We start from the raw sequence: 56,959 nt of genomic DNA on the forward strand, positions 1-56,959 counted from the left end.
GACTTCCCGGATGTAGTGAACATGATGGACGACGCCGTTGATCAGCTGAACAAGATCAAGGACGCCAAGGCCAAGCATGAAGATGCAGCGAAGAAAAGGGACTGGAACCAGGCCACCCTGTGGGCCGAGCAGGTCTGGCAGTACCAGGTGAAGGCTGCTGACCTGGGCTTGCGCGCCAAGACCTATCTGGAACAGAACGGCGCCCGGAAAGGCAAGTGAGCGCCGGTAAGGAGTAACACGGCAGCAGTACTGCGGGGAACGGCCTTCGGGTCGTTCCCCGTTTTTTTTGGTGCGGAGGGCGCGGGCGCCGTCACGGCGGTCTCCGCTACGGACGCAGCCAGAGACTTTGATGGGAATTCGACCGGAGAGGGGAAAGCCGGAAGGGAAAAAGCGCGGCGTAGCGCCGCCTCAGCGCCCCTCCCGGGGCAGCAGGCTGTCGATGATCTGGCCGAGGACGGCGACAGCCTTTTCCGTTGCCGGCGTCCACGGGTGGCCGTAGTTGAGGCGCAGGCAGTGGCCGTATTCCCGCTTGGCGGAAAAGATGGGGCCGGGGGCAATGCTGATGCCCTGGTCCAGGGCCAGCCGGTGCACCGCCAGGGTATCCACGCCCCGGGGCAGTTCCACCCAGAGGAAGTAGCCGCCGCTGGGCCGGGCCAGCCGGGTGCCGGCGGGGAAATGCTGCTCCACCGCCCCCACCATGGACAGTTCCTGCAGGGAGAAGGTACGGCGCAGGCGGCGCAGGTGGTTGTCGTAGCCGCCGTGCTTGAGATATTCGGCCAGGGCGATCTGCACCGGCACCGTGGTGGCCAGGCTGGTGGTCAGCTTGAGGCGCTGGATTTTCTGGGTGAAGCGTCCGCCCGCCACCCAGCCCACCCGGTAACCCGGGGCCAGGGATTTGGAGAAGGAGGAGACGTGCAGCACCAGGCCCTCCCGGTCCTCCGCCTTGGCGTAGGCCGGCGCCTGGTCGCCGAAATACAGCTCGGCGTAAACGTCGTCCTCGATCAGCGGCACCTGATAGCGGGCCAGCAGGGCCACCAGCTCGGCCTTGCGGGCATCGCTGAGGCCGCCGGTAATGGGGTTGGAGTAGTTGAGCATGAACAGGCAGGCCTTGATCGGGTGATGCCGCAGGGCATCCTCCAGGGCCGCCAGGCTCACCCCTTCCCGGGGATGGGTGGGAATTTCGATGACCTTCAGGCCAAGGCGTTCGATGGCCTGGAGATTGGCGTAGAAGGTGGGGGATTCGATGGCGATCAGGTCCCCCGGCCGGGTCACGGCCTGCAGGCAAAGGTTGAGGCCCTCCATGGCGCCGGAGGTGACAACGATCTCCTGGGTGGGCACCGAGGCGCCGTGGGAGAGGTAACGCAGGGCGATCTGCCGGCGCAGTTCCTCGTTGCCGGGTGGCAGGTCGGTGACCGTCGCCCGCGGGTCCAGATGGCGCGCCGCGGCGGCGAGAAAACGGCCCAGCTTGTCGAGGGGGTAGAGGTCCGGGCTGGCGAAGCTGGAGCCGAAGGGCACCACCGCCGGGTCCTTGACGCTCTCCAGGATCTCGAAAATGAAGTCGCTCACATCCAGGGCCGTGGAATGGCCCACCGGCCGGGTGATGTCCGGCTCCGACAGCTGCCGTCCCAGGCGCGCCTTGACGAAGTAGCCGGACTTGGGCCGGGCCTCGATCAGGCCCTGGCCTTCCAGCAGGTAGTAGGCCTGCAGCACCGTCACCGGGCTGACGTCATGGATGCGGCAAGCCTGGCGTACCGAAGGCAGCCGATCGCCGGCCCGCAACAGGCCGTCGCTGATCAGCTTCTCCGTTTGCAGGGCAAGGGTCTGGTAGCGGCTCATGGCCGCCATGGTAAAGAAGTCCGGCAAAAAGCGGATAGAGGTGGATCAAATCCACCGTACGCGGCCCCGCCGCGACGCATATGGATATGCCCTTTTCTTCGTTGGTCTGGCGCCGCGGCGGCCCCTAAGATGCCCTTCCCCCCATCCCCATCGGCAAGGTGCTCCCCATGGCTTCGCCCCAGGACCGACTGATCCACTGGCTGCTCGGCAGCCTCGACCTGCAGACCACCCTGTTCCACCTGGGCCAGTATTGCGGCACCTGGAAGGCCTCCACCACGGGCCTGGCCCGGGCCGGGTTTCACCTGGTGCTGGGAGGGGGCTGCTAAGCCACAGGCCGGGGAGCGGCCTGGCAAGGGAAAGCCGGGGAAAGGCGGTCAGACGCGGGGAGGGTGGCAGCGCCGGCCTTCAATCCGGGTCGGGGCGCTCCGCGTCGTCCAGGGCGTAGCTGTCGGCCACGTAGGCGTGGCCTTTCATCAGGATGACGATGATGCAGCCGATAGCCAGGGTGAACACGGCGGTCCAGTGCATGACGATGACGCTGATGGCCAGAATGTCGGCCATCTGCAGCTGCTTTTCCAGGGCCTCCGCCGTGCCTTCCAGGGGCAGCCAGCGCATGGCCAGGGCGGCCAGGGCCGGTAGCAGGGTGCCCAGCAGGGCGATGCGGGGTAATTTGCGGAACAGGGTCCATTCGAAACCGGAGACTTCCCGGCGGCTGCCGGGCAGCCGATGCAGCATTCCCATGATGGCCTCCTCGACGGGGTGCGCGACCTGACTTGGCGGGGTGCGCCGTACCGAGCCTCGGCAACGGCGCCTGTTGCTAAGAATACGCCCGCCGCCGGGGAGTTCCACTGCGGCGTAGCGCCGCAGCCGGTGCCGCGCTGGGCCAGGGTTTGGGGAGGAGCGGGTCCCGGACCCAGGCCTAATCGGTGGTGAGGCCGGCCACGGAGCGGGTGAGGTCCGTCGCCAGTTCACCCAGTTCGGCCACTGCCTGGCTGGTGGCGCGGATGGCCGCGTGGTTCTCTTCCGCCATGTCGGCGATCTCCTGCACGTTGCGGGCAATGTCGGCACTGGCGTCGCTCTGGCCGGCGGTGGCATCGACGATGTCGCGCACGTGCAGGGCGGAGCGGCCCACCACGCCGCGGATTTCCGCCAGGCTGGCGGCCAGCTCGGCCACCCGCCGGGTGCTGCCGTCCACCTGGTCGCTGTTCTGGTCCATGCCGGCCACGGCCTGGCCGATCTCCTGCTGGATGGCGCCAATGGTGGCGCCGATCTCCCGGGTGGAAATGCCGGTACGGTCCGCCAGCTTGCGCACTTCGTCAGCCACCACGGAAAAGCCGCGCCCGTGCTCGCCGGCCCGGGCCGCCTCGATGGCGGCATTGAGGGCCAGCAGGTTGGTCTGGTCGGCGATCTCCTGGATGGTGCGCACCACCTGGTCGATCTCCCGGCTGCGGGATTCCAGGTTCTGGATCAGGGTGACGGTGCTGCGCACCCCCTCCACCACCTGGCCCATATCGTGGGAGGCAGCCTGGGCCTGGGCTTCGCCCCGGCTGGCAGCGGCATCGGCTTCCTCGGCCATGCGGGCGGTTTCCCGGGCGTGTTCCGCCACTTCGGCAATGCTCACGGTGAGTTCCTGCACGGCGGCGGCGGTGCGGGCGGCGGCCTCGCTCTGGCGGCCCGAGGCCACCTCCACCTGGCGGCTGGCGCTGGCCAGGTTATCCGACGCACCCACCACGGCCCGGGCGGCGCTGCCGTTGCCGCGGATCAGGCCGGCGAAGTTTTCCGCCATGCGGTTGAAGCTGCTGGCGGCCTCCGCCACTTCGTCCCGGGAGACGATGGCCACCCGGGCCCGCAGGTCGCCGCCAGCCATCACTGCAGCGGCCTGCTGCAGGCCATGAACGCCGCGCATGATGGAGATGTAGGCGCCGACGAAGCCGTAAATGATGGCGAGCAGGAGCAGGGCCAGGGCACCGAAGACGACATTGCGCACCGTTTCCAGCTGGCGTTGGCGCTCCGCCAGGATGCCGTCGATGGCTGGGACCAGAGCGCGCCCCAAATCCGCCACGGCGGCCATGGCGGCATCACCCCGGGCGGCGTACTCGGCGGGGCTGATATCGAAATCGGTGGTGTCGATGACCTTGGTGGTGAGCACCTCCTGGAGGCCCAGGGAGGCGCTGGAAAGGGCGCCAGACGGGCCTTCCAGGGCAGTCTTCAGATCCGGACGGCGTTCCACGGCCTTGTAGGTGTTTTCCAGGCTCCAGCCGATCAGGGGCTCCAGGCTGCCGCGCACCACGGTGAGGCGGTTGCGCAGGCCGGACTTGAGACGCTGCCGGGCCACCGCCCCCAGGCCTGCATCCCGCGCCAGGCCCAGGCTTTCCACCAGCAGGGGCAGTTTGGCGGAGAGGTTGTCCACCAGGGCGGCGGCGGCGGCATCGCTGTCCCGGCGCAGGCGGCTGTCGTCGGAGAACTGGCCGATCCAGGCCCGGGCGAGTTGGGAGAGTTCGAGATGGGCGTCCAGGCCGCCATCTGCCTCCTGCTCCGGCGCCAGGGCAGCCAGGGCCTGCCAGCGGGCGTTGAGGCTATCCCAGGCCGGTTGGGGGCCAAGGGCCTCGGCATGGCGGCGACGCAGCTCCTCGACCCGGGCCAGGGCCTGGCTGACGGCAGCGCGGCGCTGGGGCAGGGCCTGCTGCAGTTCGGGCACCTCCGCCGCCGCCCCCTGGAAGGCGCCATGGTGGGCATGGAGGGCCAGCAGCAGATCCAGGGCCGGCAGTTGCAGGGCCAGGCCGGCCCGCTCCTGTTGCAGTTCGGCCAGGGCCGCCTGCCGGTCCGTCAGCAGCAGGCTGCCGAGCAGCAGCAGGGGCAGGGCGAACAGGGCGGCGGTGGCCAGCAGTTTCTGGCGGTAGGAAAGGCGGCCCACCAGCCAGGCTGCCGGCGCGAAAAGCTGTTTCATGGGGCGGAAATCCGGAAATTTTTCACACTTTCCAGACTAGCCGCCCTATGTGTCACGCCGATGAAATGCCCCTGTAATGTGAATTTGCGGGGAAGCCGCGCCCAGCCTCAATCTCCGGTGGGTGAGATACGGAATTCGAGCAGCCCGCCGCCGTGGCGCAGGTGTTCCGCCAGGCGCTCCAGGTTCTGCTTGCCGTAGGTCTTGATGATCATGCGGTACTCGTAGACGGCGCTGCCTTCGGAGAGGCGGTAGCTCATGTTGGCGATGCTGAAGCCAAAGCCGCCCAGCAGTTCCCGCACCTCGCCTTCCCGGGGGGCGCTGGCGCCGGGATAGCGCAGCACGAGGTGGGCGTAGGACTGGCTCGGCACCCGATATTCGACCCAGCGGAAGAGGGCCAGGGTGCCGAGCACGGCTGCGGTGGCGAGAAAGGCGGGAAAGTAGAAGCCGATGCCGAAGAGAATGCCCAGGGCGGCGGTGATCCAGATCGAGGCGGCGGTGGTGAGGCCGCGCACCGTCAGGCCTTCCTTGAAGATGACGCCGGCGCCGAGGAAGCCGATGCCGGTCATGATGCCCTGGGCCATGCGGGTGGGGTCGGTGCGGATGGCCTCCATGGGCATGGCGGTCATCCAGCGCCCCTGATAGGTGGTGACCACCATTAGCAGGGCCGAGGCGAGGCAGACCAGGGCATGGGTGCGGAAGCCGGCGGGACGGCCGTGGAAGCTGCGCTCCAGGCCCACCAGACTGCCGGCGATCCAGGCGCTGCCCAGATGCAGGAGGATTTGCAGGTAATCGTTGGACATGGCGCCTCTCCCCTTGAGTCAAGGGAAGACCATGCCATCGGCCTAGGGCCGGCGCAAGGCGGGATTACCCGCGAGCGCCCGGGCCTAGGGATGCCCCGTCGGGCATCCCTCGAGGTGAAGCAGGGGGACGGTGCCCGCCTCAGGCAGCGCGGCCGGGGCGGGGCAGGGTGGCGAGGAGGGCGGTGACGCGTTCCAGGCCGGGCAGGCGGGATGCGCTGGGCGGCCACTCGATGGCATCCAGCATGTTCTTTACCACCAGGCCCAGTTCGGTGTCGCCCTCGATGGAGAGCTGGCGGTTGAAGAACAGGGTATCCGGATCTTCCTGGCGGCTCACCAGCTGCAGGTAGGCGGAAAGGTCAGCGCGGAAGGAGAGGTCGGGTGTGGCCGTGGCGGAAAAGACCGGGCGGAACCAGCCACCGCTGTAGGTGAAGCGGGCTTCGCCGCCAGTGTCGTTCACGGCCACCAGGAAGGTCTTGCCTTCCAGGTTCTGCAGGCTGTCTTCCGGCAGCAGCTTCAGTTTGGCCGCGGTATTGAGACCGGAGACCAGGGCCAGGGCGTGGGGCCATTGGGGCAGGCGGGCGCCGATCTTGGCGATGAATTCGGGCAGCTTGAAGGTGGGAATGCTGAAGTTGGTCATCTCAGGCTCCTGCATGGAGTTCAGTCGTGGCCGCAGCCTCGAGGTTGATGCCGGCCTGGCCAAACCAGTAACCGTCGCAGAGGCCATTTTCGCTCCATTCCGGCAGCTCGGCCACCGTTTCGCCACGGCGAGCCCGGTCAAAGGCGTCGACGATGGCAGCGGTGTGCTGGGGCTGGGGGCTGATGCGCACGGCGTCGATGCCCAGCTCCAGCAGCTCCGGCATCAGGTGCAGCAGGCTGTAGGTCTGGGCCGACATGGTCTGGATGCCGTTGATGGCGAGGAAGGGCTGCTTCTCCCGGGTGAACAGGGTGAGGCCCTCGTCGTGGTCCAGGCACTTGAACTGGCAGTCATCCTTGTTCAGGTTGTAATGCCGGGCGGTGAAACAGCGGGCGGAGAAGGCCAGGGGAATCTTGCCGAAGGCGAAGACCTCGGTCTCCATGCCGGCCGGGCGGCTCTCGTGCAGTTGCTGCACCAGGTCCCGGGTGGCTTCCAGGGGCGGCACCCAGCGCTTGGCGCCAAGGCCGGCGAAGTAGGCCAGGGTGGATTCGTTGTAGATATTGAGGTGGGGGCCGCAGACGAAGGGCAGTCCTTTTTCCCGGGCCAGGCTGACGGCGCCCAGGTCGTTGGCTTCGAGGGAGCAGTTGCCCTCTTCCACCAGACGGCGCAGGGCCTTGAGGTCGCTTTCCGATTCCAGCAGGGCCTGGGCGGAGATCACCACTTCCTTGCCGGATTCGGCCAGGTCCTTGGCCAGGCCGATCCAGTCGGTGGTGCGCAGCTGCTGGCGGCGGGAGCACACCACTTCGCCCAGGTAGATGCGTTCCACCGGGGTCTCCAGCATGGCGGCGTAGAAATCCATCACCTGCTGCTTGGGCCAGAACCACAGCAGAGGGCCGAGGGAGAGTTTCATGGTCATGTCGGCTCTCCTTAGCGCCAGGGCCGGTTGTAGGCGCCCAGGGTGGCCTGGTGGCCTTCCGAGACCTTGGTCAGTTCGGCCTGCCAGGCGGGCTTGACGCTGTAACGGTCGTTGCCGTCCTTGAGGCTGTCCAGGGCGGCACGCAGGGTGCGGGTGACCTGGGTGACGTAGGCGGGGCTGCGCTGGCGGCCTTCCACCTTGATGGCCTTGACGCCGATCTTGATGATCTCCGGCAGCATGGCCAGGACGTTGAGGGACGTCGGCTCTTCCAGAGCGTAGTAGGTCTCGCCCTGGACTTCGAAGCGGCCCTTGCAGAGAGTGGGGTAGCCAGCGTTCTCGTCGTCGTTGTAGCTGTCGATGAGGATGCCGTTGAGACGGGCATCCATCTTCCCGGGTTGCCCCGCCGCAGGCGGTTGTTTTTCCCAGCGCACGTACTTGGCCGGGGAGCAGGCGCCGACGGTGTTGGGGGATTCGCCGCAGGCGTAGGAGGAAAGCCAGCAGCGGCCTTCGTTCATGACGCAGAGGCTGCCGAAGCCGAAGACCTCGATTTCCACCGGGGTGTTCTTGATGACGTGTTCCACCTGGGCCAGGGTCAGCACCCGGGGCAGCACGGCGCGGCGGATGCCGAATTCCTTGTGGCAGAAATTCACCGCCTCGTAATTGGTGGCGGAGCCCTGCACGGAAAGGTGGAGATTAAGTTCGGGATGCTTCTCCCGGGCATAGGCCAGGAGGCCCACGTCGGCCAGGATCAGGGCATCTACGCCCAGGCCGGCGGCCACATCCACCGCCTGGCGCCAGGCCTCAACCCGGCCCGGCTGGGCGTAGGTGTTGAGGGCCAGCAGCACTTCCCGGCCGCGGCTCTGGGCGTAGCGTAGGCCTTCGGCCATGGTCTTTTCGTCGAAGTTGAGGCCGGCGAAGTTGCGGGCGTTGGTATCGTTCTTGAAGCCGAGATAGACGGCGTCGGCGCCGTTATCCACTGCGGCTTTCAGCGCCGGCAGGCTGCCGGCGGGGCAGACCAGTTGCGACAAGGCATTGTTCGACATGGCAAAAACCGGGAATTCGGGGAAGGCGGCAGTATAGCCCCGTGCCAAAGGCGGCCCTTGATTTCGGTCAAACGCTTCGGCCGGGCGGATTTTGTGATGACGGCCAAACCGGTAATAATTATCCGGCTATGACTTCACTACGCCCTGCCATCGTGCTGCTTTCCGGCGGCCTTGATTCCGCCACCTGCCTGGCCATCGCCAAGAGCGAAGGCTTTGCTCCCTATTGCCTCTCCTTCGACTACGGCCAGCGCCATCGCGCCGAGCTGCAGGCTGCCGCCCGGGTGGCCGCTGCCCTGGGCGCCCAGGAGCACCGCACGGTGCGCCTGGACATCGGCCAGTTCGGCGGCTCCGCCCTCACCGACAGCGCCATCGCCGTACCCACGGACGGCGTACAGCCGGGCATTCCCGTCACCTATGTGCCGGCCCGCAACACCGTCATGCTCTCCTTCGCCCTGGCCTGGGCCGAGGTGCTGGGCGCCCAGGACATCTTCGTCGGCGTCAATGCGGTGGACTATTCCGGCTACCCGGACTGCCGCCCCGAATACATCGCCGCCTTCGAGCACATGGCCAATCTGGCCACCAAGGCCGGGGTGGAAGGCCACCGCCTGAGCATCCACGCACCCCTCATCGACCTTTCCAAGGCCCGCATCATCCAGACCGGCAGCGGCCTGGGCGTGGATTACGCCCTCACCGTCTCCTGCTACCAGGCCGACGACCAGGGCCGGGCCTGCGGCGCCTGCGACTCGTGCCGCCTGCGCAAGGAAGGTTTCAACGCCGCCGGCCTGCCGGACCCGACGCCCTACCAGCCCGCCCGGCAGCCCTGAAATGGAGGCCCTGCCGAGTCTGCCGCCACTTCTCTGGCTGGCTTTCGCCCTGGGCGGCCTGTTCGGGGCCGTCGCTCAGCGCACCCACTTCTGCACCCTGGGCGCCGTCTCCGACGTGGTGAACATGGGAGACTGGAATCGCATGGGCATGTGGCTACTGGCCATGGGCGTGGCGATCCTTGGTACCGCCGGACTGCAGCTGGCCGGCCTCATCGACACCGCCAACACCATCTACACCGCGCCCCGCCTGCTGTGGGGTTCCCACCTGGTAGGCGGGCTGCTCTTCGGCATCGGTATGGTGCTGGCCTCGGGCTGCGGCGCCAAGACCCTGGTGCGGCTGGGCGGCGGCAATCTCAAATCCCTGGTGGTCTTCCTGGTCATGGGCCTCACCGCCCTGGCGACGCTCAAGGGCTTGCCGGCCCTGTGGCGGGCCAACGGGCTGGACCTTCTGGCCCTGGAACTCCCCGGTGCCGGGCAGGACCTGCCCCGCCTGCTGGCTGGCGTCATCGACCAGCCCCCGACCATTCTCCTGGCCCTGGCCGCCGGCACCGTGGCCGGCCCCCTGGTGGCCGCACCCCTGCTACGGGCCGACTTCCGCACCTCGGACAATCTCCTCGGCGGCCTCGGTATCGGCCTGACGGTGGTGCTGGGCTGGTGGCTGAGCGGCCACCTGGCTTTTGTCCCCGAACACCCGGACACCCTGCAGCCCGCCTTTCTCGGCACCAACAGCGGGCGCATGGAATCCCTCACCTTCGTCGCCCCGCCGGCCTACGCCCTGGAGCTGTTCACCACCTGGAGCGATACCAGCCGCCGCCTCACCCTGGGCATCGCCACTGCCCTCGGCGTGGTGGCCGGCGCTGCCGCCGTGGCCCTGGCCAGCCGCAGCTTCCGCTGGGAAGGTTTCCGTGATGCGGAGGACACCGCCAGCCACCTGATCGGCGCCGCCCTCATGGGCTTTGGTGGCGTCTGCGCCGTGGGTTGCACCATCGGCCAAGGCCTCTCTGGCCTGTCCACCCTGGCGCTGGGCAGCGTCATCACCACCCTGGCCATCATCGCCGGCGCCTGGCTGGCCCTCAAGGTCCAATACTGGCGGCTGATGCGCGGCTGATACGCCGCCGACGCAGCCCACGCCGCAACCGGTTTGACAGGGGAAGGGGCGCCCCCTATAATTCGCGCTCCGTTTTTCCGGGTCGGTAGCTCAGTCGGTAGAGCAGCGGACTTTTAATCCGTTGGTCGCGAGTTCGAATCTCGCCCGACCCACCAAGAACACACATCAGGAAACTGAAGCAAAAAAGCCAACCAACCGGTTGGCTTTTTTGTTTTTCGCCTTATCTCTTCCGCCCCCACACTCGACCCCAAGCGTAAGAGAATCTCCTTTGTCATATCGTGCAGGCCGCCCATCCTGCACCAGCACCCCTGCCTCTTATTGCGGTTCCGTCCTCAGTTTGCAACGGCACCCAAATATGCCGACGGCCTGCCGACCCCTCTATTTACCTCACATCCCTGGCGATTCGTTCTCATCGAGCCTGAATTGCATCAGAAAATTTAGTCATTTTGCATCAAAAATTTCCATGACAGGCACTCACTACACAGCGTAAGAGGCTCCTGAAATGCGATTTCCGGGTTAGCCAGCTAAAATCCGCTTCGCATAATTTCACATATGCCACTGACCGCTCTGCAAGTGAGGAATTGTTCAATGTTCATGAGTCGCGCATTTGCCTTGGTATGGACTAGCCAGCTTGGCACCTGGAACTTTACTCATGAAGGTACCAGCCGTCGTGGCGGAAGTCCTACTGCAATCCTGACCTCGGCACTGCTGATTGGCTCTGGGGTCGTGACCGCGGCCGACCTGCCCACCGGTGGCGTCATCACTTACGGTAATGGTGCCATCGACGCCGCCGGAACCCGGATGGTGATCAACCAGTCCAGCAACAAGCTGGCAATTGACTGGCAAAGTTTTAACATCGGCACAGGAAGCCGGGTCACTTTCAACCAGCCCGGAGCAGATGCCATCGCCCTGAACCGGGTATTGGGAACGGATGGCTCCCGAATCATGGGGCAGTTGAATGCCAACGGACGGGTATTTCTGGTGAATCCGAATGGCGTTCTTTTTGGCAACACTGCCCAGGTTCAGGTAGGTGGCCTGGTGGCGTCCACATTGGACATTGATCCGCTCGATTTTGCCCGGGGTGCCTACCGCTTCAAGGGCAGCGGGAAACCAGCGGCTGTCATCAACCAGGGCAGCATCATGGCCATGGATGGAGGTGCTGTCGCCCTGCTAGGGGGCCGGGTCAGTAATCAGGGGGTCATCGTGGCCCATCAAGGCAGCGTAGCGCTGGCTGCCGGAAACGCCATGACCCTGGATTTCGCTGGCGACGGCCTGCTCAATGTGCAGGTGGACGGCGCGGCGGCAGATGCACTGGTGGAAAACCGGCAACTGATTCGGGCCGATGGTGGGCAGGTCCTGCTCACCGCTGACGCCGGCAATGCCCTGCTCAAGACCGTGGTCAACAATACTGGCGTCATCGAAGCCCGCACCCTGGGCCAGAAGGACGGCAAGATCATGCTCATAGGCGACTTCGACGGCGGCGTGGTCAAGGTGGCCGGCACCCTCGACGCCAGCGCACCCGCCGGCGGCAACGGCGGCAACGGCGGTTTCATCGAAACCAGCGGTGCCCACGTGCAGATCGCCGACGACGTGAAGGTCACCACCCTGGCGCCCAAGGGCAAGACCGGTGAGTGGCTGATCGACCCCTACAACGTGACCATTTCCAACGCCACCAGCTCCGGCATGGGGGGCTTCAATGGCAACGCCAACGACAGCGTGCTCAACGTCACCACCCTCACCAACGCCCTGGCCAGCACCGGGGTGACGGTGACCACCGGCGTCGGCGGCAGCCAGGCCGGCAACATCACCGTGGACGCGCCCATCAGCTGGAGTGCCAACACCGTGCTGGCGCTCAACGCCGCCGGTAGCATCATCATCAACAAGGACATCACCGCCACCGGCAACAACGCCGGGCTGTCCATGTCCTACAGCGGCAGCTACAGCCTGAACAAGGGCGCCCGCGTCACCCTGTCCGGCAGCAATGCCAGCCTCAGCCTGGCGGGTACCGGCTATGTCCTGATCCATGACATCGGGGCGTTGCAGAACATCACCAGCACAGGCTTCTACGCCCTGGGCAACGACATCGACGCCAGCGCCACCGCGGGCTGGAACGGTGGCGCCGGCTTCAACCCGCTGGACGGAGCGAGCACCAATTTCGCCGGCCTTGGCCACAGCATCGACAAGCTGACCATCAATCGCGGGCTGGAGAGCGACGTCGGGCTGTTCCGCACGGTGAGCGGCAACGTCCGTGACCTGACCCTGTCGAATGCCCGCATCACCGGGCAGATGAACGTCGGCGGTATCGCCGCCACCCTTGGCGGCACCCTCAGCAACGTTCACATGACCGGTAGCGTGTCCGGCTCCGGGGCCTTCGTCGGCGGCCTGGCCGGCACGGTGAACAACGGCATCATCCGCTACTCGTCCTCTGCCGCCGACGTGACCGGCCTGACCGTGGTGGGTGGGCTGGCGGGCAGCGTGCAGAGCATTGCCATGGCCGACTCCTATGCCACCGGCTCGGTCACCGCCACGGTCAGCAACACCAGTGCGTTTGCGGGCGGGCTGCTGGGCGAGGTGATCTCCAGCGCGACGCTCACTAATACCTACGCCAGCGGCAAGGTCACCGGCTACACCACCACGGGTGGCCTGATCGGTGGCGGTTACCTGCCCACCATCACCGTCAACACCAGCTACTGGGATATCTACACGACCGGCCAAGCCAGCTCCCTGGGCGGTGGTATCGGCCTGTCCGGCGGAGTACGCAACCAGGCCTCCTTTGCCGGGTTCGACTTCACTAACACCTGGGTGACGTTCGACGGCGATACCCGACCGATGCTGCGCAACGAATACTCCACGACCATCTTCACCCCCCACGCCCTGCAACTGATGGGGCTGGACCTGAATGCCAACTATCGCCTGGGCACCGACCTGAGTCTGCCCAACGCCATGGCCGCCAGCAGTGGCTACTACGGCGAAGTGTGGGGCGTGTCGGGCTTCCGCCCGGTCGGCGACAACGCACAGCAGTTCACCGGCAGCTTCGACGGACAGGGCCACAGCATCAGCGGCCTGGGCATCAACCGTGTGGTCACCAACAACGTTGGCCTGTTCGGCTACACCGCCAATGCGACCCTGGCCAACGTCAAGCTGGTGGACGGCAGCGTCACCGGCAACGACAACGTCGGTGCCCTGGTCGGCTACATGCTGGGCGGCACCCTCGGCAACGCTTCGGCCAGCACCACCGTCAGGGGCGCCGGAATCGGCGAATCCAACACCGGTGGGCTGGTGGGTACCAACGATAGCGGCGCTATCGCCGATGCCTCCGCCACCGGCAACGTCACCGGGGGCGGCTACCAGGTCGGTGGTCTGGTTGGCTTCAACGTCAACGGCGGCAGCATCACCCGCTCCTATGCCACCGGCAATGTCACCGGCACCAACACGACCGCAAACCTCGGCTATGTCGGTGGCCTGGTGGGCGCCAACGGCTACAGCGGCGATGGCGGCTCCATCAGCCAGTCCTACGCCACCGGCACGGTGAGGGCGTCGTCGGGGCCGGTCGGCGGCTTCGTCGGCCACAACGAAGGCAGCATCACCGACGCCTACGCCACCGGCGCGGTGATCGGCCAGGGCTCTGCGAGCAACATCGGCGGCTTCGCCGGGGTCAATTTCGTCAACGGCACCATCAGCAACAGCTACGCCACCGGCTACGTTTCCGGGGGGATTCAGCTGGGCGGTTTCGTCGGCTACAACAACGGAGGGAATGGCGCCATCAGCAACGCCTACTGGAACACCCAGACCAGCGGCCAGCTGCAAGGCTCTGCTGGTGGGCTGTCGGGCGGCATGACCGGGCGTACTACCGCGCAGCTCCAGGGTGCGCTGCCCTCTGGCTTCTCGTCGTCCGTCTGGGGCACCGGCGCCAACCTCTACCCGTACTTCACCTGGCGCTACAGCACCACGCCCATCGCCATCAGCGGCAAAGCCTTCAGCAATGCCGGCAGCACCGCCCTGGCGGGCGCAACCCTGACCGCCGTGTCAGGCGGCCTGGCCATTGGCAGTAGCACCAGTGGTGCGGATGGCTCCTACTACATTCTCAGCGATGCCAGTCATCTGAATGTCAATGGCGCCATCGCCTATCTGGATGGCAACACCACGAAAGGCGCTGCCTTCAGCGATGTGATCGGCACCAACGGCGTCCAGGGGCTGGACGTTTACGGCACCGCTGCGCGCATGGTCACCGGCCTGGGCAGCCTCTCATCCACCCGTAGCCGCTACCTGCTGACACGGGGTAGCTACGCCGCTACCGACCTGAACTTCCTTTCGTCCAGCGACTTCGCCACCCTCACCAGTAGCGGCTATGGCCTGTACCTGGCCGCCATCACGAATAACTACGACCTGGACACCAACCTGGGTTCCGGCGGCCTGTTGAGCCTCGACAGCGGTGGCGCCTTCAGTATCAACGGCACCCGCCAGCTGTCAGCAGGCGGCAACCTCGGCGTAGCCGACCGCCTGACCTGGAGCGATGCCGCCGGACTGACCCTCAGCACCAGCAACGGCGGCAACGTCCTGCTGGGCGATGGCGTCGGTGCTGCCAACGGTAGTCTGACCCTGTCCGCCGCCGGCTCCGTGACCAGCAACGGTGGCGTCGACCTCGGTGTGCTGAATTTCACCGGCGGCACCTGGAGCCAGGTGGCCGCCAGCCTGCCCAGCTTCAGCGTCACCGACTTTCGCCTCGGCCCCGCGGCTACTTTCGTGCGGGCATTGGGCGGCGACGGCAGTGCCGCCACGCCGTACCGCATCAGCGATATTTACGGCCTACAGGGGCTGGCTTCCACCAGCCTGGCGGGCAGCCGCTTCGTCCTGGCGAACGACATCAACGCCTCCAGCAGCGCGCTGTGGAACAGCGGCGCCGGCTTCCTCTCCATCGGCAGCCTGGCCAACCCCTTCACCGGTCGGCTCGACGGGCAGGGGCACCGCATCGGCGGCCTGGCCATCAACCGCCCCGGCAGCACCTACAGCGGCCTGTTCGGCTACAACGCCGGCTACGTCGGCAATCTCAACCTGGTGGGCGGCAGTTTGGCCGGCGGCAGCTACACCGGTGCCTTGGTGGGCTACAACGCCGCCGCCGGGGTGGTCGAGCGGGTCAGCAGCGACACCGCCGTCACCGGCACGGGCAATGTCGGCGCCCTGGTCGGCACCAACGCCGGGACCCTCAGCGAGTCCCTGGCCACGGGCAGCGCCAGCGGCGGCCTCAATGGTGGCGGCCTGGCCGGTAGCAACGCCAGTACCGGCATCATCCGCGACAGCTACGCCACGGGCAGCGCCCAGGGCAGCGCCACGGCAGGCGGCCTGGTCGGGTTCAACGACGGCAGCCTGCTGCGTGTCTACTCCACGGGCACGGCAAGCTCCAACGTCGGTGCGGTCGGCGGCCTGGTGGGCAGCAATGTGGGCACCGCCACCGGCAGCTTCTGGAACACCACCACCAGTGGCCTGGCCCAGGGGGTCGGGGTTGGCAACGCCAGCGGTGTATCCGGGCTGACCAGTTCCCAGCTCACGACCCTGGCGCCCTTCGCGGCAGCCGGCTGGAATATCGACGACGCCGGCGGCACCGGTGCCACCTGGCGTATGTACGAAGGCCACAGCGCACCGCTGCTGCGCACCTTCATGACCACCCTCAGCGTTAACGCCGGAAACGCCACCAAGACCTATGACGGCACCAGCAGCGGCAATGCCGGCAGCCTGGTGTTTCCCATCGGCTATGACCCGGTACTGGTATCCGGTAGCGCCACCTACAAGACAAGTAGTGCCAATGCGGGAACCTACAGCGGCGCCGACCTTCAGCTCGGCGGTCTGTATTCCTCTCAGTTCGGCTACGACATCGCCATGGGGGGCGGGTCCCTGACCATCAGCAAGGCGGCCCTCACCATTACCGCCGGCAATGCCAGCAAGACCTACGGCCAGACGGGGAGCCTGAACGGTTTCGTGACTACCGGACTGCTGGCCGCCGACCAGGTATCCGCCGTCAGCCTCAACAGCCTTGGTTTGGCCAGCAACGCTGCGGTCGGTACTTACGCCGTCGTCGCCAGTAATGCCCAGGGGCAGGGCCTGGGCAATTACGACATCCACTATGTGGACGGCGCCCTTACCGTCAACAAGGCGGCCCTCATCATCACCGCCGGCAATGCCAGCAAGACCTACGGACAGACGGGGAGCCTGAGCGGTTTCGTGACTGCCGGACTACTGGCCTCCGACCAGGTATCCGCCGTCAGCCTCAACAGCCTCGGCTTGGTCAGCAACGCTGGCGCCGGTACTTACGCCGTCGTCGCCAGTAATGCCCAAGGCCAGGGCCTGAGCAATTACGACATCCACTATGTGGACGGCTCCCTCACCGTCAACAAGGCGGCCCTCACCATCACCGCCGGCAATGCCAGCAAGACCTACGGCCAGACCGGGAGTCTGAGCGGTTTCGTGACTACTGGACTGCTGGCCGCCGACCAGGTATCCGCCGTCAGCCTCAACAGCCTTGGTTTGGCCAGCAACGCTGCGGCCGGTACTTACGCCGTCGTCGCCAGTAAGGCCCAAGGCCAGGGCCTGGGCAATTACGACATCCACTATGTGGACGGCGCTCTCACCGTCAACAAGGCGGCCCTCACCATTACCGCGGGCAATGCCAGCAAGACCTACGGCCAGACGGCCAACTTGCATCAATTCTCCAGTACCGGGCTGATCGATGGAGATCGGATTGACACCGTCGACCTGTACAGCCAGGGAGCAGCGGCCCCGGCGCGGGCAGGCCGCTACGCGATAGTGGCCAGCAATGCCCGTGGCAACGGGCTGGACAATTACGACATTTCCTTCATGGATGGCCTGCTGACGGTAACCGGTGCTCCGCAAGTTGCCGCGGTTGACTCCCGCCTCTCCCAGGCTCAGATCATTGCCAGTCAAACCCGGGAAGAGCGTCGCCGTCCGGCTGTGGCAGTCCATCCAGTCACGACGGGGCTGGCCATCGACATTCCGCAGCTGAATATCATCAATCACGGCATTCGCCTGCCGGAAGGAATCTGAAAATGCGTCTGACGCCATTGATGGCCGCCCTGGGCAGCTGTCTGCTCGCCTTGCCCGCATTTGCCGCGACGGTCCCGGATGCTGGCCAGGTTTTGCAAAACCTCGAGCAGCAACCTCGCCGGCAGGATCCCCAACCATCGCTTCCGATCAATCTCCCGGATACCCCAAACGACCAGCCGACAGACGACAGCCCCAGGATAATGGTCAATCACCTGCGCCTGGAGGGAAATCGGGCCATTCCCAGCGCCTCCCTGCTCGCATTGCTCGCCGATATGCCGGGCAAGGAATGGCGACTCAGCGAATTGCAGGCCGCAGCCAATCGCATCACCCGCCACTATCGCGAGCAGGGCTACCCTCTGGCGCGCGCTTATCTGCCAGCCCAGGAAATTGAAGGCGGCATCATCACGATTGCCGTTCTGGAAGGCCGTTACGGTGAGGTAAAGATCAACGACAACACCGGGCTGGGCGGCAGCGCCCTGGCCCCCCTCACCGATCTGCGGTCCGGTGACGTGGTACAGGCACGCTCTCTCGAACGCAGCTTGCTGCTGTTGCAGGACACGCCCGGCGTGGACGTGAAATCGACCCTGCGGCCGGGTGCGAGTACCGGGACCAGCGATCTGCTGGTCGATGTCCAACAAGGCAGCGGAATCTCCGGTTCGGTGGACCTGGACAACTATGGGAACCGCTTCGTGGGCCAGTTCCGCGCAGGCGGCACCGTCAATCTCAACAATCCGCTCAATCTCGGAGACCGGCTCACACTTCGCGCGACAGGTAGCGAAGAAGCACAACGCTACGGCCGCCTGGCCTATCAGGTCCCGGTCGGCCCCTGGGCTACCCAGCTGGGCGTCGCCTACTCAGACATGAGCTACAAACTCGGCAAGGACTTCAATGATCTCCGGGCCCACGGCAGCGCCAGCATCGTCAGCATTTACGCCTTGCAACCCCTGATACGCTCGCGCAGCCTCAACATTTCGACCCAACTGCAGTTCGAGGAAAAGCGCCTGAAGGACGACATCGATCTGTTTGGCGAACGAAAAAGCAAGCGGGCTCAGGCCATTACCGCCACGCTTTACGGCAATCATCGCGATGACTGGCTAGGGAGTGGTCAGAGCAGCTTCTCGGTAGCCTGGACCCATGGACAATTGAACCTGGACGGCCTTCCTGCCCAGCAATTCGATGCGGCGACAGCCAAAACCCAGGGGCGATTCGACAAGGTGAATCCGACCATCGCCCGTTCGCAATCGCTCGGAGAACGCTTCAACCTGTTTGCCCAATTACAGGGGCAATGGACCAACAGCAATCTCGATAGTGCAGAAAAGCTGTGTCTTGGCGGTGCCTACGGCGTCCGCGCCTATCCCCAGGGCGAGACCTGCGGTGACCAGGGACTGCTGGCCAATGTGGAACTTCGCTACGCACTGACGGAGGCTTGGCAAGTGTCCACTTTCGTTGACCACGGGGAGGTGCGCCTGAACAGGCATCCATGGACGAAAGACAATAACCATCGCCGCCTTTCAGGCACAGGCATCGGGATTAGCTGGGCCACTGCGAACTGGCAGGTGAACGCAGTGACGGCCTGGAAAATCGGCAATGAAAAGGCGCAGAGCGATGTGGAGAGGAGCCCACAGATGTGGGTCCAGGTCGTACGCTACTTCTAGCGGCATCAGAGATCAGTGGCTGACGCCGCTTCGCAAAGACGCGAACGGCGCAAAGCGCGCCCCCTACGGTTGCCCGATACAGCACCAATAAGTGCCGGTAAAGCACACGCTATCGCCCAATTGGGGAAATAGGGGAATATCCGCCCGACAATCCCGGAAACAGCCGAAATCCCGCCCGGCTGCTTGACGCACCCTCTGAAAATACTGATAATCCGCACCTTCTTGTTGGGCCGGAAGTGGTAGGAACCTAACCGCTTCAGCGGCTTTTCCCCGGCGAGGCCAGGCATATTTTCTGGCAGCACCGTTAAAAAGTTCGGAAAAAGCTGTACAAATAAAGAAAAGGTCGCTATAGTGCGCACCTCTTTGGGTTGTTAGCTCAGTTGGTAGAGCAGCGGACTCTTAATCCGTAGGTCGAGTGTTCGAGCCACTCACAACCCACCAGAATTCAAAACGGCCTCCACCCGGAGGCCGTTTTATTTGGTGAAACCCCCGGTTTTCACCATGCCTCCGGTACCTGCAGCATCCCGGGGACAGCAGTCTTGTTGCCCATGTAGCTCAGTGGCAGAGCACTCCCTTGGTAAGGGAGAGGTCGGCAGTTCAATCCTGCCCATGGGCACCATCCCTTCTGCTTCCAGTTTGCGAATTAGTCTGGAAGCCAGCCCCAACGGGGCTTCGCATCGAGGCCGTCATGAAAACGCTCGCTCGCTGTCTGTCCTGCCTGCTTCTCCTCCTGCTTGCCCCTTCCCTTCAGGCCAATGACCACGGTGGTGGTGGCGGTGCTGCGGAATCCTATCGTTTCGTGGTGAACCTGGCCCGCAGCGGACGCATCCTGCAGACCGACATGGTCTTCGAAGGCGCCCATGCGGAAACGGCCGAATCCCTGAAGGTCATCCGCCCCAAAGTGCAGCACGCCCTGATCCTCATCCTCTCCGCCGAAACGCCGGAAAGCCTCCAGACCCTGGAAGGTAAGGAAGCCCTGGCCCAACGTATCCGCAAGGCCCTCAACGCCCTGCTCAAGGAAGACGAGAAGAGCGGCGTGAAAGAAGTGCTGTTCACCAACTTCATCATGCAGTAAGGGCCGCCAGGCCCTCACCAGCCTTTCCCGCCGCTTCCGGCACCCCCCGCCTCTCCCCCAGCATCCCTAGGCCGCTCCAGGCCCGTTATAGCCGTTCTGCGCCCTGCCGCACTGGAGCCTTGCTGTAACGCAACCCTGAAAATGAAAACGCCCCGCGGGCCCTTGCAGGCCGGCGGGGCGTTTTGCCTTGCAGCGGCTTATTGCTGCTTGGCGTCCACCACCGCCAGAGCGGTCATGTTCACCAGACGACGCACGGTGGCCGTGGCAGTCAGCACGTGCACCGGCTTGGCCACCCCCATCAGGATGGGGCCAATGGTCACGCCTTCACCGCCGGTCATCTTCAGCAGGTTGTAGGAGATGTTGGCCGCGTCCAGGTTGGGCATGACCAGCACGTTGGCTTCGCCCTTGAGGGGGGAATCCGGGTCGGAGGCCTGGCGGATTTCCTCGGAGAGGGCGGAGTCGCCGTGCATTTCACCGTCGATTTCCAGATCCGGCGCCTTGCTGCGGGCAATCTCGGCCGCGGCCGCCATCTTGCGGGCGGAGGCGGATTGGGAAGAACCGAAGTTGGAATGGGAGAGCAGGGCCACCTTGGGGGTCAGGCCGAAGCGGCGCACGGTGTCGGCCGCCATCAGGGCGATATCGGCCAGCTGCTCGGCGTCCGGGTTCTCATTGACGTGGGTGTCGCAGAGGAAGAGGGCGCGGTTGGGCAGCAGCAGGTGGTTCATGGCGGCCAGGGTCTCGTGGCCTTCAGCCTTGCCGATGATTTCCTCCACCTGGCGCAGGTGATGGGCGAAGCGGCCGGAAACGCCGCAGATCAGCGCATCGGCGTAGCCCAGCTGGACCAGCATGGCGGCGATGATGGTGTTGTCGGAACGCAGGCGCATCTTGGCGATGTCGATGGTCACGCCGCGACGCTTCATCAGCTGATGGTAGGCGTTGCAGCATTCCTTGTAGCGCTCGTCGTAGTTGGGATTCACCACTTCGAAATGCTCGCCCATCTTCAGCTTGGAGCCGATCTTTTGCAGGCGGGCTTCGATGACTTCCGGGCGGCCCACCAGGATGGGCTTGCACAGGCGCTCTTCCAGCACCACCTGGACAGCCCGCAGGACGCGCTCGTCTTCACCTTCGGCGTAGATGACGCGCTTGGCTTCACCCTGCTTGGCGGCGGAGAACACGGCGCGCATGCCGACGCCGGTGTGGGTATTGAATTCCTTCAGCTTGTCGCGGTAGGCATCCATGTCCACGATGGGGCGGGTGGCGACACCGGATTCCATGGCGGCCCGGGCCACGGCCGGAGCGATGATGGAAATCAGGCGCGGGTCGAAAGGCTTGGGAATCAGGTATTCCGGGCCGAAGGAGAGCTGCTGGCCCTGGTAGGCCATGGCCACTTCGTCGCTGACTTCTTCCTGGGCCAGGGCGGCGATGGCCTTGACGCAGGCCAGCTTCATTTCCTCGGTGATGCGCTTGGCGCCCACATCCAGGGCGCCGCGGAAGATGAAGGGGAAGCAGAGGACGTTATTGACCTGGTTGGCGTAGTCGGAACGGCCGGTGGCGATGATGGCGTCGGGGCGGGCTTCCTTGGCCAGTTCCGGCATGATTTCCGGGGTCGGGTTGGCCAGGGCGAAGATCAGCGGGTCCTTCGCCATCTGCTTGACCATCTCGGGCTTCAGCACGCCGGCGGCGGAAAGGCCGAGGAAGATGTCGGCGCCGACGATGGCATCGCCCAGGGTGCGGGCGGCGGTTTCCTGGGCATAACGGGCCTTGGTGGCTTCCATATTGGCTTCGCGGCCAACGTAGATGACACCCTTGGAGTCGCAGACGGTGACGTTCTCGCGCTTGATGCCCAGGGAGCACCACAGGTTGAGGCAGGAGATGGCGGCAGCGCCGGCGCCGGAACAGACCACCTTGACGCTGGCGATGTCCTTGCCGATCACCTTGAGGCCGTTGAGCATGGCCGAGGCGGAAATGATGGCGGTGCCGTGCTGGTCGTCGTGGAAGACGGGGATGGACATGCGTTCCTTCAGCTTCTCTTCGATGTAGAAGCATTCGGGGGCCTTGATGTCCTCCAGATTCACCCCGCCCAGGGTGGGCTCCAGGGCGGCGATCATGTCGATCAGCTTGTCCGGGTCGTTCTCGGAGATTTCGATGTCGAAAACGTCGATGCCGGCAAATTTCTTGAACAGGCAGCCCTTGCCTTCCATCACCGGCTTGGCGGCGAGGGGGCCGATGTTGCCCAGGCCCAGCACGGCGGTGCCGTTGGTGACCACGCCCACCAGGTTGCCGCGGGAGGTCATCTCGTCCACGGCGGCGGGGTTGGCGACGATTTCCTCACAGGCGTAAGCCACGCCGGGAGAGTAGGCCAGGGCCAGGTCCCGCTGGTTGGTCAGGCCCTTGGTGGGGCGAACGGCGATCTTGCCGGGGGTGGGCTGGCGGTGATATTCGAGCGCGGCGTCGCGCAGATCCTTTTCCATGACTGAACTCCTGGGGAGCCGCGTGGGCTCCCGGGCTTGCTGTGAAAAATAAAAGAGCGGAAGTATGCGGGTTTTTCCCAATGGACGCAAAGCGCGGTTTTCCACAACTGCTTGTTGCGGCACAGCATTTTGGCGTCATGGAAGCCATGGCCATCGGCATAAAACCGGCACTTTTCTGGGTGCTCGTCACTCCGCACCCATTGAGCCCCTCAAGCCGAGGAGGCCAGGGGCGGTTTCACCAGGGATGGCCAGGCAATGCGCTATGCCATTTGTCCCAGTCGATGGCGGCCGCCGTGGCATCCGCCAGGCGGTTGAGGTCCGCCTCGCGGCGGGCCACCGGGTCTACCGTGATGCCCGGGGCAAAGCCCAGGTCGGCCCCCGCCCAGGCCAGCAGGGCAGCGAGGGACTGGGGCGTGTCGAAGAGGCCATGGCAGTAGGTGGCGAGGATTTGGCCATCGTCGGAAAGCGCACCATCCGCCCGGCCATCGGCGAAGACGGCGGCAGGCCGGGCCAGGGCCGGGCCGTGGCTGACGCCCATGTGAATCTCGTAGCCGGCCAGGGCCGGGCTGCCCGGCAGCTGCAGCTGGCCGGTGACATTGACCAACTGCTTCTCCGCCGCCAGGGTGGTTTCCATATCCAACAGGCCCAGGCCATCGGCAGAGCCGGGAGCGCCTTCCAGGCCCAGGGGGTCGTGCAGGCGGTAGCCCAGCATCTGCAAGCCGCCGCAGATGCCGATGACCTTGCCGCCATAGCGCAGGTGGCGACGCAGGGCCGCGTCCCAACCGTGTTCCCGCAGCCAGCGCAGGTCGGCCTGGACGCTCTTGGAGCCGGGCAGCACGATCAGGTCCACCTCCTGGGGCGGCGCTTCGTTGGGCCCAACGAAGCGGAAATCCACCTCCGGGTGCAGGCGCAACGGGTCCAGGTCGTTGTGGTTGGACGTGCGGGGGTAGGCCGGGGCCACCACGCGCAGTTTGGTTTCGCGCTTGGCCAGCTGCTCCCGGGCAATGGCGTCTTCCGCATCCAGGTAGAGGCCGTGCAGGTAGGGCAGCACCCCCAGCACCGGCTTGCCGGTGCGCGCCTCCAGCCAGTCCAGGCCCGGCTGCAAGAGGCTGATGTCGCCGCGGAAGCGGTTGATGAGAAAGCCCACGGTGCGCTGCTGTTCGCTCGCCGAGAGCAGCTCCAGGGTGCCCACCAGATGGGCGAAGACGCCGCCCCGGTCAATGTCGGCCACCAGCACCACCGGGCAATCCACCGCCTCGGCGAAGCCCATGTTGGCGATGTCCCGGTCCCGCAGGTTGATTTCCGCCGGGCTGCCGGCCCCTTCCACCAGCACCGCCTCGTACTGCTCGCAGAGCCGGCCGTAGGATTGCAGCACCGCCGCCATGGCCCGGGGCTTGTACTCGTGGTAAGCCCGGGCGTTGAGGTCGGCCACCGCCTTGCCGTGGATGATGACCTGGGCGCCCGTATCCGTATTTGGCTTGAGCAGCACCGGATTGAAGTCCGTGTGGGGCTCCAGCCCCGCCGCCAGGGCCTGCAGGGCCTGGGCCCGGCCGATCTCGCCGCCATCCACGGTGACGGCGGAATTCAAGGCCATGTTCTGGGACTTGAAGGGGGCCACGCGCACGCCGCGCCGGTGCAAAAGACGACAGAGGGCGGCCACCACCGTGCTCTTGCCGGCATCGGAGGTGCAACCCTGGACCATGAGGGTGGGCTTAATCATTTAAAATCCGCTCTTTCGCGCCCAAGCGGGGCAACACCGCCGGCGCCGTTGCCCGGAGTCGCGCGCCCCGTTGGGGCCGGCCATCCGGGTGGTCTGATGGAAACCACGGATTATCCCATGCCCAGCTGGCTCGCCCTGCCCCTTGCCGCCCTCCTTGGCGTCGCCCTCGACCGCCTCCTGGGAGAGCCGCGCCGGGGCCACCCCTTGGTGGGCTTCGGCAAGCTGGCCAACCTGCTGGAAAAGGCGCTGCGCCCGCCGCCGGCCGTAGCCTCCCGCACCGCCCTGCGCATTTTCGGCCTACTCGCCTGGTGCTTCGCCGTGCTGCCGCCGGTGCTGCTGGCCGCCTGGGCCAGCGCCACGCCCTGGCTGGGCCTGCTGGCCGATGCCCTGCTGCTCTATTTCGCCCTGGGCGCCCGCAGCCTGAAGGAACACGCCGACGCCGTGGCCGTACCCCTGGCCGGCGGCGATCTTCCCGCCGCCCGGCAACGGGTCGGCTACATGGTCAGCCGCGACACCACGGCCCTGGATGAATCCGGCGTGGCCAAGGCCTGCGTCGAATCGGTACTGGAAAACGGCAACGACGCCGTTTTCGGCACCCTCTTCTGGTTCGCCCTGCTGGGCGGCCCCGGCGCCCTGCTGTTCCGCCTGGCCAACACCCTGGATGCCATGTGGGGCTACAAGAACGAACGCTTCCTGCATTTCGGCTGGGCCGCGGCCCGCCTCGACGACCTGCTCAACTGGCCCGCTGCCCGCCTCACCGCCCTGACCTACGCTGCCCTCGGCCACACTCGCCGCGCCCTGGCCTGCTGGCAGGCCCAGGCACCGACCTGGGAAAGCCCCAACGCCGGCCCGGTGATGGCCGCCGGCGCCGGCTCCCTCGGCATCCTGCTGGGGGGCGCCGCCATCTATCATGGCCGGGAGGAACAGCGCCCGCCCCTGGGGGAAGGCCGCCCCGCCGCCGCCTTCGACATCGACCGGGCCTCGGCCCTGGTGCAACGGGGCCTGGGCCTGTGGCTCGGCACCATTGTTCTGCTCCACCCCCTGGCGGCCCTGGCCGCCTTCCTGCTCGGAAAGGTCTTCCATGCTTGAACACGGCGGCCGCCTGCGTCAGGCAGCCCGGCAATGGGGCATCCCCCTGGCCGACTGGCTCGATCTCTCCACCGGCATCAACCCCTGGGCCTACCCGGTGCCCGGCATCCCCATCAGCGCCTGGCAGCGCCTGCCGGAAGAGGAGGATGGCCTGGAGGCCGCCGCCCGCGCCTACTACGGCGCCAAGCACGTGCTGGCCGTGGGCGGCTCCCAGGCCGCCATCCAGACCCTGCCCAAGCTGCTGCCGCCGGGCCGCGCCGCCGTGCTTGCCCCCTCTTACGCCGAGCACGCCGCCGCCTGGGTCAAGGCCGAATGGGCCGTCACCCCTTTCGCCCCGGCCCGCCTGGAAGAGGTGGCCAAGGACCACAACGTGGTGGTAGTGGTCAATCCCAACAACCCCACTGGCGAGCACATCACCGCCCGCCGCCTGCGCGCCGCCGCCCGGGCCCTGGCCAAGCGGGGCGGCCTGCTGGTGGTGGATGAAGCCTTTGCCGACGCCGACCCGCGGGATTCCCTGGCCGACCTGGCCGGCACCAAGGCCGCGCCCAACTTGGTGGTGCTGCGCTCCCTCGGCAAGTTCTTCGGTCTGGCCGGCGCCCGGGTCGGCTTCGCCATCGCCCGCCCCGAACTGCTCGAGGCCCTGGCCGACGCCATCGGCCCCTGGGCCGTCAGCGGCCCGGCCCGGGTAGCCGCCGCCGCCGCCCTCAACGACCGGGCCTGGCAGACCGAAATGGCCCGGGACCTGGCCGCCGCCTCCCAGCGCCTGGAAACCCTGCTGCAGATCACCCTCGGCGCCAGCACCGGCACCCCGCTGTTCCGCTGGCTGCCCCATCCCCGGGCCGACTGGGTGCATGACGAACTGGCCCGCCGCGGCATCCTGGTGCGCCTCTTCCTTGAAGTGGACGGCTCTTCCAGCCTGCGCTTCGGCCTGCCCGGCGACGCAGCCGAATGGCAGCGCCTGGAAGCCGCCCTGGATGCCCTGAGGAAAGACCTATGAAACTGTCCCCGCAAGTCACCCAAACCGCTCGGGGCCGTACTCCGCAACTCATCCTGTGGGCCGCCCTGGCCCTGCTTGCCACGGCCCTGCCGGCCCGGGCCGAGATCGCCCTGCAGGACGACAGCGGCGCCCCCCTGCGCCTCAAGGCCCCGGCCCGGCGCATCGTCAGCCTCGCCCCCCACATCACGGAAAACCTCTACGCCGCCGGCGCCGGCGATCGCCTGGTGGGCACCGTGGACTACAGCGACTACCCCGCCGCCGCCAAGCGGCTGCCCCGGGTCGGCGGCTATTCCAACCTGGACCTGGAAGCCATCGCCGCCCTCAAGCCCGACCTCGTCATCGGCTGGGAAAGCGGCAACGCCCCCGGCCACATCGCCAAGCTGAAAAGCCTCGGCCTGCCGGTCTTCCTCTCCCAGCCCAACCGCATCGAAGACGTGGCCCGGCAGCTCGAACAGTTCGGCCGCCTGGCCGGCAGCGAAACCGTGGCCAACGACGCCGCCCGCCAGTTCCGCACCCGCCTCGCGGGCCTGCAAAAGCAATACGGCAGCCGCCCCGCGGTACGCACCTTCTACCAGATCTGGAAACAGCCCCTGATGACCGTGGGCCGGCAACAGATCATCTCCGACGTGATCCACCTCTGCGGCGGCGACAACGTCTTCGGCCAGCTCGACCAGATGGCCCCCAAGGTCAGCGAAGAGGCCGTACTGGCCGCCAACCCCGAAGCCATCGTCGCCAGCGGCATGGGCGACGCCCGCCCCGAATGGCTGGACGACTGGCGGCGCTGGAAGACCCTCGCCGCCGTGAAGCGGGACAACCTGTTCTTCGTCTCCCCCGAACTCATCCAGCGCCACAGCCCACGGCTGCTCGACGGCGCCGAACAACTCTGCCGCCATCTCGAAACGGCACGGCAACGGCGACCCTGAGCCTTACCCGGATCGAGGATGCCCGGCAGGGCAATAGGGACGGGGGGCTTGCAAGCATTGCCCCTGGGAGGCAAGAGGGGCGCGGCGTTTCAGGATGCCGCCTCGGAGAGGCAAGTGGGATGCGGGTCTTCTGGGGTGGCCGCGTGGGTATTGGGGTTGCGAAGGCTTATGGGATTCTTCAGGCGTGGCAGAGTGTTTGACGGCTGGGTTCCGCGCCTGACGCGCGGGTTACTTGTTCTTGTCTCGCCAAGAACAAGTAACCAAGAAGAAGGCGAGCCCGGTTTGGCGCCCCTTCGGGGTTCCCTGCGCTACTCGCTTCCGGCGGGGGCTGCGCAACTCGGGCCTAAAGGCCCTCAAACAGTGCTCGCCCTTCTCCCGCCAGAAGCTCCGTTGCTCGGCGCCGCACAGGGCAGGGCCGGCACATCCGAGCGTCCACCGTAAGCGGAGACAGCCGCCTAACGTTTTAGGTAAGCGGCGCTTTATCGCGTAGCGTCCAGCGACCAGAGGGAGCGGCCTTTACCGGAATGTTAGGCTGGGGCGTTAAAGCACCCTTGGATGTGTTTACGAATAGGCTAAACATCCTCATGCGCCTCCAGTTCTGGCTCAGAGTAGACCTTGACTCGGTATTTGAGTTGAAGGGCCTTGATAACTGACTCCACAAGTGGGCTGGCTACACTAGCTTTGATCTGATGTTTCATCGACGTGAATGTATCGATGGCAACTTTCTGCTCACCATCGTAGATCCAGAACCAGGAATCACCTTGTATGCCAGATTTGAGATGCTGAAAGTGAGCAGATAAATGCTCATGTAACTGGGAGTGAAAATCCCGGTACTCTTCCTGATACTCCATTTCGGCAAAGATCATGGATGTCTCGGTTGCGCTAGTTATAAATAAGCCTAACGTGCTAAGTAACCGGCGCGCCGCTTGTCGGCGCGTCCGGGTTGACTGGCGTGTTAGCCCTAATGAGCCAACGGTTTAGGAAGAAGAAGGCAATGCCGTGAAGAGCACCCACGACACCCGCAGCCCCCATGGCTGGAAGCAGAGTAGTTGCCACAGCCAACCAAAATTCAAATTGCCAGGGAGACAACCCATCGAATACGGTGCCAGCTGCAAGGGCTGCATTTGAAAAACCCCACAGCCAAATAACTAGCACGAATGCTGCGCCACCAATAAAGCCGTCAATTGCAGCACGCCGAAGCGAGGCAGCACCAGCCAGAATAAGACGAACTGAAACAGTGCCGCGCCAGCCGACAAGAGCCGACGCCGGCACAAGAAGAAACACGATGATTGGTAACGCCCCGTATGAATGGGTGGCGGACAGCAAGCCAACACACGACCAGATGACGAAGAACAGCAACGCATCAATGCGGCCGATCTTTTGAGCAATCACTTGTGCGTGCGTAGGCATATGCGGGCTAACTAGTAGTAGACGACAAAACGTCCAATAAAAATGGGACTGTCCAATATCCTGGAACACCGGACAGTCTGAAAGGCTTATCCCACAAGGGATTTAGCAGACTCGACCTTCTTCTGCCTCACTAAAAATCCGTGAAACCGGACAGGATTAAACTTACCGGCGGCGCGTACTTTCAGCAACAAAAATTGCAATTCGCATATCCCCACCATTCTCCCTGTCAGCACCATTACCAAGGCCACGCGGTGTTCCTTCCCTTCCACCCCCGCCGAGCAGCGCAGGGCGGGCGGGGGGCTTTCGGCGAGGACTGTCTGAGGGCCTTTAGGCCCGAGTTCCGCAGCCGCCCCGCTCGACTGAGCAGCGCAGGGGAGCCCGCAGGGCCGGGGGTGAGGGTCGCTTTCTTGTTGCTTACTTATTCTTGGCGATTCAAGAATAAGTAAGCCGCCGGGCAACGGCNGAACCCAGCCGCCAATCCACAGACCACGCCAAACCACGCCCAACGAATCACCCAACAACCCAACAACAAAAACACCCCGCAAACGCGACAAGGGCGCGGGCCTTCTCCAGACCCCGCGCCCTTGCTCGTTCTCCACGGCAATGGGGGCAAACACCGCGCCCCGCTTGCCTCTCCAGGCAGCTACTGCTTCACACCCGTTTCATCCCGCTCCGCCAGTCGGCGCAGCACGAGGGGGAAGAAGCCGCTGATGATGAGGGATACGGCCGTGACCAGCAGGGCGATGCCGGCGCCGCTGTCGGCCAGGATGGGGTGGAGGGCGGTGCCGACGCCGGCCAGGCTGGCGATGGCGGGAATGAGGGAGAGCACGCCGAGGATTTCGCAGACGATGAAGCTGACGGGCAGGTGTTTCATGGGTTCAGGCTCACGAGGAAGACAGGGCAGGGGTGGCAAAGCGGCCGGCGGAGGCCGGGGGCGCAGCATGGCCGCCCCCGGCCTCCGGCGGTTCAGTAACGCAGGAAAGGCCGGCGCGTTTCGGCCCAGGCGGCTTCGTCGGGCCGCACCAGGGCGTCGAAATCCGCCGGGGTGGCGGCGGCATCGTCCACCCATTCACGCAGCAACGGGCTGCCGTTGATGAGGTCGATGGCCAGGCGGTCCCGCTCGTATTCGTAGGGGAAGTCGCGCCAGATCGGGTAGTCGGGCTGCAGGCGGCGCAGGGCCTTGAAGGCCAGGGTTTGCAGGCGCCAGGGCTGGAAGGCGGCGTGGTCGTAGTGGGCCGGGTCTTCCACGTGGATTTGCACGCCGTGGCAGAGCTTACCGGCGTGCTTGTGGAAGGTGGGCTCGAACCAGCATTCCCGCAGCACGCAGCCCTTGAGCCATGCGGGGGCCAGGGCGCGCATTTCGGCGATGAGGGCGCGGGCGTCGATGTCCGGGGCGCCGAAGAGTTCCAGGGGGCGGGTGGTGCCGCGGCCTTCGGACAGCGTCGTGCCTTCGAGCATCACCGTGCCGGCGTAGGCCCGGGCCATGGAGAGGTTGGGGGCGTTGGGGCTGGGGTTCACCCAACTACGCTCGCCCAGGGGCCAGCCGTAGCCGGGGGCGGCTTCGGGCTGCCAGCCGGCCATGGTGATGACCTGGCAATCCACATCCAGCTTGAGGGTGGCGATGAACCAGTGGGCCAGTTCGCCCATGGTGAGGCCGTGGCGCATGGGCAGGGGCCCGGCGCCGACGAAGCTCTCCCAGCCCTCGCACAGCAAGAGGCCTTCCACCGGGCGGCCGGCGGGATTGGGGCGGTCCAGCACCCAGACGCTCTTGCCGTGCTTGGCCGCCGCTTCGAGCACGTAGCGCAGGGTGGTGATGAAGGTGTAGATGCGGCAGCCCAGGTCCTGCAGATCGACGAGCAGCACGTCGAAGCTGTCCATCATGGCGTCCGTGGGCCGGCGCACTTCGCCGTAGAGGCTGAAGACGGGAAGGCCGTGCAGGGGGTCCGTGTAGTCCGGTGACTCCACCATGTTGTCCTGCTTGTCGCCGCGCAGGCCGTGCTGGGGGCCGAAGGCGGCGGTGATGTTGAGGTCGGGCAGGGCCGCCAGGGCGTCGAGGGAATGGGTCAGGTCCCGGGTGACGGAGGCCGGATGGGCGAGGAGGGCAACCCGCTTGCCCGCCAGGGGGCGGCGCAGGGCGGGGTCGGCAAGCAGGCGGTCAAGGCCAAACTGGATCATGGAGTGTCCTACAGGTCGGGCAGGGCGAGGGGAAGGGCAAGCGCGAATCCGTCCCGGTGGTGAAAATCAGGTGGGCCAGCGGGGTGGGCCAGGGCCCAATAGGAGAGCGGGCCTTCCGCCGGCTCCACCACGGTGGTCAGGGCGAGTAGCAGATCACCGGGGCCGGCAGGCAAAGCTTCGGCGGGCAAGGTAACGCGGAGGCTCAGGCTGCCCTCAGCCCCCTGCCACTCCAGATGCGGCGCAGGCAGGGCCACATGACCCAAACGCTGGCGGTAGGCACCGAAGGCGTAGCCGGCCCACTGGCCGGAGGGGGAGAAGTTGTACTCCCGATACGCCTCGCCGCCCCGGCGCAGGAAGACCTCGAAACAGGTATGGGCCCACAGCCGGTCGGGTTCCACCGGCGCGGCCGGCGTCGGCAGGCGCAGGGCGGCCAGGTCGCCGGTGAGGCGGTAGGCCAGTTGCAGGCCGCCGTTGCCTTGGGCGGCCACATCCACCGTAATGCCGGCCACGGCGGGGGCCGGATGGGCGGCATGGGGCACCAGGGTGTAGCGGGCGGGCGTGGCGGTCATGGGCAAAAAGCGCAAAAACAGGTCGAAGGCAAAGCAGGCCGGCACAGCGGCCAAAAACGGCAACAGGGGCGAAGTTTAGCCCAGCCCGGGCCGCCCCGGATGCCGCGGGGCCGGCGAAGGGCCTTACAATTTACGGCCACGCCACCGGCGGCCCTGCACTGCCTACTCAGCCCCTTGCCCTGCCCATGATGCCCATCCGCTACGTCGAACCTGTCTTCCGCCCGCCCAGCGAGGCCGAATCCCTGATCCTGCCCGTCACCGACGGCTGCTCCTGGAACCAGTGCACCTTCTGCGAGATGTACACCGCCCCCCAGAAGCGCTTCCGCGCCCGGGAGGAGGAAGAGGTGCTGGAGAGCATCCGCCGCGTCGGCGAGCAATACGGCGACCGGGTGCGGCGGGTTTTCCTCGCCGACGGCGACGCCCTGGTGCTGCCCACCCGGCGCCTCCTGGCCTATCTGGAAGCCATCCGCAGCCACCTGCCGGCAGTACGGCGCATCTCCAGCTACTGCCTGCCGCGCAACCTGCGCAAGAAGTCGGTGGAGGAAATCAAGGCGCTGAAGGAAGCCGGCCTCTCCATGGCCTACGTCGGCGCCGAATCCGGCGACGACCTGGTGCTGGAGAAGGTGAACAAGGGCGAGACCTTCGACAGCACCCGGGAGGCCCTGGAGAAGCTGGGGGAAGCCGGCATCACCCGCTCGGTGATGATTCTCAACGGTCTGGGGGGCAGCGCCCATTGGCAGCAACATGCGGAAAACTCCGCTCGCCTGGCCAACGCCACCCAGCCCGAATACCTGGCCACCCTGGTGGTGAGTTTTCCCATGGGGGAAGAGCGCTTCCGCGCCGATTACCCGGAGTGGGAGCCCCTGGACCAGACCGGCCTGTTCCGCGAGATGGAACGCTTTCTCTCCCACCTGCAACTGAAGCGCACCGTCTTCCGCAGCGACCACGCCTCCAACTGGCTGGTGCTGAAGGGCAACCTGCCCACGGACCAGGACAAGCTGCTGGCCCAGGTGCGCGCCGCCCTGGCCGACCCGGCCCACGCCCCCCTGCGGCCCGCCTGGGCCCGGGGCCTGTGAGGCAGATGCCATGAGCCACGGTGTGCCCCTGCGCAGCTTCAAGGACCGGGTCCGCCAGGTGGCCCTCTTCGAACTGCTCGGCCTGCTGCTCATCACCCCGGGCTTCGCCTGGGTCTCGGGCCAGTCCATGGAAAGCGCCCTGGGCCTGCTGGCGGTGCTGTCCCTCATGGCCGCTCTGTGGAACGGCGGCTACAACACGGCGGTGGACTGGCTGCAGGCCCACCACTTCGGCACCCGGGCCGACCAGCGCGGCTGGCGCGGCCGCATCCTGCACGCCCTGTGCTTCGAGGGCGGCCTGCTGCTGCTCACCCTGCCGGTGATCGTCGCCTGGACCGACCTCGGCTGGTGGGCCGCCCTGGTGGCGGACCTGGGCCTGGCCCTGGTCTACACCGCCTACGCCTTCGTCTTCAACCTGGCCTACGACCGGCTCTTCCCCATCGTCGCCGTCGCCGCCCCTCCACGGGAGGACACTTGATGCGCATCGGCATTGACCTGGGCGGCACCAAGATCGAGATCGTCGCTCTGGGCGACGACGGGGAGGAATTGCTGCGTCGGCGGGTGGCCACCCCCCAGGGGGATTACCGCGCCACCGTTGCCACGGTGGCCCAGCTGGTGGAGGCGGCGGAGCAGGCCCTGCATGGCCGGGGCACGGTGGGGGTGGGTATGCCGGGGGCCGTTTCCAGCCTCACCGGCTGCATCAAGAACGCCAATTCCACCTGCCTCATCGGCCAGCCCCTGCAGCGGGATCTGCAAACCCTGCTGCAACGGGAGGTGCGCCTGGCCAATGACGCCAACTGCTTTGCCCTGTCGGAGGCGGTGGATGGGGCCGGGCACGGTGCCCGCTCCGTTTTCGGCGTCATCCTCGGCACCGGGGTGGGGGGCGGCATCGTCCTCGATGGCCGGGTGCTGACGGGGGCCAACGGCATTGCCGGGGAGTGGGGCCACATTCCCCTGCCGGCCCCCCAGGCAGAGGACCTGCCCCTGCCGCCCTGTTACTGCGGGCGCCTGGGCTGTGTCGAAACCTATCTTTCCGGCCCCGGGCTGGTGGCGGATTACCTGCGGCAGGGCGGGGCGTCGGAAGCGGGGGGTGATACGGGCCTCGATACGGGCCTGAATACCGCCCTCGATGCCGCCGCCATCGCCGCCCGGGCAGCGGCGGGGGATGCCCGCTGCGAAGCCGCCCTGCAACGCTACGAAGCCCGCCTGGCGCGGGCCTTGGCCACGGTCATCAACATTCTCGACCCGCAAGTGATCGTCCTGGGAGGCGGCCTTTCCCGGCTGGAGCGGCTCTACACCCGGGTGCCCGCCCTGTGGGCGCCCCACGTCTTTTCCGACCATATCGCCACCCGGCTGCTGCCACCCCGCCACGGCGATTCATCCGGCGTGCGGGGCGCCGCCTGCCTGTGGCCGGCCGACCCGGCCACGCAACCTTGAGGAAAGCCATGTCCCTGATCGTCACCCGCCTCGCCGTCGGCCCCGTCGGCGCCCTGCCCGAAGGCCGCCCCACGGCCATCTACAAGGAGGCCGTGAGCGGCCCCCTGGCCATCGGCCCCGAGGGCCTGGCCGGCGACGCCCAGGCCGACCGGCGGGTGCATGGCGGCCCGGACAAGGCCATCCACCTCTACCCCGCCGATCATTACCCTCGCCTCGCCGCCGCCTTCCCGGATGCGGCAGCCACCCTGGTGGCCGGCAGCCTAGGGGAAAACCTCTCGGTGGCCGGGGTGACGGAGGCGGATGCCTGCATCGGCGACATCTACGCCTTCGGCAGCGCCCGCCTGCAAATCTCCCAGCCCCGGGCGCCCTGCTGGAAAATCGACTCCCGCCACGGGGTGGACGGCATGGCCCAGCTGATCGCCGAGCAGGGCATCACCGGCTGGTATTTCCGGGTGCTGGAAAACGGCCAAGCCCAGGTCGGCGATACCCTGGCGCTGCTGCAACGCAACCCTGACCCCATCTCCATCGCCAGCCTGTGGCAGGGCTGGCAGGAACACCGCCCGCCCCTGGAGCTACTGGACCGCCTGGCCACCACGCCGGGCCTCACCGCCGACTGGGCGCGGCGCCTCAAGCAACGGGCGGACTGGCTGCGGGCCAATCCCCAGACCCCGGCTGCCAACGCCACCACCTGGCACCCGCGCCGGGATTAGGCGCGGGAAGCCGGGAGCCGGGATAAGGGATAAGGGGATAACGGCAGGAAATCGTGGCCTGGATTTTTGGCTTCGATGGCCGGGCCTTGATTCGAGCCTGACTCGGCACCGGGCCGCAACAGGGCAAGCGTAGCGGCCATCGGCAGGTCCCTCAGGTCTGGCCGCCCCCATGAAAAAGGGGCACCGGGGTAGCCATCCCCGGTGCCCCGATGCCATCGCCCCTGGGGCGACCGCCATGAAGCCGGGCGCCAGCCGGCGCCGCCCTCAGGCCGCTGCGGAACGGGCCTCGCTGCCAGCCGGGCGGGTGGCCAGATCCACCTGCTGCAATGCCCCGGCGCGGCCATCTTCCGACAGCCAGAGGCCGGTCTGGCGCACCTGGGCCTGGGTCTCCCGGGCCTCATCCTTGAGGCTGAACTGGCTATCCACCGAGCCCAGCCAGAGGGCGCCCACGCCGGCCTCCTGCAGGGTCTGCAACTGGCCGCCGGCCTTGTCGTCCTTGCCGCCTTTACCATCGTTGCCTTCGCCGCCGGGCCGCCAGACGCGCAGGTCGGCGTAGATGGCGTCGGCCTCGTCGATCCAGTTGTTGCCGTCGCTGTCGTAGGCCTTCAGGTCGGCAAAGCCGTTGCCCGAATCGGCGCCGAACAGTTCCTTGCCATTGTTGATGACGCCATCCTTGTTGCGGTCGAGGGCCAGGAAGGCGCTGCTGCGGCCCAGGCCGGCCACGGACTCGGCCTTGCCGTCGCTATCCAGATCGAAGTCGAAGCGGGTATCCGCCAGCTCCGCCGCCTTGCCGTCGAAGTTCAGCACCAGGGGGTCTTTCAGCACCAGGGAGCTGCCCTTGCTGTCGTTCTGGTACTCCGCCTCGAAGCTGCGCTGCATGGCCACCTCCAGATCGAAGTCGATGCAGCGGCCATCCTTGGTGCGCACCGTGCCGCTGGCGCAGACCTGGGTGGATTCGCTCTCCTTGACCTTGAAGGAGGTGCTGCTCTCCCAGTCCAGCACCATGATCTGGGGCGAGCGGGGCACCGCCTGCACGGCCTTGCCCGGCGGGCAGTCCTTGCCGCCCTGGCCACCCGCTCCTCCTGAACCACCCGCTCCTCCCAGGCCGGCCAGGGGGTCGCTGCTGCCGCTGCCCTGGCCCGTGCCGGAACCGGCAGCCTTTTCCTTCTCCGCCGCCAGCAGGGCGAAGAGCTGGGTGATGAGGTCCTGCAGCATCAGGTCCACCCGCCGCCGCCGGTCTTCACCGCTGCTGGCCAGGGCGCCGGCGCTCCAGCTTTCCGACAGCTCGGCCAGGGGGTCCCAGCTGCCGCCGGCCTGCTGCTGCCAATCCTGGGGCAGGGCCTTACCTTCCTTGCGGAAGGTTTCCATCATGTCCTTGAAGTTCTGCCATTGGCCCTGGCTGGTGACCCGGGTCGTGGTGCGCAGCTCGCTTTCTTCGCTGGCCGTGCGCTGGCAGCTGATATCCACCTGGCAATCCTGGATTTTCATTATCGACTCCTCGCAAAACCGGCCGGAAGGTGGCCGGGGACCTTCCTTTGCAAGAGGCTTGCCAGGGCGCGACGATCACGTAGAAACCAGGGGTTGGCGGGGATGAGGCGGTCACCGGCCGGCCATGCCGCCAGCGCCGGCGGCGGAAGCTGCCGTGTCGGCGGCAAGGAGGGCCGGGCCGATACCCGGTAGCCGGTGCCAGACAACTTTTCACAGATGCCCGGAGAGGCAATAGGGACGCGGACATGCCCGTGACCCCGCGCCCTGCTTGCCTCCCAGGGGCAATGCCAGGAAGAACCGCGCCCCTATTGCCGCGCCGGGCAGGTCGGAGCATAGAAATCAGCAGACAACGCTTGTTTGCGCCGCTTCCGCCAAATGCCCGGGGACGTCGCGTAGAAAAAGGAAAAGGCCGGGGCAAGTTCCGGCCTTTTCCTATTCTCTGCGCTTGCCAGACTTGGCTCAGCGATCTGCAACAACGCCCCGGTCCCACGCCGCCGACATGCCTGAACGCAGGCCAGTGGCGGCCAGCGGTGGCGGCGGGGCTGCCCCTCAGGCCAGGGCCGGGTAGTCGGTATAGCCCTCGGCGCCCCCGCCGTAGAGCTTGTCGGCCCGCAGTTCGTTGAGGGGAGCACCGCTCTTGAGGCGGCGGGGCAGGTCCGGGTTGCTGATGAAAGGCCGGCCGAAGGCCACCGCGTCGGCAGCGCCGGCGGCCACGGCCGCTTCGGCCGTGGCGCCGCTGTAGCCGTTATTGACCAGCCAGGGGCCGGGGAAGGCACGGCGCAGGGCGGCGTAGTCGAAAGCGGGGGCGCCTTCGGGCTGGCGCGGGCCGCCGGTTTCGCCTTCGATGATGTGCAGGTAGGCCAGCCCCAGGGGCGCCACCTGTTCCACCACGTAGCCGTAGAGGGCCTGGGGATTGCTGTCCAGGGGCGCGGCAAAGGTGGTGAGGGGGCTGAGGCGCAGGCCGGTGCGGCCGGCGCCGACTTCGTCGGCCACGGCCCGCACCACTTCCAGCAGCAGCCGCGCCCGGTGGGGGATGGGGCCGCCATAGGGGCCGTTGCGGTCATTGACGCTGTCGCGCAGGAACTGTTCCAGCAGATAGGTATTGGCGCCGTGCACTTCCACCCCGTCGAAGCCGGCGGCAATGGCGTTGCGGGCGGCCTTGCGGTAGTCCTCCACCAGGGCCGGCAGTTCTGCGTCGTCCAGGGCCCGGGGGGTGGAGACATCGACGAAGCCGTCTTTGGTGAAGGTCTTGGTGGGCGCCGGCCGGGCAGTGGATGACACGGGCGCGGCGCCGCCGGGTAGCAGGGAGGAATGGGAGATGCGGCCCACGTGCCACAGTTGCAGGACGATGCGGCCGCCGGCGGCATGGACGGCGTCGGTCACCGGGCGCCAGGCAGCCACCTGCGCGTCGCTGTAAATGCCCGGGGTATCCAGGTAGCCCTGGGCCATGGGGCTGATGGGGCTGGCCTCGGCGATGATCAGGCCGGCGCTGGCGCGCTGCCGGTAGTACTCGGCCATGAGGGCCGTGGGCACGCCGCCGGTGGCCCGGTTGCGGGTCAGGGGGGCCATCACGATGCGATTGGCAAGGGCGATGTCACCGAGTTGCAGGGGATCGTAAAGGGTCGGCATGGCAGGCAGTCTCCTCAGGAGGAATGACGGGAATTCCGGCCTGCCGCCGCGATGCGAAAGGGTGATCGGGCGGGGAGGCCGGCCAGCGTTTTACTCTAGCAGCTTTGCCGGCGCATTTGCCCAGGCCCTTGTCAGGGAATTGCTTCTCCATCGGGACAACGGAACGCCCTGGCTGACACTGCCGCCACGGCCTTCCAGGGTGGCCGCAGCGCCGGCAGGCACGGCAATTTGGGGGGAGTGCAGCGTGGGGCGGCGGTGGGCACGCCCCCCATCTCAGAATTCAGAATTCCAGCGGGTCCACTTCCAGGTGCCAGCGCAAGCGGGAAGGCGCCTTGATCGCTTCCAGGGCCGGCCGCCAGGCGCCCAGGAAGGCCTGCAGGGCCGGGCGGGAGGTGCATTCGACGAGCAGCTGGCCCCGCTCCAGATTGGCCAGGCGCGCCATGCGCATGGGCACCGGGTCGTAGAGCAGCACCGGGCCGTCGCCATTGCAGTCCACGCCGGCCTCCCGGGCGGTGGCCAGGTAGGTGAGGGCGTCGGCCATTTCCGGCGCTTCGGCCCGCAGCATGGCCTGGTAGGAATAGGGGGGAAAGCCGGCGCTGCGCCGCTCTTCCAGCTGGCTGGCGGCAAAGGCGGCGAAATCGTGGGCCTTGAGGGCACCGTAGAGGGCGTGCTCCGGGTGCTCGGTCTGGACCAGCACCTCGCCCGGCAGTTCGGCCCGGCCGGCCCGGCCGCCCACCTGCATGAGCTGGGAGAAGAGGCGCTCCGGGGCACGCCAGTCGGCGGCGAACAGGGCGGCATCGGCCCCCACCACGCCGACCAGAGTGAGGCGGGGGAAGTCGTGGCCCTTGGCCAGCATCTGGGTGCCCACCAGGATGTCGGCTTCGCCGCCGTGGATCTTTTCCAGCAGGGCTTCCCACTGCTTCCGGCTGCGGGCCGAATCCCGGTCCACCCGCAGGATGCGGGCGGAGGGAAAGCGTTCCTGCAGGGTGCTTTCGAGGCGCTGGGTGCCGCGGCCGAAGGGGTGGATGTCCTGGTTGCCGCAGCTGGGGCAGGCCCGGGGAATGCCGTTCTCGAAGCCACAGTGGTGGCAGCGCAGGCGCCGGTCTGCCAGGTGCAGCACCAGGTTGGCGGCGCAACGCTGGCAGCGGGAAATCCAGCCGCAGGCGGGGCAGGCCAGCACCGGGGCATAGCCCCGGCGGTTGAGGAAGACCAGGCTCTGTTCGCCCCGCTCCAGGCGGGCATCGAGGGCGGCCAGGAGGGCGCCGGAAAGGCCGTCCTGCAGCTTTTCCCGGCGGGTATCCACCAGCCGCACCGGCGGCAGGGAGGCGGCGGCGTTGGCCCGGTCCGCCAGGGTGAGCAGGGTGTAGCGCCGGGGAATGCCCTCGCCCGTGGCATTGGCCCAGGTTTCCAGGGAGGGCGTGGCGGAGCCGAGGACGATGGGAATGCTGCGCTCCCAGGCGCGGAAGACGGCCACATCCCGGGCCGAGTAGCGCATCCCGTCCTGCTGCTTGAAGGAGGCGTCGTGCTCTTCATCCACCACGATCAGGCCCAGGTCGGGCAGGGGCGTGAAGACGGAGAGGCGGGTGCCCAACACAATGCGCGCCTCGCCCTTGAAAGCCGCCTTCCAGTGGCGGGTGCGGGCGGCTTCGGTGAGTTCGCTGTGCAGGCTGACCAGGCCGACGCCGGGGAAGCGGCGGCGCACTCGCTCTTCCAGCTGGGGCGTCAGGTTGATTTCGGGCACCAGCAGCAGGGCCTGGCGGCCGGTGGCCAGGGCGGCTTCCACCAGGCGCAGGTACACCTCGGTCTTGCCCGAACCCGTGATGCCGTAGAGCAGGAAGGGAGCGAAGCGGGCAGCCTGGTCCGGCGCCCCCAGCCCGGAGGCCAGTACCGCCGCCACGGCCTCGGCCTGGCCCGGGGTCAGCTCCGGCGGCGGCAGGAGGGCTTCCGCCTTCGTCTTGGCCTTGATGTTGCGGGCCTTCGGCGGGTCGGTGCGGCGCAGCCCCACGGGCAGGGCGGAGAGCATGACCTCGCCGATGGGGGCCTGGTAGTAGGTGCTGCAAAATTCGGCGAGGCGGAACCAGTCCGCCGGCAGAGGCGGCACGTCGTCCCGCAGGATCTCCGCCGTCTTCAGCTTGTGCAGGGGAATGTCCGCTTCGGCATCGGCCGCCAGCACCGCGGTGATGACGCCGATGCGGGTACCGCGGCCAAAGGGCGCCCGCACCCGCCGGCCGACATCGCCGGGGGTGGCGTCTTCGGCCAGGTAGTCGAACTGGCGGTACAGGGGAACGTCGAGAGCGACGCGGATGACGGGCATGGGCAGAGAGAGTATCAACGCGGCGCCAAGCTTAAGGGAGGGCGGCCGCCGAGGCCAGGGGAAATTCGGGCCGGGAGGCTGGTGGAACATCCTTCAGGGGCTCGACAACCCGACAAAAATCGGCGGGTCAAAACGGGCCGGCTTAGGCGCTTTTGTTCGTGTCCCTTCTCCTGAAATACCCCCAACTCCTTTGCCCCAAAGGACTTTTTTAGTTACCCACAATTCCTGTGGATAACTTTGTGGATTGCTTTCGGATAACCCCGCCGATGAGGCCTGGCACAAGGCTTCCTGTCACTTTGCTGCAAAATAAGGCAAATTTATTATCGTTAATAATCAATGCATTACGAATACCACCAAGGTCCTAGTCATGGCAATGTCAGGATTTGCCAGAGATTTGGCGTTCTGTGCATAAGTCAAGGGGGGACTGGCTGAAATTTTGGCCGTTTTGCCATTGACGAGGCAAAAACAATGGCGCCCGCAGGCGCCATTGTGGGGGAAGCGGGAGAAAGGGGATCAGCCCTGTTGCCGCAAGGCCCGGCTATGGCCATGGACGGCTTCCACCAGCGCCGTGACGTGGTCCGGAGGGGTGAACTGGGAAATGCCGTGGCCCAGGTTGAAGACGTGACCGGTCTTGCTGCCGCCGGCAGCGTGGTAGGAATCCAGCACCTTCTTGGCTTCGGCCTGCACCACTTCGGGAGAGGCGAACAGCACGTTGGGGTCCAGGTTGCCTTGCAGCGCTACCTTGCCGTTGGTACGGCGGCGGGCTTCGCCGATGTCGATGGTCCAGTCCAGGCCCACGGCGTCGCAGCCGATGGCGGCGATCTTCTCGATCCACAGGCCGCCGCCCTTGGTGAAGACGATGCAGGGAATCTTTTCCCCGTCCTTCTCCCGGGTCAGGCCGGCGATGATGCGGCGCATGTACTGCAGGGAAAATTCCTCGTAGGCCGCAGCGGAAAGGCCACCGCCCCAGGAGTCGAAAATCATCACGGCCTGGGCGCCGGCTTCGATCTGGGCGTTAAGGTAGGAGGTCACGGCATCGGCAGTCACAGAGAGGATGCGGTGCATCAGGTCGGGACGGTTGTAGAGCATGGTCTTCACATGCCGGTAGTCGTCGGAAGAGCCGCCTTCCACCATGTAGCAGGAGAGGGTGTAGGGGCTGCCGGAGAAGCCGATGAGGGGCACGGAGTTGTCCAGGGCGCGGCGGATCTCGCTCACCGCGTCGGTGACATAGCGCAGGTGCTCGTAGGGGTCCGGGGCCTGCAGGTCACGGATAGCCCATTCTTCCCGCAGGGGGCGCTCGAACTTGGGGCCTTCGCCTTCGGCGAAGTAGAGGCCCAGGCCCATGGCGTCGGGCACGGTGAGGATGTCGGAGAAGAGAATGGCCGCATCCAGGTCGTAGCGGGCCAGGGGCTGCAGGGTCACTTCGCAGGCCAGGGCCGGGTTCTTGCACAGGTCGAGGAAGCTGCCGGCGCGGGCCCGGGTCTCCCGGTACTCGGGCAGATAACGGCCGGCCTGGCGCATCAGCCACAGGGGGGTGTAGTCGGTGGGTTCCTGCAGCAGGGCGCGCAGGAAGGTGTCGTTGCGGGGTCGGGTCACAGGGGGCTCCGCCGGGTTAGCTAGAAAGACCCGGATTATCCTTCGGAACCCCCGGGCCTGTCATTGGGTTAGATCAAGCCCGGGGCAGATGGCCCTTCCGCCCGGCGGCGGCGGGCCCCTACTTGCGCCAGAAGGCGGGGGTTAACACCACCAGCAGGGTGAAGATTTCCAGTCGCCCAAGCAGCATGGCGAAGGAGCAGACCCAGGTCTGGAAATCGCTCAGCACCGCATAGTTGGCCGCCGGCCCCACCGCATCCAGCCCCGGCCCCGCATTGTTGAGACAGGCAACGACGGCGGAGAAGGCAGTGACGATGGGCAGGTCGCTGGCCGACAACAACAGGGTCAGGCTGACGATGGTGACCATGTAGATGAAGCTGAAGGCCAGCACCGCATGGAGCACCGAATCCGGCACGATGCCGCCCTGGATGCGCACCGGATGGACCGCCGTGGGGTGCATGGCGCGCACCAGTTCGCGGAAGACCTGCTTGTAGAGGATGATGGCCCGCATCATCTTGATGCCGCCGCCGGTGGAGCCGCCGCAGGCGGCGAAGCTGCACAGGAAGAGCACCCACAGCTGGGCAAACATGGGCCACAGGGTGTAGTCGGTGGTGGCGAAGCCCAGGGAGGTGGCCAGGGAAATGACGTGGAAGGTGGTGTAGCGCAGGGCGGTGAAGAAGTTGTCGTAGAGCCCGAAGGGAATGAGGTAAAGGGCCAGGCCGACGGCGCTCACCGCCAGCACGCCGAGGTAGAAGGGCAGCTCGAAATCCCGCCGGTAGGGCTTGAGGCTGAGGCCCCGCAGGGCGAGGAAGTGGGTGGCGTAGTTGATGCCAGAAAGTAGGGCGAAGCCCATGGCCACCAGTTCAATGGTGAAGCTGTTGTAGTAGCCGAGGCTCGCATCCCGGGTGGAAAAGCCGCCCAGGCCGAGGATGCTGAAGGCGTGCATGACTGCGTCCCAGCCTTCCATGCCGGCCCACCACAGGGCCAGGGCGCAGAGCACAGTAAACAGCAGGTACACGCCCCACAGGCCCTTGGCCGTTTCAGCGATGCGCGGCGTCAGGCTCGACTCCTTCATCGGGCCGGGTAGTTCCGCCTTGAACAGGGCTCGGCCGCCGATGCCCAGCAGGGGCAAAATCGCCACCGCCAGTACGATCACCCCCATGCCCCCCAGCCAGTGCAGGAAGGTGCGCCAGAAGTTGATGGAAAGGGGTAGGGCATCCAACCCCGACATCACCGTCGCCCCGGTAGCCGAGAGGCCGGAGGCGGCCTCGAAATAGGCGTCGGTGAAGGAGATGTCCGGCAGGTAGAGCAGGAAGGGCAGGCTGGCGAAGAGGGGCAGGATGGTCCAGGTCAGGGCCACCAGGAGAAAGCCGTCCCGCACCCGCAGGTCCTGGCGGTAGCGGCGGGTGCACACCCACAGCAGCAGGCCGATGGCCAGGGTCACCAGGATGGCATCGTCGTAGGCCGAGGTGGCGCCGTCCCGGGCGTAGGCGGAGACCGCCAGGGGCGCCAGCATGGTCAGGCCAAAAATGAGGACGATCAGGCCCAGGGTGTGGAAAACGGGGTAGAAACGACGCATGGCGGCCCCGTCAGAAAAAGCCGAAGCCGACCTGGAACAGCTTTTCCACCTTGTACACCAGCTTCTTGTTCACGCAGAAGACGATGACGTGGTCGCCGGACTGGATCACCGTGTCGCGATGGGCGATGACCACGTGGCCGTAGGCCTGGATGCCGACGGGGCCTTCGTAGCGGATGACTTCCGGCGTATCCAGATCGCGCACGATGGCGGCGATGGTGACGCCCTTGGGCAGGGAAATTTCGCCGATGCTGCGGCCCACCACCCGGGAAGAATTGCGGTCACCATGGGCCACCAGTTCCAGGGCTTCGGCGGCGCCGCGGCGCAGTGAATGGACCTGGGAAACGTCGGCCCGCCGCACGTGGGCCAGCAGGGTGCCGATGGAGACCTGGGCCGGCGAGATGCCGATGTCGATGGGCCCGCCCTGCACCATGTCGGCGTAGGCACGGCGGTTGATCAGGGCCAGCACCCGCTTGCAGCCCAGGCGCTTGGCCAGGGAGGCGGCCATGATGTTGTCTTCGTCGTCATTGGTCAGGGCGAGGAAGAGGTCCATCTCGGCGATGTTCTCCTGCTCCAGCAGCTCCTCGTCCGTGGCGTCGCCGGAAAGCACCAGGGTGTTGCCAAGGCGGGGGGCGATCCATTCGGCCCGGCTACGGTTGTTTTCCACCAGCTTCACTTCCAGGCGGTTTTCCAGGGCCGTGGCAACGCGGAAGCCGATGTTGCCGCCGCCGGCGATCATCACCCGGCGCACCGGGGTCATCATGCGCCGTAGTTCCTTCAGCACCGGGCGGATATGCTCCGCCGCCGCCAGGATGAAGACCTCGTCGCCGGCATGGATGACGGTTTCACCTTCGGGGATGATGGGCTGGTCCTGGCGGAAGAGGGCGGCAATGCGGGCATCCACCTGGGGCGGCAGATGGTCGCGCAGCTTATGCACCGGCTTGCCCACCAGGGCGCCGCCCTCGTAGGCCCGCACCGCCACCATGACCAGACGGCCGTCGGCGAATTCCAGCACCTGCAGGGCCTCCGGGTAATCCACCAGGCGCACCACGTAGTCGGTGATGTTCTCTTCCGGACAGATGGCAAAGTCCACAGCGAAGTTTTCTTCCGCCAGCAGCTGCTCGTCTTCGAGAAAGTCGGCGGCCCGCAGGCGGGCGATACGGGTCGGCACGTTGAAGCGGCTCTTGGCGATCTTGCAGGCCACCAGATTGGTCTGGTCGCTCTGGGTAACGGCGATGAGCAGATCCGCATCGTCCAGGCCGGCATCGGCCAATACGGAAGGCAGGGCGGCATTGCCGCAGATGGTGCGCAGGTCGAGACGGCTTTGCAGGGAGGAGAGACGCTCCCGGTCGCTATCGACGATGGTGATGTCGTTGGCCTCGTGCACCAGGGCCTCGGCCACGCTGGCGCCCACCTGGCCAGCCCCGAGAATGACGATTTTCATGATTTCCCCAAGCAGGAGCGGGCTCGCTGGAAAGCCGGCGGCCGCTCCTTATCGTTATGGGGAGAGTGTATCGCCCTCCGGGCGGAGGGCGCTGTCAGGTCGAGCCCTTACACGCAGTGCTTCAGACCTCGGCGCCACGCTTGCCGGTGCTGACGCCCAGCTGCTTGAGCTTGCGGTAGAGGTGGGTGCGCTCAACCCCGGAACGTTCGGAAACCCGGGTCATGTTGCCCCCTTCCTGGCGCAGCAGGTGCTCGAAATAGAGCTTCTCGAAAGCATCCCGTGCCTCTCGCAGAGGCTGGGCAAAGAGGGGTTCCAGGGGCGTTGCCAGCTCCGCCCCCTGGCTGCTGCGCAGCAGGCCGGCCACGTCTTCGGCACTGATTTCTTCTTCCAGGGCCGTCAGCGCCAGGTTTTTCACCGCTCCCTGCAATTCGCCCCAGGCATCGCTGCCCCAGCGGTGCATGCGCAGGGCGTTGAGGGCGGCGCTGGAGAAATGCCGGGCCGGTGCTTCGCCCCGTTCCACCAGATGGGTGAGCAGCAGGGCGGCGATCTCCGGCACCTCGTCAGCATGGCTGCCAAGCTGGGGCAGGGCCACCCAGACTTCGCCCAGGCGGGCCGCCAGGGCCAGGTCCCAGCCATTTTCCGGCAGGCTGGAAAGGGGCTTGTTGCTGGCCACGACCAGCAGCAGCTTGTACTTGTCCAGGCGCTCCAGGGCGAAGGCCAGGTTCATCTGCTGCAACTTGCCCAGGGCGGCCAGGTCCGGCACGAAGAGCAGGCCGCCGGCCGCCTGTTCCAGGCGCTCCTGGGTCAGGGGGCCGGATTCGGCGGCCAGGTCCAGCCAGGGCGAATGGGGCGCTTGCAGGGTGCGGGCGCAGATTTCGGCGATGGCGCCAGCACCGCCCTTGAGGTGCAGTACGGCGGCGCTCTTGGCCGCCTGCTCGAGGCGCTTTTTCAGATCCTTGAGCAGGGGGGATTTGGCCAGGGCATCCAGGGTCAGGGGGGACTTGGTGGCCTGGGCGTCGTGCTTGAGGGCCTTTTTCACCGTGGCCAAAAGCTTCTGCAGGGCAATGGGCTTTTCCAGGAATTCCACGGCACCGTGGCGGGTGGCTTCCACGGCGGTGTCGATGGTGCCGTGGCCGGACATCATCACCACCGGCATGGTCAGCAGGCCGGAGGCGCCCCATTCCTTGAGCAGGGAGATGCCGTCGGTGTCGGGCATCCAGATGTCGAGCAGGACCAGGTCCGGGCGCTTTTCGGCCCGGATGCGGCGGGCGGCCGTGGCATTTTCCGCCAGGGAAATACTGTGGCCTTCGTCCTCCAGGATCTCCGACAGCAGTTCCCGGATGCCGATTTCGTCATCCACAACCAGAATGTGAGCCATGGTGCTTCAGTCCTCGGATGTCTGTTGTACCGCCAGAGGCAGGCGAATGCTGATCTGGGCGCCGCCCCCGGCTTCGTTGTCGTGTTTGTTGGTGATGTCGATGCGGCCGCCGTGCTCGTCCACGATCTTGCGCACGATGGCCAGGCCCAGGCCGGTGCCCTTGGGCTTGGTGGTGACATAGGGTTCGAAGGCCCGGGCGAGGATTTCGGCCGGGAAGCCGGGGCCGTTGTCTTCCACCACCAGCCGGGCAAAGCGGCCGGACAGTTCGGTGGCGATGCGAATATCGGGCGCCGGCTGGTCGGCCAGGGCATCCTCGGCGTTGCGCAGCAGGTTGTGGATGATCTGCCGCAGCTGGGTGGCATCCCCCAGTACCGGCGGCAGGTCGCCGGCCAGATGCACGTCGATGCTGGCGTGGGACGTTTCGTAGAGGCCCAGCACCTCGCCCACCAGGGCGTTGAGGTCGAGTACCGCCAGCTCCGGCGCCGGCATCCGCGCGTAGTCACGGAAGTCGTCCACCATGCGCTTCATGGCCTGGACCTGGTTGATGATGGTCTGGGTGCCCTTGTTGAGGGTTTCGGCTCCTGCCGTATCCAGCTTGGCTTCCAGCTTCATCTGCAGGCGCTCGGCGGAAAGCTGGATGGGGGTGAGGGGATTCTTGATCTCGTGGGCCAATCGGCGGGCCACTTCGCCCCAGGCGGCGCTGCGCTGGGCGGCGATCAGCTGGGTCACCTCGTCGAACACCACCACGTAGCCGCCACCACTGCCGGCCGGCAGCTTGGAGCCCCGCAGCAACAGCACCTGGGGCGGCAGGCCGGGGCGCTCCAGCTCGATCTGGGCCTGCCAGTCCTCTTCCGGATGGGCCGCAAAGCCGTCGCGGATGGCCCGGCCCAGCAGGTTCTGCCGCGGCCAGGCTTCCACCGGTTCGCCAGCCAGGCCGACGAAATCGTCGCCGACGATGGCGGCGGCCCCGGCATTGGCAGCCCGCAGGACGAAGCGCTGGTCGAAGGCCAATACCCCGGCAGAAAGGTTGGCGAGGATTTCTTCCAGATAGGCCCGGGCGGATTCCAGCTCGCTGCGGTGCCGCTCCGTGTCGCGACGGGCCTCGTCCAGTTGGCGCGTCATCTGGCTGAAGGACTGGGTCAGCACCCCTAGTTCGTCCCGGCTGTAGATGGCCTGGCGCGGCGTGAAGTCGCCGGCCGCCACCGCCTGGGTGCCTTCGGCCAGGATGGAGAGGGGTGCAGAAAGACGGCGGGCGAGGAAATAGGCCACGGCGATGGCGGTGAACAGGGAGAGCAACAAGGCCAGGGTCAGCGTCAGGGCGTAGATCTGGGTGAGGCCCTGGCGGGCCAGGGAAAGCTCCTGGTAATCCCGATACACCTCCTGCACCGCATCGGCGTTGTCGGCAATGGCCGAGGGCACGCTCTGGGTGAGTTGCAGGATGCGGGGTTCCTCGGTCAGCCCATAGCCGTGCACCGCCACCAGCACCTTGAGGACCATCTCCTGGCCTTCGCCTTCGATGGAGGCCAGGCCCCGGGAGAGGCGGGCCTGCTTGAGCTGGGTGGAGGAGGGCAGGGAGGGCAGCAGGGCGGAATAGTCGCCATTGGCGTTGGCGATGACCTGGCCGTTGGCGGCGAAGAGGGCAGCGCTTTCCACCCCGGCCTGGTCCCGCAGGCGGTTGAGCAGCAGGCGGCGGCTGCCGTCGGGGCGGTCCGCCAACTCCTGGGCCATCTGCCGACCCTTCTCGGTGAGATCGGAGAGCATGGCATCCAGGGCACTACGCCCCAGGTTGAGGCCGGATTCCAGGGCCTTTTCCACCCGCACGTCGAACCAGCTTTCGATGCTCTTGGTGACGAACTGCACCGAGATGGCGTAGATGGTGACACCAGGCACCACCCCCATGAGAGCGAAGAAGACCAGCAGGCGCAGCTTCAGGCGAGAGCCGAAGACCTTGGCCCGGTGCTCCCGCCACAGGGCCCGCAGTTGCCAACCGACCAGGCTGGCCAGGGCCAAAGCCACCAGGCCATTGAGCACCAGCAGCCAGGGATAGTTGCGGGCGAAGAGGGCGGTATTGGCGGAGGCGGAGGCCAGCAGGAAGAGCAGGATGCCGCCCAGGGCGGCGGCAACGACGAGCAGGGCCCTCATTTGGCGGGCTCCCGGGCGCTGCCCTCTTTCGGCGGCTCATCCTTGGGTGCGGTGAAGGGCCAGAGCAGCCAGTCGGAGGAAAGATTCCACTCCCGGCTGGCCAGGGCGGTCAGCTGGAAGGGCTTGGGCAGCTGGGAAGGGTCCAGGCGCAGGCGCAGGGCGGCCTGGTAGGTATCGCCGGGGCGCAGGCTCACGGACTTGTCGAGCACCGTCCAGTGGCGCAGCCGGGCCAGGATGCGCAGGGCCTCTTCCAGGGAAGCGAAATTCTGGTGCAGGGCGCCGGAAGAAAGTCGGTACTGACGGGTCAGGGCGTTGTAGGAGAGGCGAATGGTCTGGCTCTTCGCCACCACCTTGTCGTCCAGCCAGTACCAGCGGTTGCGGTTAAGCTCGAATTCGACCAGGAAGTTGAGGACAACACCCCGGGTCACCGCCTCTTCCAGGCGGGAATTGAATTCGAAGGAAAAATCGGCGGAAACGGCGTAGCCATCATCGGTGGGCAGCAACTGGGGATTGCGCACCTCCACCTCGCCGGCAGCGACGGCCAGGGAAAGCCAGCCGCCGAGCAGGACGAGCAGCAGCAGCCTAGGGACGTTTTTCCAGAAGGGCATAGTAGAAGCCGTCGTGATCGCTGCCGGGGAGCATCTGGTATTCGGGCTGGCCGTCAATCGGGAGTGCGGCTGCATCGGCATGGCGACCGAGGAAGGCATCGATCTGCCGGCTGTTTTCCTCCGGGAAAACGGAGCAGGTGGCGTAGAGCAGGCGTCCACCCGGCGCCAGGGTAGGCCACAGGGCTTCGAGAATCTGCCGTTGCACCCGGGCGAATTGGGCAATATCCCCTTCCCGGCGCAGCCATTTGCTATCGGGGTGGCGGCGCACCACGCCGCTGGCCGAACAGGGCACATCGGCCAGGATGCGCTGGAAGGGGCGGCCGTCCCACCAGTCGTCGGTCCGCCGGGCATCCGCACAGCGAACCTCGGCCGACAGGCCCAGGCGCTGCAGGTTTTCTTCAACGCGGCGACTGCGTTCCCCATCGGCATCGAGGGCCAGGAGGGTCGCTTCCGTACCTTCGAGAATATGGGCAGTCTTGCCACCGGGGGCGGCGCAGGCGTCCAGCACCCGCTGGCCGGCCTCGGTCCCGAGCAGTTCGGCGGCCCGCTGGGCACCCCAGTCCTGCACGGAAACCCGGCCACTGAAAAAGCCGGGCAGGATATCCACCGCGACGGGCTTTTCCAGCACCAGGCCGTTCAGGCCGAGGCGACGGGCCCCGATACCGGCAACGGAAAGCTCCGCCAGATAGGCCTCCGGGCTGCCCTGACGGGCATTGTTGCGCAGGGTCATGGGGGCTTGGGCATTGCCGGCAGCGGCAATCTGCTGCCAGTCAGCGGGATAGGCCCGCTTCAGCTTCTCCAGCCACCAGGCGGGATACCAGCAAGCCGCCGGGCTGTTTTCCTTCACCTCGGCCAGCAGTTGCTCACGTTGCCGCAAATAGTTGCGCAGCACGCCGTTGATCACCCCACGGAAATTGCCCTTGGCCAGGGTAGCGGCAGCAGCCACAGCCTGGTCCACCACGGTGTGCTGCTGGTCCGGGCGGCTTTCCAGACGGTACAGGGCGCATAGCAGGAGTCCCTGGAGCTGGGTTTCTGCAAGGGGCTTTTGCAGCAGGGGCGCCAGCACGGCCTCACCCCAGCCGTAGCGGCGCAGGGCGCCATAGGCCAGATCCTGGGCCTGGGCCCGGGTGGCCGGCAGGGCACCCTGCAACAGACGGGGGAGCGCCTCGCTCAAACTGCGCCCGGCCATCACTGCCGCCACCGCACTGCTGCCGAGTAAAAAGGCCTGGGCCAGGGAGTCGGCAGCGGGAAGCGGCAGGGCCTCCGGCCGGGGGGCACGGCGGGCAGAAGCAGGTCGGGAAGTACGGGAGGGGGGCAGGGCAGGCAAGGCGGAACTCACAAAGGGTCGGACACGGCGGCAACCGTCACAGTCGGCCGGCAATATGCAGCGCAGTTTAGCACGGCAGGCCCCCGGCCCTGGCGGCCCCAGGCGGCCCGGTCGGGACTTCCTGGCGGGCGACCGGCCCCTTTTTTTGGAGGATAATCCGCCCATGCCCCAATCATCACTGACCCGCTACGCTTGGCTGTCCATCGCCGCCGCCCTCGCCACCATCCTGCTCAAGGGTGCTGCCTGGCACTGGACCGGCTCCGTCGGCCTGCTTTCCGATGCCCTGGAATCCTTCGTCAATCTGGCCGGTGCCCTGATGGCCCTGTGGATGCTGACCCTTTCGGCCCAGCCAGCCGACGACAAGCATTCCTACGGCCACGGCAAGGCGGAGTATTTTGCCAGCGGCTTTGAGGGCCTGCTCATCCTGCTGGCGGCCTTCGGCATCGGCCAGGCTGCCATCCTCCGCCTGCTGGCACCCCAGCCCCTGGAGCAAGTCGGCATCGGCCTGGCAGTCTCGGTGCTCGCCTCCCTAATCAACCTGGGGGTCGCCCGGGTCCTGCTGGCGGCGGGCAAGCGTCACGCTTCGGTAGCGCTGGGGGCCGATGGCGCCCACTTGATGACCGATGTCTGGACCTCGGTCGGCATCATCGCCGGCGTTGCCGCTGTCGCCCTGACCGGCTGGCTGTGGCTGGATCCGGTGCTGGCCCTGGCGGTGGCCATCCATATTCTGTACACCGGCTGGACCCTGGTGCGGGAGGCGGCAGCCGGCCTTATGGATGCCGCCCTACCGGAATCGGCACTGCAGGCACTGGAGCAATCCCTAACCCCCTACCGGGCCATGGGGATCGGCTTCCATGCCATCCGTACCCGCCAATCGGGTAACCGGGCCTTCATTTCCCTCCATGTGCTGGTGCCCGGTCATTGGACGGTGCAACAGGCCCACGAACTGGCCGAATGGGTCGAGGAGAGCATTCGCCAGGCGGTGAGTGGCGCCCATGTCACCACCCACCTGGAACCCCTGGAAGATCCCGTCTCGCACCAGGACATCGACCTGGACCGGGCATGAAATTCGGTGGTCGGCACCGACTGCTACTGGCGGCCGGGCTGGCCGCCTGCCTCAGCTCTACCCAGGTGCAGGCCTGGAATGCGGCCGGGCACCGCCTCAGTGCTGCCATTGCCTGGGAACATTTGTCTCCCAAAGCCAAAGCTAAGACCACTCATCTCTTGCAGCAGCACCCGGCCTATTCCGGCTGGCTGCAACAAACCCGGCACTACCCCAATCAGGAGACGGATTTCGTCGCGTTCGTCGAAGCCGCCACCTGGGCCGATGAATTGCGCCAGGAGGCCAGAAGCGCTCGGGCAAGGCGCATTCTCGAAGACAACCCGACCTCCGACATCAATGCCCACCCGGACTGGCATTACGAAAACCTGCCGCTAGAACCCGGCCCCCTGTCCCCGGAGGGTCTTGGTGAGCGAGGACAGCTTTCGCGGCAGATTGAACAACTGTCAGAGCAGCTTGCCGACGGCAGCCAGAGGGGCAGAGAGCAGGCGGAAGCCCTGGCCTGGCTAATCCACCTTGTGGGCGATATCCACCAGCCACTGCACGTGGTCAGCCGCATGACGCCGGAAGGTATTGGCGATGCAGGCGGAAATCTGCTGGCGGTGATTGAACCCGAGCGGCCCCGCCGTACGCCATCCAATCTTCATGCTTATTGGGACAACCTGCCCGGCACTTCCACGCTGCGGGGAGACGCCTTGGCCAGCCAGGCCCAGGCATTGCAGCGGGAGTTTCCAGACAAACGCAAGGCGATGGGGGATGTTCATCTGTGGCGGGAGGAATCCCGAAGCCTGGCCCGGGATTTTGTCTACGCCCTCTCCGACATCGCCACCCCGCCTGTGGTACTGGATGAGCACTATCGCGGGGAAGCCCAGGCCATCGCCCGTCGCCGGCTCAGCCAGGCGAGTTACCGCTTGGCGAGACTGCTAAATCACGTGTGGGGGAAATAGTCTGTTCCACGTGAAACATCGTGATGACCTACCCGCGAACTTGTTCCACGTGAAACAAAAAAGGCGCCGTCGTATCTGACAGCGCCTTTTAATGAAAGAAATACTGGTGCTCAGCGACTCATCTGGCGCAGACGGGCAACCCGCTCTGCCGTCGCCGGATGGGTTGAAAACAGACCGGCCAAGCCACTGCCGGACAGGGGATTCATGATCATCATCTGGGCCGTCTCGGGGTGAGCCTCAGCCGCCTCCATGGGAATTCCCCGAGCGTAGGCGTCGATCTTGGTCAGGGCATCCGCCAGCGCCAGGGGGTCCCCGCTGATTTCTGCACCGCCGCGATCCGCCTCAAATTCCCGGGAGCGGGAAATGGCCATCTGAATCAAACTCGCGGCCAGAGGGGCCAACAAGGCCACCAGAATGCCGGCCAGGGGATTGGCCGGCCGACCTTCGCTATCCCGTCCACCAAAAAACACGGCGAAATTGGCCAGGGCAGAAATAGCGCCAGCCATGGTGGCGGAAATGGTGGAAATCAGGATGTCCCGGTGCTGCACGTGGGCCAGCTCGTGCGCCATGACACCCCGCAATTCACGCTGACTGAGCATCTGCAGGATGCCGGTGGTGGCGGCTACGGCGGCATTTTCCGGGTTGCGCCCGGTTGCAAAGGCATTGGGCTGAGCCTCGTCGATGATGTACACCCGCGGCATGGGCAGGCCAGCACGGCCGGCTAGTTCCCGCACCATATTGAACAGGTAGGGAGAGGATGCTTCATCCACTTCCCGGGCGTTGTACATCCGCAGGACCATCTTGTCCGAGTTCCAGTAGGCGAAGACATTCATCGCACCACCGAAAGCCAGGGCCAGCAACATGCCTTGGACGCCGCCCAGAAGACTGCCGATAACGCCGAACAGGGCGACGATCCCTGCCATCAGCAGGGAGGTCTTGAGCCAGTTGCCAAACATGGGGTAACTCCTAGACGGGAATACTGGAAACTAGATGAGACCGCTCAGAGGAATTTCAAGACGCCTTGGGCAACACAAAGCTCGCCCCCACCGCCACACCATTGCCGGCCAGAAACTGAGCAACGGGCAAACGCTTGCCACCGGCTTTCTGCAATTCGGTCAGGCGCAGGGCGCCACTACCGCAAGCCACTACAATGCCCTGCTTGTCTGCGGCGAGAACTGTTCCCGGAACGCCGTTACCCTCGACGGGAAAGGCCTGCCAGATTTTCAAGGCGGCCCCATCCAGCACGGCCGTAGTGCCAGGGAAGGGATTGAAGGCCCGGACCTGGCGGTCCAGCTCTTCGGCTGAACGGCGCCAGTCCAGCGGCGCTTCGCCCTTGTCCAGCTTGGCGGCATAGGTCACCCCCGAGACATCCTGCACCACGGCAGGCAAGGGCAGGCGGCCAATGGCATCGACAATCAGACGGGCGCCCTGAACAGCCAGCTTGTCATGCAGGGAGCTGGCCGTATCCCGGGCATCGATATCAAGGGCTTCGGACAGCAGCACCGGTCCGGTATCCAGACCAGCCTCCATCTGCATGATACATACCCCGGTCTGGCGATCACCCGCCAGGATGGCCCGGTGAATGGGTGCCGCCCCCCGCCAGCGGGGGAGGAGGGAAGCATGGATGTTGAGGCAACCCAGACGCGGCATATCCAGTACCGACTGGGGCAAGATCAGGCCATAGGCCGCTACCACCATGACATCCGCCCCAGCCTGGCGAACCCGTTCCTGGGCCTCCGCATCTTTCAAAGAGACGGGCTGAAAGACTTCACTGCCGCGGGCCAGGGCCAACTGCTTCACCGGCGAAGCCTGAAGCGCCATGCCACGGCCGGCCGGCCGATCCGGTTGGGTAAGAACCAGGGGAATGGAATGGCCAGCCTCGTAAAGGGCGGCCAGGGCCCGGGCAGCAAATTCCGGGGTACCGGCAAAAACGATATTCATCGGCGGATCAAATCTGAAAGGGGAGATGAAGCGGGGAGGGGAGGCCCATCGGGCCTTCCCCGGGGAACGGCAGCCTCAGGCCGTGATGCGGGCCTGCTTGGCCAGCTTCGCCTTGATACGACCTTGCTTGAGCTGGGAAAGGTAATCGACGAAAACCTTGCCTTGGAGATGGTCAAGTTCGTGCTGGATGCACACGGCCAGCAGACCGTCCGCCTCGAGGGTGCGGGGCTGACCGTCCATATCCAGAAAGCGCACCGTCACATGCTCGGCCCGCTCCACCTTGTCGTAGATACCGGGGACGGAGAGGCAACCTTCCTCACCCACCTGCAGGCCATCCCGATGGGTGATTTGGGGATTGATCAAAACCAGCAGGTCGTCCTTGGTTTCGGAGACGTCGATGACAATTACCTGCTTGTGTACATTGACCTGGGTGGCAGCAAGACCGATACCCGGCGCTTCGTACATGGTTTCCGCCATGTTCCGGGCCAGGGTGCGAATGCCGTCGTCAACTTTTTCAACCGGTGCGGCCACTTTTGCCAAACGTGGGTCCGGGTAGCGCAAAATGGGGAGTAAAGCCATAAAAAGCTTGCTCGAATAACCTATTACATGCAGAATTTAAACCAAATCCCTAGATTCGGGACATGGGAGTGGACAACAAAAAAGCCGCTCTGTTCCAGCAGCGCGAGGACGCCACGATGATTCGACGCCTGTTCGGCCGCAAGGGCCTGAACCCTGCCCGCATTATAGCCACCCTGTTACTGGCTGTCGCCGCCAGCAGCGCCGGCGCCCAGGAGGCCCTCGGCATTGCCGACAATGCTCCCGACCGCCATATCGTTGTTCCCGGCGACACCCTGTGGGGTATCGCCGGCAAGTTCATCAAGGAACCGTGGCGTTGGCCGGAAATCTGGCGCCTGAACAAGGAACAGCTGAAAAACCCCCATCGCATTTTCCCGGGTGACGTCATCGTCCTGGTCAAGGGCGACGATGGCAATCCCCAGTTGAAGATTGCCAAGCCCCTGAAGCTCCAGCCCAAGCAGTACACGGAGAATATCCAGTCGGAAATCCCGACCATTCCCCAAAGCGCCATCGAGCCTTTCCTCACCCAACCGTTGATCGTCGAGCCGGAAGGCCTGGAAAACGAAGCCCGCATCATCGCCACCCAGGAAGAGCGCGTATATCTGGGTAACGGCGACAAGGCTTTCGTCGTCAATATGCGGGAGCCGGCCGAAATGTGGCATGTATACCGCCCCGGCATACCGTTGAAGGACCCTCAGACTCAAGAGGTCCTCGGTCACGAGGCCTTCTACCTAGGCAACGCCCGGCTGATCCAGCCGGGCGATCCGGCCATGGTGGAAATGCAGGGCTTGAAGCAGGAAGTGGGGCGTTTCGACCGCCTCATGCCGGCCACCCGGCCCCCCCTCATCACCTATGCCCCGCGCAAGCCCGACTTCAACATTGAGGCCCGCTTGATTTCCATTTACGGTGGCGTCGGCAGTGGCGGCCGCAATTCGGTGATTTCCATCTCCCGTGGCGTGCGGGACGGGCTGGATGTCGGCCATGTACTCGCCCTGTATCGCAACGAACAGCGCTACGAGCACCGTAACGAAAAGGGCGAACGTGAACAGGTGTTCGTTCCCGCCCAGCGCTACGGTCTGGTTTTCATCTTCCGCGTCTTCGAGCGGGTTTCCTATGCCCTCGTCATGGAATCTGCGGTACCCCTGTCCCTCTCCGACATCCTCCGTACCCCCTGACCACCATGGCTGACCGGTCCCTGGCTGCCTGGCTCCGGCTGACGCTGGTACCGGGCATCGGACCGGAAGGCCAGCGCCATCTTCTGGCAGCCTTCGGACCGCCGGAGCAGATATTTGCCGCCAGCCGCAGTGAGCTGCGCGGCGTTGTCGGCAAGAAGGCCGACCTGCTGCTGGATACGGACAATCAGGATGCCGTCGCCCGGGCGCTGGCCTGGGCAAGCCAGCCGGGAAACGCCATTCTTCCCCTCGGGGATGGGAATTACCCCCAACTGCTTCTCGAGTCGGCTGATCCACCGACCCTTCTCTATGCAAAAGGCCGGCTCGAACTGCTCAACCGGCCTGCCGTCGCCATCGTCGGCAGTCGCAATGCCACCCCCCAAGGAATCCAGGATGCCGAAGCCTTTGCCAGATCCCTGGCGGCAGACGGCTTGACCATTGTCAGTGGCCTGGCCCTGGGAATCGACGGTGCCGCCCACCGGGGTGCGGTAGACCAGCCGGGCAGCACCATCGCCGTCATTGGCACTGGGGCTGATCGCATCTACCCGTCGCGGCACAAGGAACTGGCGCTGCAACTGGCCACGGACGGCGTCATCATCAGCGAATTTCCCCTCGGCACTCCAGCCGTTGCCCACAACTTTCCCCGCCGCAACCGCATCATCGCCGGACTGGCCGCCGGCTGCCTGGTGGTTGAAGCCGCCATGGAAAGCGGCTCCCTGATTACGGCCCGCCTGGCCGGAGAACTGGGCCGCGACGTTTTCGCCATCCCTGGCTCCATTCACTCGCCGGTGGCCAGAGGTTGCCACCGCCTGATCAAGCAAGGGGCCAAGCTCGTGGAAAATGCCCGGGACATTTTTGAAGAACTCGGTCACCTCACCCTGGACCTCCCCGGTCAGCCTCAACCCCGATCGGCCACCACTGCAGCAGCCCAGGTCACTACCGGCACCGCCAGCCGCCTGTCACGGGACGAAGCCAAGGTGATCGCCGCCCTGGGCCACGATCCTGCCAATATGGACCAATTGCTGCAGCGCACAGGCTTGACGACGGAAGCCCTATGCGCCATCCTCGTCGCGCTGGAACTGGCCGACCATGTCGCCAGCCTCCCCGGTGGCCGCTATCAGCGGCTTGCCGCCACCTGATGACCGCCCATGTTCGACATCCTCGTTTACCTTTTCGAAAATTACGTTGATTTCGCCGATTTCAGCGAAGCCGATCCCCAGGCCGAGAGCAACAACGGCTCCGCCCTGTCCCACAAACTGACCGCCGCCGGCTTCGCCGAGGAAGAAATCACCGAAG

46 protein-coding genes and 3 tRNA genes (1 of these 49 cut by a window edge) are annotated in these 56,959 nt (G+C 66.1%); 22 read left to right on the forward strand and 27 right to left on the reverse strand.

Annotated elements, in window-relative coordinates; genetic code table 11:
• Positions 1-219 (forward strand): hypothetical protein (locus AZSI13_RS12520; RefSeq protein WP_133247314.1); only part of this gene is annotated, 219 nt, incomplete at its 5' end.
• A gap of 189 nt (positions 220-408) precedes the next feature.
• Here the strand turns inward: AZSI13_RS12520 and AZSI13_RS12525 are convergent.
• Positions 409-1,836 carry a PLP-dependent aminotransferase family protein gene (locus AZSI13_RS12525; protein ID WP_109041571.1) on the reverse strand — a complete coding sequence of 476 codons (1,428 nt, stop codon included), beginning with the start codon at positions 1,834-1,836 and terminating at the stop codon, positions 409-411.
• Between the two features lie 167 nt (positions 1,837-2,003).
• On the opposite strand from AZSI13_RS12525, the gene AZSI13_RS12530 reads away from it, so the two are divergent.
• On the forward strand, positions 2,004-2,162 hold the full coding sequence (locus AZSI13_RS12530) for a hypothetical protein (protein WP_201262381.1): 159 nt from the start codon (positions 2,004-2,006) through the stop codon (positions 2,160-2,162).
• A 79-nt stretch (positions 2,163-2,241) separates the two neighbouring features.
• On the opposite strand, the gene AZSI13_RS12535 is transcribed toward AZSI13_RS12530, so the two are convergent.
• The 6 genes from AZSI13_RS12535 to AZSI13_RS12560 all read right to left on the reverse strand — a co-directional run bounded on the left by AZSI13_RS12535 (position 2,242) and on the right by AZSI13_RS12560 (position 8,176).
• Positions 2,242-2,577, reverse strand: a complete 336-nt coding sequence (locus tag AZSI13_RS12535) for a hypothetical protein (protein ID WP_109041516.1) — start codon at positions 2,575-2,577, stop codon at positions 2,242-2,244.
• A 178-nt stretch (positions 2,578-2,755) separates the two neighbouring features.
• Complete coding sequence (locus tag AZSI13_RS18235) at positions 2,756-4,783, reverse strand: methyl-accepting chemotaxis protein (protein WP_109041517.1); 2,028 nt, start codon at positions 4,781-4,783, stop codon at positions 2,756-2,758.
• A gap of 107 nt (positions 4,784-4,890) precedes the next feature.
• Positions 4,891-5,583, reverse strand: a complete 693-nt coding sequence (locus tag AZSI13_RS12545; RefSeq protein WP_109041518.1) for an MgtC/SapB family protein — start codon at positions 5,581-5,583, stop codon at positions 4,891-4,893.
• Positions 5,584-5,722: 139 nt separating this feature from the next.
• A complete protein-coding gene (locus AZSI13_RS12550) occupies positions 5,723-6,220 on the reverse strand; it encodes an SCP2 domain-containing protein (RefSeq protein WP_109041519.1) in 498 nt (165 codons plus the stop codon).
• 1 nt (position 6,221) lies between these two features.
• On the reverse strand, positions 6,222-7,133 hold the full coding sequence (locus AZSI13_RS12555; RefSeq protein WP_109041520.1) for a U32 family peptidase: 912 nt from the start codon (positions 7,131-7,133) through the stop codon (positions 6,222-6,224).
• 11 nt (positions 7,134-7,144) lie between these two features.
• A complete protein-coding gene (locus AZSI13_RS12560) occupies positions 7,145-8,176 on the reverse strand; it encodes a peptidase U32 family protein (protein ID WP_109041572.1) in 1,032 nt (343 codons plus the stop codon).
• A 128-nt stretch (positions 8,177-8,304) separates the two neighbouring features.
• Between AZSI13_RS12560 and queC the strand changes: the two genes are divergently transcribed.
• The 8 genes from queC (at position 8,305) to fliL (ending at position 19,894) form a co-directional block, all read left to right on the forward strand.
• A complete protein-coding gene (queC, locus tag AZSI13_RS12565; RefSeq protein ID WP_109041521.1) occupies positions 8,305-9,000 on the forward strand; it encodes a 7-cyano-7-deazaguanine synthase QueC in 696 nt (231 codons plus the stop codon).
• A 1-nt stretch (position 9,001) separates the two neighbouring features.
• The gene (locus tag AZSI13_RS12570; protein ID WP_109041522.1) at positions 9,002-10,108 is read left to right on the forward strand and encodes a YeeE/YedE family protein; all 1,107 of its coding nucleotides are present in this window, start codon (positions 9,002-9,004) and stop codon (positions 10,106-10,108) included.
• A 79-nt stretch (positions 10,109-10,187) separates the two neighbouring features.
• Positions 10,188-10,263 (forward strand) — tRNA-Lys (locus AZSI13_RS12575).
• A gap of 571 nt (positions 10,264-10,834) precedes the next feature.
• Positions 10,835-17,164 (forward strand): MBG domain-containing protein, encoded by a 6,330-nt coding sequence (locus AZSI13_RS12580; protein WP_165833499.1) that lies wholly within the window; start codon positions 10,835-10,837, stop codon positions 17,162-17,164.
• 2 nt (positions 17,165-17,166) lie between these two features.
• Positions 17,167-18,819: a ShlB/FhaC/HecB family hemolysin secretion/activation protein gene (locus tag AZSI13_RS12585; RefSeq protein WP_109041524.1), complete on the forward strand. Its 1,653-nt coding sequence runs from the start codon at positions 17,167-17,169 to the stop codon at positions 18,817-18,819.
• A 365-nt stretch (positions 18,820-19,184) separates the two neighbouring features.
• Positions 19,185-19,260, forward strand: a tRNA-Lys gene (locus AZSI13_RS12590).
• Between the two features lie 103 nt (positions 19,261-19,363).
• Positions 19,364-19,438, forward strand: a tRNA-Thr gene (locus AZSI13_RS12595).
• A gap of 69 nt (positions 19,439-19,507) precedes the next feature.
• Positions 19,508-19,894, forward strand: coding sequence for a flagellar basal body-associated protein FliL (gene fliL, locus AZSI13_RS12600; protein WP_109041525.1), 387 nt, complete (start codon positions 19,508-19,510; stop codon positions 19,892-19,894).
• 197 nt (positions 19,895-20,091) lie between these two features.
• Here fliL and AZSI13_RS12605 read toward each other — a convergent pair whose 3' ends face one another.
• Both AZSI13_RS12605 and AZSI13_RS12610 read right to left on the reverse strand, forming a co-directional pair.
• Positions 20,092-22,365, reverse strand: coding sequence for an NADP-dependent malic enzyme (locus tag AZSI13_RS12605; RefSeq protein ID WP_109041526.1), 2,274 nt, complete (start codon positions 22,363-22,365; stop codon positions 20,092-20,094).
• Positions 22,366-22,600: 235 nt separating this feature from the next.
• Complete coding sequence (locus tag AZSI13_RS12610) at positions 22,601-24,085, reverse strand: cobyric acid synthase (RefSeq protein ID WP_201262382.1); 1,485 nt, start codon at positions 24,083-24,085, stop codon at positions 22,601-22,603.
• Between the two features lie 117 nt (positions 24,086-24,202).
• Between AZSI13_RS12610 and cbiB the strand changes: the two genes are divergently transcribed.
• Genes cbiB through AZSI13_RS12625 form a run of 3 tightly spaced genes read left to right on the forward strand, consistent with a single transcriptional unit; the run spans position 24,203 to position 27,094 of the window.
• Positions 24,203-25,174, forward strand: coding sequence for an adenosylcobinamide-phosphate synthase CbiB (cbiB, locus tag AZSI13_RS12615; protein WP_109041574.1), 972 nt, complete (start codon positions 24,203-24,205; stop codon positions 25,172-25,174).
• The gene (gene cobD / locus AZSI13_RS12620; RefSeq protein ID WP_109041527.1) at positions 25,167-26,171 is read left to right on the forward strand and encodes a threonine-phosphate decarboxylase CobD; all 1,005 of its coding nucleotides are present in this window, start codon (positions 25,167-25,169) and stop codon (positions 26,169-26,171) included. Before cbiB ends, cobD begins: the two co-directional genes overlap by 8 nt.
• Positions 26,168-27,094 carry a cobalamin-binding protein gene (locus AZSI13_RS12625; RefSeq protein WP_109041528.1) on the forward strand — a complete coding sequence of 309 codons (927 nt, stop codon included), beginning with the start codon at positions 26,168-26,170 and terminating at the stop codon, positions 27,092-27,094. The genes cobD and AZSI13_RS12625 overlap by 4 nt, the downstream gene beginning before the upstream one ends.
• 572 nt (positions 27,095-27,666) lie before the next feature.
• Here the strand turns inward: AZSI13_RS12625 and AZSI13_RS12630 are convergent.
• The 5 genes from AZSI13_RS12630 to AZSI13_RS12645 form a co-directional block, all read right to left on the reverse strand.
• Positions 27,667-27,960 (reverse strand): hypothetical protein, encoded by a 294-nt coding sequence (locus AZSI13_RS12630; RefSeq protein WP_109041529.1) that lies wholly within the window; start codon positions 27,958-27,960, stop codon positions 27,667-27,669.
• A gap of 40 nt (positions 27,961-28,000) precedes the next feature.
• A complete protein-coding gene (locus AZSI13_RS17330; RefSeq protein ID WP_133247315.1) occupies positions 28,001-28,486 on the reverse strand; it encodes a hypothetical protein in 486 nt (161 codons plus the stop codon).
• A gap of 661 nt (positions 28,487-29,147) precedes the next feature.
• Positions 29,148-29,378 carry a hypothetical protein gene (locus AZSI13_RS12635; protein WP_109041530.1) on the reverse strand — a complete coding sequence of 77 codons (231 nt, stop codon included), beginning with the start codon at positions 29,376-29,378 and terminating at the stop codon, positions 29,148-29,150.
• 92 nt (positions 29,379-29,470) lie between these two features.
• A complete protein-coding gene (locus AZSI13_RS12640; protein WP_109041531.1) occupies positions 29,471-30,679 on the reverse strand; it encodes an exo-beta-N-acetylmuramidase NamZ domain-containing protein in 1,209 nt (402 codons plus the stop codon).
• A gap of 8 nt (positions 30,680-30,687) precedes the next feature.
• Entirely contained in the window at positions 30,688-31,248 is a 561-nt protein-coding gene (locus AZSI13_RS12645) for a DOMON-like domain-containing protein (protein ID WP_133247316.1), read from the reverse strand.
• A gap of 185 nt (positions 31,249-31,433) precedes the next feature.
• Here AZSI13_RS12645 and AZSI13_RS12650 point away from each other — a divergent pair, with 185 nt between their 5' ends.
• The 4 genes from AZSI13_RS12650 to AZSI13_RS12665 are packed head-to-tail and all read left to right on the forward strand — an operon-like array spanning position 31,434 to position 34,468.
• The gene (locus AZSI13_RS12650) at positions 31,434-32,324 is read left to right on the forward strand and encodes a radical SAM protein (RefSeq protein ID WP_109041533.1); all 891 of its coding nucleotides are present in this window, start codon (positions 31,434-31,436) and stop codon (positions 32,322-32,324) included.
• A gap of 10 nt (positions 32,325-32,334) precedes the next feature.
• Entirely contained in the window at positions 32,335-32,799 is a 465-nt protein-coding gene (locus tag AZSI13_RS12655) for a PACE efflux transporter (RefSeq protein ID WP_109041534.1), read from the forward strand.
• Positions 32,799-33,758, forward strand: coding sequence for an ROK family protein (locus AZSI13_RS12660; RefSeq protein ID WP_109041535.1), 960 nt, complete (start codon positions 32,799-32,801; stop codon positions 33,756-33,758). Before AZSI13_RS12655 ends, AZSI13_RS12660 begins: the two co-directional genes overlap by 1 nt.
• An 8-nt stretch (positions 33,759-33,766) precedes the next feature.
• On the forward strand, positions 33,767-34,468 hold the full coding sequence (locus tag AZSI13_RS12665; protein WP_109041536.1) for an MOSC domain-containing protein: 702 nt from the start codon (positions 33,767-33,769) through the stop codon (positions 34,466-34,468).
• Between the two features lie 264 nt (positions 34,469-34,732).
• On the opposite strand, the gene AZSI13_RS12670 is transcribed toward AZSI13_RS12665, so the two are convergent.
• The 10 genes from AZSI13_RS12670 to rsmB form a co-directional block, all read right to left on the reverse strand.
• The gene (locus AZSI13_RS12670) at positions 34,733-35,956 is read right to left on the reverse strand and encodes a hypothetical protein (protein ID WP_109041537.1); all 1,224 of its coding nucleotides are present in this window, start codon (positions 35,954-35,956) and stop codon (positions 34,733-34,735) included.
• A 549-nt stretch (positions 35,957-36,505) separates the two neighbouring features.
• Entirely contained in the window at positions 36,506-37,585 is a 1,080-nt protein-coding gene (locus tag AZSI13_RS12675; protein WP_109041538.1) for an alkene reductase, read from the reverse strand.
• A gap of 280 nt (positions 37,586-37,865) precedes the next feature.
• Positions 37,866-39,899, reverse strand: a complete 2,034-nt coding sequence (locus AZSI13_RS12680; protein ID WP_109041539.1) for a primosomal protein N' — start codon at positions 39,897-39,899, stop codon at positions 37,866-37,868.
• A gap of 513 nt (positions 39,900-40,412) precedes the next feature.
• A complete protein-coding gene (hemE, locus tag AZSI13_RS12685) occupies positions 40,413-41,495 on the reverse strand; it encodes a uroporphyrinogen decarboxylase (RefSeq protein WP_109041540.1) in 1,083 nt (360 codons plus the stop codon).
• Between the two features lie 118 nt (positions 41,496-41,613).
• Positions 41,614-43,071: a TrkH family potassium uptake protein gene (locus AZSI13_RS12690; RefSeq protein ID WP_109041541.1), complete on the reverse strand. Its 1,458-nt coding sequence runs from the start codon at positions 43,069-43,071 to the stop codon at positions 41,614-41,616.
• A 10-nt stretch (positions 43,072-43,081) separates the two neighbouring features.
• Positions 43,082-44,512, reverse strand: a complete 1,431-nt coding sequence (gene trkA / locus AZSI13_RS12695; protein ID WP_109041542.1) for a Trk system potassium transporter TrkA — start codon at positions 44,510-44,512, stop codon at positions 43,082-43,084.
• 121 nt (positions 44,513-44,633) lie between these two features.
• Entirely contained in the window at positions 44,634-45,890 is a 1,257-nt protein-coding gene (locus AZSI13_RS12700; RefSeq protein WP_109041543.1) for a sigma-54 dependent transcriptional regulator, read from the reverse strand.
• A gap of 6 nt (positions 45,891-45,896) precedes the next feature.
• Positions 45,897-48,032: an ATP-binding protein gene (locus AZSI13_RS12705; protein WP_109041544.1), complete on the reverse strand. Its 2,136-nt coding sequence runs from the start codon at positions 48,030-48,032 to the stop codon at positions 45,897-45,899.
• Positions 48,029-48,640, reverse strand: a complete 612-nt coding sequence (locus AZSI13_RS12710) for a DUF4390 domain-containing protein (protein WP_109041545.1) — start codon at positions 48,638-48,640, stop codon at positions 48,029-48,031. The genes AZSI13_RS12705 and AZSI13_RS12710 overlap by 4 nt, the downstream gene beginning before the upstream one ends.
• Positions 48,615-49,967 carry a 16S rRNA (cytosine(967)-C(5))-methyltransferase RsmB gene (rsmB, locus tag AZSI13_RS12715; RefSeq protein WP_235609767.1) on the reverse strand — a complete coding sequence of 451 codons (1,353 nt, stop codon included), beginning with the start codon at positions 49,965-49,967 and terminating at the stop codon, positions 48,615-48,617. Before rsmB ends, AZSI13_RS12710 begins: the two co-directional genes overlap by 26 nt.
• Before the next feature lie 163 nt (positions 49,968-50,130).
• Here rsmB and AZSI13_RS12720 point away from each other — a divergent pair, with 163 nt between their 5' ends.
• Together AZSI13_RS12720 and AZSI13_RS12725 are read left to right on the forward strand one after the other, a co-directional pair.
• A complete protein-coding gene (locus tag AZSI13_RS12720; RefSeq protein WP_109041547.1) occupies positions 50,131-51,033 on the forward strand; it encodes a cation diffusion facilitator family transporter in 903 nt (300 codons plus the stop codon).
• Positions 51,030-51,974, forward strand: coding sequence for a S1/P1 nuclease (locus tag AZSI13_RS12725; protein ID WP_235609768.1), 945 nt, complete (start codon positions 51,030-51,032; stop codon positions 51,972-51,974). The genes AZSI13_RS12720 and AZSI13_RS12725 overlap by 4 nt, the downstream gene beginning before the upstream one ends.
• A gap of 110 nt (positions 51,975-52,084) precedes the next feature.
• On the opposite strand, the gene htpX is transcribed toward AZSI13_RS12725, so the two are convergent.
• From htpX to def, 3 genes are all read right to left on the reverse strand, one after another.
• Positions 52,085-52,930, reverse strand: coding sequence for a zinc metalloprotease HtpX (gene htpX, locus AZSI13_RS12730; RefSeq protein ID WP_109041548.1), 846 nt, complete (start codon positions 52,928-52,930; stop codon positions 52,085-52,087).
• Between the two features lie 55 nt (positions 52,931-52,985).
• Entirely contained in the window at positions 52,986-53,915 is a 930-nt protein-coding gene (gene fmt / locus AZSI13_RS12735; RefSeq protein ID WP_109041549.1) for a methionyl-tRNA formyltransferase, read from the reverse strand.
• A gap of 75 nt (positions 53,916-53,990) precedes the next feature.
• Positions 53,991-54,494, reverse strand: coding sequence for a peptide deformylase (gene def / locus AZSI13_RS12740; RefSeq protein WP_109041550.1), 504 nt, complete (start codon positions 54,492-54,494; stop codon positions 53,991-53,993).
• A gap of 68 nt (positions 54,495-54,562) precedes the next feature.
• Between def and AZSI13_RS12745 the strand changes: the two genes are divergently transcribed.
• The 3 genes in view from AZSI13_RS12745 to AZSI13_RS12755 are tightly spaced (at most 9 nt apart) and all read left to right on the forward strand, a layout consistent with a single transcriptional unit that may run on beyond the window.
• Positions 54,563-55,666, forward strand: a complete 1,104-nt coding sequence (locus AZSI13_RS12745) for a LysM peptidoglycan-binding domain-containing protein (RefSeq protein ID WP_235609769.1) — start codon at positions 54,563-54,565, stop codon at positions 55,664-55,666.
• Between the two features lie 5 nt (positions 55,667-55,671).
• Positions 55,672-56,802 (forward strand): DNA-processing protein DprA, encoded by a 1,131-nt coding sequence (gene dprA, locus AZSI13_RS12750; RefSeq protein ID WP_201262384.1) that lies wholly within the window; start codon positions 55,672-55,674, stop codon positions 56,800-56,802.
• Positions 56,803-56,811: 9 nt separating this feature from the next.
• A protein-coding gene (locus AZSI13_RS12755; protein ID WP_109041552.1) for a DUF494 family protein crosses the window boundary here: on the forward strand, positions 56,812-56,959 show its 5' end (the start). The gene runs 332 nt beyond the window's last position; the window shows 148 of its 480 coding nt (coding positions 1-148); its start codon is at positions 56,812-56,814; the stop codon falls past the right edge of the window.

Source organism: Azospira sp. I13 (genome assembly GCF_003112695.1).
Lineage (GTDB): Bacteria > Pseudomonadota > Gammaproteobacteria > Burkholderiales > Rhodocyclaceae > Azospira.

What these genes read in the sequence shown, in the direction of transcription:
- AZSI13_RS12525 (WP_109041571.1), bottom strand. Translation starts at nt 1,836, where the DNA reads ATGAGCCGCTACCAGACCCTTGCCCTGCAAACGGAGAAGCTGATCAGC.
- AZSI13_RS12530 (WP_201262381.1), top strand. Translation starts at nt 2,004, where the DNA reads ATGGCTTCGCCCCAGGACCGACTGATCCACTGGCTGCTCGGCAGCCTC.
- AZSI13_RS12535 (WP_109041516.1), bottom strand. Translation starts at nt 2,577, where the DNA reads ATGGGAATGCTGCATCGGCTGCCCGGCAGCCGCCGGGAAGTCTCCGGT.
- AZSI13_RS18235 (WP_109041517.1), bottom strand. Translation starts at nt 4,783, where the DNA reads ATGAAACAGCTTTTCGCGCCGGCAGCCTGGCTGGTGGGCCGCCTTTCC.
- AZSI13_RS12545 (WP_109041518.1), bottom strand. Translation starts at nt 5,583, where the DNA reads ATGTCCAACGATTACCTGCAAATCCTCCTGCATCTGGGCAGCGCCTGG.
- AZSI13_RS12550 (WP_109041519.1), bottom strand. Translation starts at nt 6,220, where the DNA reads ATGACCAACTTCAGCATTCCCACCTTCAAGCTGCCCGAATTCATCGCC.
- AZSI13_RS12555 (WP_109041520.1), bottom strand. Translation starts at nt 7,133, where the DNA reads ATGACCATGAAACTCTCCCTCGGCCCTCTGCTGTGGTTCTGGCCCAAG.
- AZSI13_RS12560 (WP_109041572.1), bottom strand. Translation starts at nt 8,176, where the DNA reads ATGTCGAACAATGCCTTGTCGCAACTGGTCTGCCCCGCCGGCAGCCTG.
- queC (WP_109041521.1), top strand. Translation starts at nt 8,305, where the DNA reads ATGACTTCACTACGCCCTGCCATCGTGCTGCTTTCCGGCGGCCTTGAT.
- AZSI13_RS12570 (WP_109041522.1), top strand. Translation starts at nt 9,002, where the DNA reads ATGGAGGCCCTGCCGAGTCTGCCGCCACTTCTCTGGCTGGCTTTCGCC.
- AZSI13_RS12585 (WP_109041524.1), top strand. Translation starts at nt 17,167, where the DNA reads ATGCGTCTGACGCCATTGATGGCCGCCCTGGGCAGCTGTCTGCTCGCC.
- fliL (WP_109041525.1), top strand. Translation starts at nt 19,508, where the DNA reads ATGAAAACGCTCGCTCGCTGTCTGTCCTGCCTGCTTCTCCTCCTGCTT.
- AZSI13_RS12605 (WP_109041526.1), bottom strand. Translation starts at nt 22,365, where the DNA reads ATGGAAAAGGATCTGCGCGACGCCGCGCTCGAATATCACCGCCAGCCC.
- AZSI13_RS12610 (WP_201262382.1), bottom strand. Translation starts at nt 24,085, where the DNA reads ATGATTAAGCCCACCCTCATGGTCCAGGGTTGCACCTCCGATGCCGGC.
- cbiB (WP_109041574.1), top strand. Translation starts at nt 24,203, where the DNA reads ATGCCCAGCTGGCTCGCCCTGCCCCTTGCCGCCCTCCTTGGCGTCGCC.
- cobD (WP_109041527.1), top strand. Translation starts at nt 25,167, where the DNA reads ATGCTTGAACACGGCGGCCGCCTGCGTCAGGCAGCCCGGCAATGGGGC.
- AZSI13_RS12625 (WP_109041528.1), top strand. Translation starts at nt 26,168, where the DNA reads ATGAAACTGTCCCCGCAAGTCACCCAAACCGCTCGGGGCCGTACTCCG.
- AZSI13_RS12630 (WP_109041529.1), bottom strand. Translation starts at nt 27,960, where the DNA reads ATGATCTTTGCCGAAATGGAGTATCAGGAAGAGTACCGGGATTTTCAC.
- AZSI13_RS12635 (WP_109041530.1), bottom strand. Translation starts at nt 29,378, where the DNA reads ATGAAACACCTGCCCGTCAGCTTCATCGTCTGCGAAATCCTCGGCGTG.
- AZSI13_RS12640 (WP_109041531.1), bottom strand. Translation starts at nt 30,679, where the DNA reads ATGATCCAGTTTGGCCTTGACCGCCTGCTTGCCGACCCCGCCCTGCGC.
- AZSI13_RS12645 (WP_133247316.1), bottom strand. Translation starts at nt 31,248, where the DNA reads ATGACCGCCACGCCCGCCCGCTACACCCTGGTGCCCCATGCCGCCCAT.
- AZSI13_RS12650 (WP_109041533.1), top strand. Translation starts at nt 31,434, where the DNA reads ATGATGCCCATCCGCTACGTCGAACCTGTCTTCCGCCCGCCCAGCGAG.
- AZSI13_RS12655 (WP_109041534.1), top strand. Translation starts at nt 32,335, where the DNA reads ATGAGCCACGGTGTGCCCCTGCGCAGCTTCAAGGACCGGGTCCGCCAG.
- AZSI13_RS12660 (WP_109041535.1), top strand. Translation starts at nt 32,799, where the DNA reads ATGCGCATCGGCATTGACCTGGGCGGCACCAAGATCGAGATCGTCGCT.
- AZSI13_RS12665 (WP_109041536.1), top strand. Translation starts at nt 33,767, where the DNA reads ATGTCCCTGATCGTCACCCGCCTCGCCGTCGGCCCCGTCGGCGCCCTG.
- AZSI13_RS12670 (WP_109041537.1), bottom strand. Translation starts at nt 35,956, where the DNA reads ATGAAAATCCAGGATTGCCAGGTGGATATCAGCTGCCAGCGCACGGCC.
- AZSI13_RS12675 (WP_109041538.1), bottom strand. Translation starts at nt 37,585, where the DNA reads ATGCCGACCCTTTACGATCCCCTGCAACTCGGTGACATCGCCCTTGCC.
- AZSI13_RS12680 (WP_109041539.1), bottom strand. Translation starts at nt 39,899, where the DNA reads ATGCCCGTCATCCGCGTCGCTCTCGACGTTCCCCTGTACCGCCAGTTC.
- AZSI13_RS12690 (WP_109041541.1), bottom strand. Translation starts at nt 43,071, where the DNA reads ATGCGTCGTTTCTACCCCGTTTTCCACACCCTGGGCCTGATCGTCCTC.
- trkA (WP_109041542.1), bottom strand. Translation starts at nt 44,512, where the DNA reads ATGAAAATCGTCATTCTCGGGGCTGGCCAGGTGGGCGCCAGCGTGGCC.
- AZSI13_RS12700 (WP_109041543.1), bottom strand. Translation starts at nt 45,890, where the DNA reads ATGGCTCACATTCTGGTTGTGGATGACGAAATCGGCATCCGGGAACTG.
- AZSI13_RS12705 (WP_109041544.1), bottom strand. Translation starts at nt 48,032, where the DNA reads ATGAGGGCCCTGCTCGTCGTTGCCGCCGCCCTGGGCGGCATCCTGCTC.
- AZSI13_RS12710 (WP_109041545.1), bottom strand. Translation starts at nt 48,640, where the DNA reads ATGCCCTTCTGGAAAAACGTCCCTAGGCTGCTGCTGCTCGTCCTGCTC.
- AZSI13_RS12720 (WP_109041547.1), top strand. Translation starts at nt 50,131, where the DNA reads ATGCCCCAATCATCACTGACCCGCTACGCTTGGCTGTCCATCGCCGCC.
- AZSI13_RS12725 (WP_235609768.1), top strand. Translation starts at nt 51,030, where the DNA reads ATGAAATTCGGTGGTCGGCACCGACTGCTACTGGCGGCCGGGCTGGCC.
- htpX (WP_109041548.1), bottom strand. Translation starts at nt 52,930, where the DNA reads ATGTTTGGCAACTGGCTCAAGACCTCCCTGCTGATGGCAGGGATCGTC.
- fmt (WP_109041549.1), bottom strand. Translation starts at nt 53,915, where the DNA reads ATGAATATCGTTTTTGCCGGTACCCCGGAATTTGCTGCCCGGGCCCTG.
- def (WP_109041550.1), bottom strand. Translation starts at nt 54,494, where the DNA reads ATGGCTTTACTCCCCATTTTGCGCTACCCGGACCCACGTTTGGCAAAA.
- dprA (WP_201262384.1), top strand. Translation starts at nt 55,672, where the DNA reads ATGGCTGACCGGTCCCTGGCTGCCTGGCTCCGGCTGACGCTGGTACCG.